This is a genomic window from Amycolatopsis sp. NPDC051371 (assembly GCF_040682155.1).
Lineage (GTDB): Bacteria > Actinomycetota > Actinomycetes > Mycobacteriales > Pseudonocardiaceae > Amycolatopsis.
On the sequence record NZ_JBFBAG010000018.1, the window covers coordinates 1 to 56549 of the forward strand.

Consider the following 56549-nt stretch of genomic DNA (forward strand, 5'->3'; position numbering starts at 1 on the left):
GGGTGGCCGGTGGCCGGGTCGTGTTTGATAAACTTTTTAATAACCCTGTTTCTCACTCACGACCGGTGACGTGCGGCGGCGTTGTCCAGCCGGGGGAGAGGTCGGTGGACGGCTCGGGCGCGCCGAAGACCGTCCGGACCGGGAGGACTCCCGCCCAGGCGGCGTCCGCGTCGAGGTCCTCCGGCTCGTCGTCCGGGCCCTCGGCGCGCATCTTCACCGACGCTTCGGCGAGGTCGAGGGAGAGGACGCTCACCGCCGCGAACTCCTTCGCGTTGACCTCGCGCGCGTGCTCCCACGAACCTGGCGCGAGGTGGTCGGTGAGCACCTTCAGGCCGTGCATCTTCGCTTCGGCGTCGACGACCGGCTTTGCGCTCCCGAAGATGACCGCGCTGCGGTAGTTCATCGAGTGGTTGTTGACCGATCGCGAGTAGACGATGCCGTCGAGGAGCGTGACGGTGACGCAGACGTCGAGGTCGCTTGACGCCATGCGGAGGCTGGACGCGCCGGTGGAGCCGTGCAGGTAGAGCGTGTCGCCGTCGCGGCCGTAGCCGGTCGGCAGGACGATCGGCGCGCCGTCGCGGACGATGCCGAGGTGGCAGATCAGGCCCTCGTCCAGGACGTCGTAGAGCGCGGAGCGGTCGGTCACGGCCCGGTGCTTCTTGCGGCCGAGCGTGGTGCGGGGCGTGGTGGACAGCATGCGACCAGCGTCTCCCAGTGCAGTGGCATCGGAAAACGGCCACTTCTCGTACACTTGGGAAGTCCACTTGAGGAGGTCCCGTGACCCACGCCGACACCGCGCTCCCGGTGAGTCTCGACCGGGACGACGCGACGCCGCTGGCCGTCCAGCTCGCCGACGCGTTGCGGGAAGCCGCCGCTTCAGGCCACCTCCGGGGCGGCGACCGGCTGCCGTCGACGCGGGCCCTGGCCGGGCGCCTCGGCGTCAGCCGCACGGTGACGTCGGCGGCGTACGAGCAGTTGCACGCCGAGGGGTGGATCGCCGGGCGCCACGGCTCTGGCACGTACGTGACGACGCCGCCGTCGTTTTCGGCTTCGGAGGTCCCGGCGCCTGCTGTTCCGGCGTTCGAGGCCGAAGCGCCTTCGCTGCTCGACCTCGGCCCCGGCACGCCGTGGGCGGACGGCCTGGACCGCGCGGCCTGGCGCCGGGCGTGGCGCGCCGCGGCCGACCCGGACCCCCTGGTCCGCGCGCACCGGGCCGGGCTGCCGGAGTACCGCGCGGCGGTGTCGGAGCACCTGCTGCGCCACCGCGGGCTGGCCGCCGGTTCGGTGCTGGCGACCGGCGGCACGACGGCGGCCGTCGTCGAGCTGGCCGCGGCGGTGCTCGAACGCGGGGACGTCGTCGCCGTCGAGGAGCCCGGGTATCAGCGTGCGGTGCAGGCGTTCCTGCGGGCGGGCATGCGGGTGGTGGGCGTGCCGGTGGACGACGAGGGGCTGCGGCCGGACGCGATCCCGCCGGGCGCGCGGGCGGTGTACTGCTCGCCGGCGCACCAGTACCCGATGGGCAGCCGGCTGAGCGCGGCGCGGCGGGTGGCGCTGGTGGAGCGGGCGCGTTCGTCTTCCATGCTGGTCATCGAGGACGACTACGACGGCGAGCTGCGCTTCGACGTGGCGCCGCTGCCGATGCTGGCTTCTCTGGCACCGGATGTCGTGGCGCACTTGGGGACGACGTCGAAGATCCTGACGCCGACGCTGGGTGCGGGGTGGATGGTCGCGCCGGAGGCGATCACGTCGGCGGTGCTGGCGTACCGGGATTTGACCGGGACGCGGCCGTCGCCGGCCGGGCAGCGGGTGTTGTACGAGTTCGCGCGGAACGGGGATCTGGGGCGTCACCTGCGGAAACTGCGTCGTGAGATGGCCGAGCGGCGCACGTTGCTGGCGGGGGCGTTGGCTTCGGCGGGGGTTCCGGTTCGCGGTGATGACGCGGGGGCGCACCTGGTGGTGCCGTTTTCGTCGGCTGCGGTGGAGGCTTCGGTGATCGCTTCCGCGGAGCGGCGCGGGATCCGGTTGGACGGGCTGGCGCGGCACTTCGCGGGGGAGCCGTCGGCGCACGGGGTGGCGATCGGGTACGCGGGTTGTGCGCGGGAGGCGCTGGTGGCGGCCTTGCCGACGCTGGTGTCTTTGCTGCGCTGAGACTTGCGCCGCGGCTTGGTATGGAGCGCCCCAATGTGGCCTTGGTTGCGTTGAGCGCACCGAAGGCCACATTGGTTGCGTTCAGCGCACCGAAGGCCGCCTTGGGGCGCCGGGGTGCGGCGGATGCGCGGTGATCCGCTCGCTTTGCCGGGGCTTGCGCTGTTGTCCACAGCCGGGCCGTGATGTGGACAACGAGGGTTCGCGGGCGGGTTTTCCCGGCTTTGCGTCGGTCCTCGCCGATACGCTGGAGCGGGGATGGTCCCCCTGGGGAGGGCGGGCCCCGCCCTGGTGCGGCGCCGAGCAGCCTGGGCGAGCGGTCCCGGGCCCACCGGTGCCTCGATGTACCAGACGTAGCAGGGCCCGCACAGGTTGCGCTCGTCGCGCGCGGGGGTCCGCCCGGCGCACGGGGCTCGGCTGTTCGCCGAGGTCACCGGGTACGGTGGCTCACCATGAGCGAGAAGATCCGGGTGGCGGTCGTGTTCGGCGGGCGCAGCAGCGAGCACACCATCTCCTGCCTGTCCGCCGGCAGCGTCCTGGGGAACCTCGATCCGGAACGCTTCGAAGCCGTCCCGGTCGGCATCACCCGCGCCGGACGCTGGGTGCTCGGCACCGGGGACTCCGCGCAGCTCGCCATCCGGGGCCGCGAACTGCCGTCCGTCGACGACGGCAAGGGGCTCGTTCTCGCCGGGGATCCGTCCAGCCAGGGTCTCGTCGCCGTCGAAGCCGGGCGGGAAAGCGAACTCCTTTCCCAGGTGGACGTCGTCTTCCCGGTGCTGCACGGCGCCTTCGGCGAAGACGGCACCATTCAGGGTCTGCTCGAGCTCGCCGGCATCCCGTACGTCGGCCCCGGTGTGCTCGCCAGCGCCGCCGCCATGGACAAGGAAACCGCGAAGAAACTCCTGGCCGCCGAAGGACTTCCGGTCGGCACCTTCGCCGCCCTGAAGCGCAGCCAGTCCACTTTGGACGAACACGACAAGGCCAAGCTCGGCCTGCCCGTCTTCGTCAAGCCGTCGCGCGCCGGGTCGTCCGTCGGCATCAGCCGCGTGACGTCGTGGGACGACCTCGGCGCCGCCATCGAACTCGCCCGCGCCACCGACCCTAAGGTCCTCGTCGAGGCGGCTGTCGTCGGCCGTGAGGTCGAGTGCGGGGTCCTCGAATTTCCGGACGGCCGCGTCGAAGCCTCGCTGCCCGCCGAGATCCGTGTGCTGTCCGAGGACGAAAACGCTTGGTACGACTTCGAAACCAAGTACCTCGGCGACGACGCGGAGCTGGACATCCCGGCCAAGCTCGACGACGCGCTCACCGAGAAGCTCCGCGCGATGGCCGTGAAGGCCTTCCAGGCGCTCGACTGCCAGGGCCTCGCCCGCGTCGACTTCTTCGTCGGCGCCGACGGCGAGCTGACCATCAACGAGGTCAACACCATGCCCGGCTTCACGACGAAGTCCGCCTACCCGAAGATGTGGGAGGTCACCGGCGTGGACTACGCGACGCTGCTGACCACGCTCATCGAGACGGCCGTCGCCCGCGGCACCGGCCTGCGCTGACCGAAGCTCAGGAGAAGCGCAGCGGCCGAGCGGGCAGCTTCGCCGCGACCGTGTCCGAGATCTGCTGCAGCGGTCCCGTCCCGGCGCTGTCCGGCACCGTCAACGCCGCGTAGACCTCGCGGTCCACCACGTACCACGTCGACGCGCCGTCGCCCGGCACCTGCAGCCACTGCACCTTGTTCACCAGCCGCAGCGCCGCCGTCGGCGTCAGCTCCGGGGGACGGTCCAAGCCGCACCGCAGCACCAGCGGGTCGGCCGAGCCCCAGGCCACCGTGGCCGGCGGGGCGGGGTCTGCCAGCGCGCGCACCTTGAGAGACGTGCCGTTCGACGTCAGCTCGGTCGGCACCGCGGCCAGCAGCGTCGTGCAGCCCGGGGCCGTGGCGAAGGGCGCCGGCACGGGGACGAGCGGCAGAGGACCGGAATCCGGGGAGTCCGAAGAGCGCTGGGTCAGCGCGAAGACGGCGACGGCGACCGCCAGGGCCACGGCGAGCGCGGCGGCGGTGACGAGCACCACCCTGGGCGGGGCACCGGTGTCGGAGTCAGGCACCCCCTCACTACACCACTGCTCAGAGATGCACGACCGGGCAGGTCAGCGTCCGCGTGATGCCTTCCACGTTCTGCACCTTGGCGACCACGAGCTGGCCCAGCTGGTCGACGCTGTCGGCGGCCGCGCGGACGATCACGTCGTACGGTCCGGTGACATCCTCCGAACTGGTGACACCCGGGATGCTGGAGATCTCGGCCGCCACCGCGGCCGCCTTGCCGACCTCGGTCTGGATGAGGATGTATGCGTGGACCACGGCGCGCCCTTTCGTCGGGATCGGTCAGCTCAGGTAGGAACGTATAGCCAGCTCACCGAAAAACATAGGGCATCCGACTATCGGTGATCGATCTTTGTCCCGGTAGAGAAAGCAGAGGTGACCGGTGTCACCGAACGACGCAACGGTCGCCGAGACCGGCGAGTTCGCGCTCATCCGCGCGGTCACCGAAGGACGGCGCCAGCCGCCGGGCACGCTGCTCGGCCCGGGCGACGACGCCGCCGTCGTCGCGGCCCCCGACGGCCGCGTGGTCGCCAGTACCGACGTGCTCGTCCAGGGCGTCCACTTCCGGCTGGACTGGTCGCCGCCCGAGTACGTCGGGCGCAAGGCCGTCGCGGTCAACCTGGCCGACATCGCCGCCATGGGCGCCACCCCGACCACCGTCCTGGTCGGTCTCGCCTGCCCGCCCGACACCCCGCGCGAGCTCGTCACCGCGCTCGCCGACGGCATGTGGGCCGAAGCCGAGCGCGCCGGCATCGGCGTCTCCGGCGGCGACATGGTCCGCGCCGACCAGCTCGTGATCAGCATCACCGCGCTCGGTGACCTGGGCGACCGCGAGCCCGTGACGCGCTCGGGCGCCCGGCCTGGCGACCTCCTCGCGGTGTGCGGAAAGCTCGGCTGGGCCGCCGCCGGCCTGGCCGTGCTCGGCCGCGGGTTCCGGTCGCCGGTCGGCGTCGTCAACGCCCAGCGCTGCCCGGAACCGCCCTACGACGCCGGTCCGCGTGCCGCCCTCGCGGGAGCCACCGCGATGATCGACGTCTCGGACGGGCTCCTGGCCGACCTCGCCCACATCGGTGAGGCCTCCGGCGTCGGCATCGACGTCCGGACCGCCGACCTCGACGTCCCCGCGCGGCTCACCGAAGTCGGTGCCGCGCTGGGCGCCGATCCCCTGGACTGGGTGCTCACCGGCGGGGAAGACCACGCCTTGGTGGCCACGTTCCCGCCCTTCGCCGAGCTGCCCGAGGGGTGGCGCACGATCGGCGTCGTCACGATGGCGGACTCGGGGATCACCGTGGACGGCAAGCCTTTTACCCGAGAAGCAGGATGGACACACTGGCGCTGATCTAAAGTCGGCGGACGTGAGAATCGTTCCGGTCCCCTACGACCATCCCGACGCGGCCAAGCTCATGTCCGCGGTGCAGCAGGTGTACGTCGAGCGCTATGGCGACGAAGACGCCACCCCGATGACCCCGGCGGACTTCGACCCGCCGCAGGGCGTCTTCCTCGTCGGCTACCAAGGCGAGGAAGCGGTCGCCTGCGGGGCGTGGCGCGCCCACGACGGCCCCGCGCCGGACTTCCAGGACGGCGACGCCGAGTTCAAGCGGATGTACGTCGCCGATTCCGCCCGCGGTCGCGGGTTCGCGCGGATGATCCTGTCCGAGCTGGAGCGCACGGCGGCGGTGTGCGGCCGCAAGCGCGCGATCCTGGAAACCGGGACCAAGCAGCCCGAGGCCATCGCGCTGTACACCTCGTCGGGCTACGCCGAGATCCCGAAGTTCGGCATCTACAAGAACGAGCCCGAAAGCCGCTGCTACGGCAAGGACCTCACCTCGGTGTGAGCTTCAGCAGGGCCGCGGCGTGCGGGCGCAGAGCCGCCGAGACGTCGGTGCCGACCTCCTTGTGCGCCCACAGGTCCCGGACGTCCCAGGCCCCGGGGATCGCCGCGGAGACGGTCGCGGTGGTGCCGCCGGTGTTGAGCAGCACCACCGCGAACCCGCCGCCGGAAAGCGGTTTCCCCCACACCTGGTAGCCGGGACCGGCGGTGAGCTGCCGGCCCTGGCCGCCCGCGAAGTCCTGGTCGACGGCGATCGCCTCGGGGTTGGCGAGCGTCGCGAGGTCGGTGTCGCTCAGCTTCGCCGGGTCGGTGCCGGCGAACAGCGGCGCGTTCAGCACGGCCCAGACGCTGAAGTGCGCGCGGGCCTCGTCCGCGGTCAGCGTGCCGTTGCCGACCTGCAGCATGTCGGGGTCGTTCCAGCCGCCCGGGGCGCCGCTGTGGGACGCGACGGCGGCCTGCTGGTCGATCGTCGCCAGCACCGAGTCCCAGGTCGGGACCAGGTCGTTGGTCGTCCGCCAGAGGTTCGCCACCGGTCGCGCCCAGGTCCACGGGCTGGAGACGCCGTACTCGGAGATCGCGTAGACGATCGGGCGGGGGAGCGCGGCGAGCTCGTCGCGCATCTTCTCGAACGCCGCCTGCCTGTTCAGGCCGTCGACGGTGTCGGCGTTGCACCAGTCGTACTTGAGGTAGTCGACGCCCCAGCGGTCGAACGTCTCCGCGTCCTGGCGCTCGTGGCCGAGCGAGCCGATGCCGGTCGCCGGGTAGGCGTCGTTCGCCATCGCGCAGGTCCGGCTGCCCGGCACGGCGTAGATGCCGAACAGCAGGCCGCGGGAGTGGACGTAGTCGGCGAGGTCGGCGATGCCGTGCGGGAAGCGCGCCGGATCGGCCTGCAGCGAGCCGTCGGCCGCGCGGGCGGGTGCCTGCCAGCAGTCGTCGACGACGACGTAGCGGTAGCCGGCGTCACGCAGGCCGGTGTCGGACAGGGCGTCGGCCGCCTTCTCGACGACGTCCTCGGTGAGGTCGTAGCAGCGGACCTGGTTCCAGCTGTTCCAGCCCATCGGCGGGGTCTCGGCCAGGCCGTTCGCGAGCGCCGGGGACGCGACGGGCAGGCTGAGCAGCCAGGTCAGCACGACGAGGAGGAGCACGAGGCCCGTGCTCCCGGTACTGGCTTTCCGGTTCGCGGCGATGCCGTGATCCAATCGCACCGGAAGTGAAACCGCAGTTGCCAATCCGGCCGGAAGCAGGCCGGCCCCCGAGCGCTACCTGACCGGTGCTGCGAAACCGTCGGCCGTGGCTGTAGTCGGATTGGCAACGAACAGCACCGCACCCGGAGGCGGCATGGCCATCTACGCACTCGGTGATCTCGAGCCGACGATCCACCCCGACGCCTACGTCCACCCGGACGCCACGATCATCGGCGACGTCCGGATCGGCGCGCACGCGTCGGTGTGGCCGCAGACAGTCCTGCGCGGGGACCACGGCTACATCGAGCTCGGCGAGCGGTCGAACGTCCAGGACGGCTGCGTCCTGCACTGCACGGAGCGGCACCCGACGATCCTCGGGCCGTCGTCGGCGATCGGCCACGCGGTCCACGTCGAGGGCGCGACGATCGGCACCGGCTGCCTGATCGCGTCCGGCTCGGTGGTGCTCAACGGCTCGGTGATCGAGGACGGCGGCATGGTCGGCGCGGGCGCGGTGCTGTCGTACGGCTCCCACGTGAAGACCGGCGAGATCGCCCTCGGCGTGCCCGCGAAGGTGCGGGAGAACAAGTCGTTCGGCCCGGAGAGCATCGCCATGGTGGTGGATTCCTACGTCGAGCGCGGGAAGCGGTTCCGGACCGAGCTGCGGCGGCTCGACCCGCTCGGGTGACGCCGGCCACGCCCGGTAGGCTTGCGCGCCGTGACCGCACGACCGCTGCAGGACATCGTCGAGGCAGGCTGGGCCGAGGCCCTCGAACCGGTGGCGCCGCAGGTCGCCGCGATGGGGGAGTTCCTCCGCGCGGAGATCGCCGCCGGCCGGACCTACCTCCCGGCGGGTGAGCACGTGCTGCGGGCGTTCAAGCAGCCGTTCCACGACGTGCGCGTGCTGATCGTCGGGCAGGACCCGTACCCGACGCCCGGGCACGCGGTGGGCCTGAGCTTCTCGGTGGCGCCGGACGTCCGGCCGATCCCGAAGAGCCTGGTCAACATCTACAAGGAGTACGCCGAGGACCTCGGCCACCCGCTGCCGTCGAACGGCGACCTGACGCCGTGGGCGGACCAGGGCGTGCTGCTGCTCAACAGGGCGCTGACGGTGCAGCCCGGCAAGTCGAACTCGCACCAGGGCAAGGGCTGGGAAGACGTCACCGAGCAGGCGATCAAGGCCCTCGCGGCGCGGTCGGAGCCGATGGTGGCGATCCTGTGGGGGCGCAACGCGCGGAACCTGCGCCCGCTGCTGGGCGAGGTGCCGTGCATCGAGTCGGCGCACCCGAGCCCGCTCTCGGCGCACAACGGCTTCTTCGGGTCGCGGCCGTTCAGCCGGGCCAACCAGCTCCTGGAACAGCAGGGTGCGGCGCCGGTCGACTGGAAACTTCCGTAGGTTCGGTGTCCGGAACCGCGTGACGGCTCCGACCAGGGGTGACCTTTGGAGGAGAGATGAACGTCATTTCGGCGGACGGCACGACCATCTTCGGCGAGCGGCGCGGCTCGAGCGCGCCGGTGATCCTGGTGGGCGGCGCGTTCAACGACCGGACGACCGTCGCGGGCCTGGCCGAGGTGCTGGCCGGGGACTTCACGACGATCGCCTACGACCGGCGCGGCCGCGGAAACAGCGGTGATGCGCCGGAGTACGCGATGGAGCGGGAGATCGAGGACCTCGCGGCGCTGATCGCCGAGGTCGGCGGCTCGGCGTCGGTGTTCGGGCACTCGTCGGGGGCGGTGCTGGCCCTGGAGGCGGCCGCTGCCGGACTGCCGATCGAGAAGCTGGTGGCGTACGAGCCGCCGTACGCGACTCCGGAGGAGCCGCGGGGCGACGTCCTGGAGAAAGTGCAGGCGCACCTGGCGGCGGGCGATCGCGACGGCGCGGTGGCGACGTTCCTGATGGTCGCGGGCACGCCCGCGGAGATGATCGAGGGGATGAAGGCGGCCCCGGTGTGGGGCTGGTTCACAGCGCTGGCGCACACGCTGCCGTACGACCTGACGATCTGCGGCCCGGGCGCCCGCCCCCGCCTGGACCACCTGGCTCGCATTTCGGTGCCGACCCTGGTCATCGGCGGCGGCGCGAGCCCTGAGGAGCTTCAGGCGGGTGCTCGGGTGGCAGCCGAGGCGGTGCCGGGAGCCCGTCACGAGACCTTGGAGGGCCAGGACCACGGGGTGCTGCAGAACCCGGAAACCCTGCGCGACCTGCTGACCGGCTTCCTCAATTAGCCCGCATGAAAATGGCGGGTGCTCCGGAGAGCACCCGCCATTTCCGAACTCTTCTCGCCTCAGCCGCGAACGACCTTGCCAGCCTTGATGCACGAGGTGCACACGTTCAGGCGCTTGCGCTGGGAAATACCCACCTTGGCGTGAACGGTCTGGATGTTCGGGTTCCACCGGCGGTTGGTACGGCGGTGGGAGTGCGAGACCGACTTGCCGAAGCCGGGTCCCTTGCCACAGACGTCGCACACGGCAGCCACGTCGAACTCCTTTGGATCTGGGTCATAGAGATGAGCCCAGACGTGCTGGGCAACTCGACCATACTAACCAGTGGCTTCCCGGCTCCCGGCACCGGGTCGATACGCTGCCCGAGACCGGTCAGGAGGTTACGGGGTGCGGGTGCTGGACACGGCGATGGTGTCGGCCTGGGCGACGGGCTGTGTGCACAGTCTGGCGAGCCTGCGGCCGGCCATCGACGAGATCAACGTCTACCCCGTCGCGGACTCCGACACCGGCTCCAACATGCTCTTCACGATGACCGGCGCGGCGAAGGAACTCGAAGCCGCGCAACCGAAGGACGCCGCCGACGCGCTGAAGATCCTTGCCCGCGGCGCCGTCGCGTCGGCCAAGGGCAACTCCGGCGTGATCCTGTCCCAGGTCGTGCGCGGGCTGGCCGACAGCGCCCGAGGAGAACTGGACGGCGAGTGGCTGGCCAAGGCGCTCGGGCACGCCGACGAAGTCGCCACCGGCGCCGTGAGCCGTCCCGTCGCCGGGACCATCCTCACCGTCCTGCACGCCGTCGCCCTCGCCGTGCGCGGCGAGACCCGCTCCTTGACCGGCATCGCCCGGGAAGCCGCGAAGGAAGCCGCGCACGCCCTCGAGAAGACGCCGCTGCAGCTGCCCGCGCTGGCCAGGGCCGGTGTCGTCGACGCGGGCGCCCGCGGGCTCGTCGCCGTGCTCGACGCCCTGGTCGGCGTGCTCACCGGCGCCCCGCTCCAGCAGGAGCACCCCCTCGAAGTCCACGCGATCCCGCAGGCCGAGGCCTTCGCCTGGGAGGTCATGTACCTCCTCGACGGCGTCGACGAGCAGAGCCTGCCGACCCTGCGCAAGGAGCTGAGCGGCCTCGGCGACAGCGTCACCGTGGCCGGCGACGGCTCGGGCAGCCACGCCGTGCACGTCCACTGCGCCGACATCGGCGCCGCCATCGAGGCCGGGCTCGCGCTGGGCCGTCCGCGCAAGATCCGCGTCGAGCCGCTGCTCACGCCGACGCCGATCGAGCCCGGCGGCGGGATCGACCGCACGGTCGTCGCCGTCGTGCACGGCGGCGAGCTGGCCGAGCTGCTGCGCGCCGAGAGCATCCCGGTGCTGGCCGTGGCCGAAGGCGAAACCCCCAGCGTCGAGGACGTGATCAGCCTGCTCAACGAGGCCGCCGGGCGGCACGTCACGGTGCTGCCGGGCAGCGTCGCGCTCACCGCGGCGGTCGACACCGCGGCCGGGCACGCGATGGCCGCCGACCGGGACGTCGTCGTCATCCCGTGTGTCTCGCCGGTGCAGGTCCTGGCCGCTCTCGCGGTGCACGACGCCGGGCGCCGCACCAACGACGACGTCGTCGCGATGGCCGAAGCGGCCGCCGCGACCAGGCGTGGCGAACTGCGGATCGCGCAGGAGGAGTCGCTAACCTGGGTGGGCCGGGCCCAGTCCGGCGACGTGGTCGGCCTGGTCGACGACGAGGTCGTGCTCATCGAGCCGGCACCGGCGTCGGAGACGAACCTGGTCGCGGCCGCGATGAAGGTGCTGAACCGGATGCTGGCGCTCGGCGGCGAGCTGGTGACGGTGCTGAGCGGGGCCGCCGCCCCGCCCGGGGTCGCCGGGGAGCTCGCCGAGCAGCTGCGGCTGGAGCACCCGGAGGTGGAGCTGACCAGCTACGCCGGCGGCCAGGCGGGAGCCGTGCTGCTGATGGGAGTCGAATAGCCGATGGCCGGACTGCGCGACAAGCTGCCGCTGCTGCTGGGCGCCAAGACGGCGAAGGCGCTCGCCACGGCGTTGGACATCGAAACGGTCAGCGATCTGCTGCGCCACTACCCGCGCCGCTACGCCGAGCGCGGCGAGCTCACCGACATCGCCGGCCTCGAGCTGGGCGAGCACGCCACCGTGCTGGCGCGCGTGGAGAAGGTGAGCAAGCGGCGGATGAAGTCCCGCAACGGGACCATCCTCGACATGGTGATCACCGACGGGAAGCGCCGGCTCACCTGCGCCTTCTTCAACCAGGCCTGGCGCGAGAAGGACCTCGTCCCCGGCAAGACCGGCCTGTTCGCCGGCAAGGTGTCCGCCTTCCGCGACACCCTGCAGCTGACCAACCCCGAGTACGAGCTGTTCGAGGCCGACCGCGAAGCCGAGGCGATGGACGACTTCCTCGCCGCGATCATCCCGGTCTACCCGGCGGCGCAGGGTATGCCGACGTGGTCGATCGCGAAGTGCGTGCGCCAGGTGCTCGACGTCCTCGAAGTCGACGACGACCCGATGCCGGCCGAGCTGCGGCGGCTGCACAAGCTGTCGGACCTCGACACCGCGCTGCACGGCATCCACCGCCCGGCCAACTGGGCGCACCTCGAGGCGTCGAAGAAGCGGCTCAAGTGGGACGAAGCCATGGCCGTCCAGCTGATCTTCGCGCAGCGGCGGCATTCGGCCATCTCCCGGCCGGCGAAGGCGAACCCGCACGTCAGCGGGGGCCTGATGGACGCCTTCGACAAGCGGCTGCCGTTCGACCTGACCGCGGGCCAGCGGGGGATCGGCGACGAGATCGCCACGGACCTCACCTCCGAGCACCCGATGAACCGGCTGCTGCAGGGCGAGGTCGGTTCCGGCAAGACGATCGTCGCGCTGCGGGCGATGCTGCAGGTCGTCGACAACGGGCGGCAGACCGCGATGCTGGCGCCGACCGAGGTCCTCGCCGCCCAGCACGCGCGGTCGCTGCGGGAGATGCTCGGCGACCTCGGCCAGGCGGGCGAGCTGGGCGCGGCGGAGAACGCCACCCGCGTGACGCTGCTCACCGGGTCGATGGGCGCGAAGGAGCGCAAGAAGTCGCTGCTGGAGATCGTCAGCGGCGAAGCGGGCATCGTCGTCGGCACGCACGCGCTGATCCAGGACCACGTCGAGTTCGCCGACCTCGGCCTCGCGGTCGTCGACGAGCAGCACCGCTTCGGCGTCGAGCAGCGGGACGCGCTGCGCACCCGCGGCGCCGGCGACACCAGCCCGCACGTGCTGGTCATGACCGCGACGCCGATCCCGCGCACGGTCGCGATGACCGTGTACGGCGACCTCGAGGTCTCCGCGCTGCGTGAGATGCCGGTCGGGCGATCGCCGATCAAGACCACGGTCGTGCCGGTCGCCGAAAAACCGGCCTGGTTCGAGCGGATTTGGCAGCGGGTCCGCGAAGAGGTCGGCAAGGGCCACCAGGCCTACATCGTGTGCCCGCGGATCGGCGACGAGCCGCCGTCGGACAAGAGCGACAAGCGGCCGCCGCTCGCGGTCCTCGAAGTCGCGCCAGAACTGGAGCACGGCGCGCTTCAGGGGCTGAAGATCGGCGTGCTGCACGGCCGGATGCCGCCCGACGAGAAGGACGCCGTGATGCGCGCGTTCTCCGCGGGCAACCTCGACGTCCTCGTGGCCACCACGGTGATCGAGGTCGGCGTCAACGTGCCGAACGCGACCGCGATGGTGATCATGGACGCCGACCGCTTCGGCGTCAGCCAGCTGCACCAGCTGCGCGGGCGTGTCGGCCGGGGCAGCGTGCCGGGGGTCTGCCTGCTGGTCACCGAGGCCCTCGACGGCACGGCGACGCGCGAGCGGCTGGCGGCGGTCGAGTCGACGACCGACGGTTTCGAGCTGTCGCAGCTGGACCTGGAGCTGCGCCGCGAAGGCGACATCCTCGGCGCCGCGCAATCCGGCAAGCGCTCGACGCTCAAGCTGCTCTCGCTGCTGCGGGACGAGGACGTGATCGCCGCGTCGCGGATCAGCGCGCAGGAGATCATCGAGAAGGACCCGGACCTGAAGAAGTACCACGGCCTGGCGCAGATGGTCGCCGACGTCGTCGACGTCGACCGCGCGGAGTACCTGGAGAAGAGTTGACCATCCGCGACGCGACGGTGGCCGACGCACAGGGGATCGGCGAGGTCCACGTGGCGTCGTGGCAGGTGGCTTACGCGGGCCTCATCCCGGAGGACTTCCTCGCGCGCCTTTCGGTCGAGCCACGCGCGGCGTCGTGGGCACGGCAGATCGGCGAGGGCGCCGGCCGGGTGCTGGTCGCCGAGGAAGACGGCGTCGTCGCGGGGTTCGCCGCGTTCGGGGACACGCAGCTCTACGCGCTGTACCTGCTGCCGGAGTACTGGGGCCGCGGCCTCGGCCGGGCGCTGCACGACCGGGTCCTCGAAGAACTGTCCGGCGACAGCGTCGTCCTGTGGGTGCTCTCGACGAACGAGCGGGCGAAGGCTTTCTACGTCCGGCAGGGCTGGGCGCCCGACGGTGCGACCCAGACCGAGACGATCGACGAAGGGCGCGTCACGCTGGAGGAGACGCGGTTCCGGCGTTCGCTGCCGTGAAGACGCCGGCTTTCGCCGCCGCGGCGGCCGCTGCGGCCGCAACTCCCGCATCCCGCGGCGTCACGCCTTCGCGCGAGACGAACAGCCGGTAGAAGATCGGCCCGCACGCCACGCGCACGACCTCGACGGCGTCCGTGCCGGGTGGAACCTCGCCGCGCTCGACGGCCCGGTCGACCACCACCGCCGAGCGCGCGTGGCGGTCGACGTAGAACTCCTGCAAGGCGTCCGCCGCACGGGTCGACAGGAAGGCCGCCGAGATCGACGCCGTCGGCAGCTCGCGCTCGCCCGGCGAGGTGAAGTAGTGCACCAGCTCGAGGTTGATCCCGCGCAGGTCGCCTTCCAGGGAACCGGTGTCCGGCGCCGTCCACTCCTGCTCGGTGCCCATCAGCAGGGCCGCCGCGACCAGGCCTTCGGCGGACTCCCACCGGCGGTACAGCGTCGTCTTGTGCACGCCGGAGCGTTCGGCGACCGCCTCGACGGTCAGCTCGGCGTACCCGCGTTCGCCGAGCAGTTCGAGGGTGGCGTTCAGGGCGGCGAGGCGGGTCCGCTCGGTGCGCCCGCCCGGCCGCCGCGTGCCGGAAATCTCGGTTGCCAACTGCTACTCCTGTTGCGTTAGTGTGCCCAGTATGCCAGAACCCGAGTCCGTCGCCGTCGCTTCGATCGCCGACCTGATCGGCGACGCCGAGGTCGTCGCGATCGGCGAGAACAACCATCACATCCGCGAGTTCGGGGTGCTGCGCGACCGCCTCCTCCGGCACCTGGTTTCCGAGCGCGGGTTCACCGTCCTCGGCTTCGAAGGCGGGTTTCCCGAAGGGCACCTCGTCGACACCTGGCTCCAGGGCGGACCGGGCGACGTCGCCGACATCGCCCGGGACGGCTTCACGTTCGGCCTGGGTGACTCGGCCGAGGTGCACGAGATGCTGGCCTGGTTGCGCGGCCGCGGTGTCCGGTTCTACGGGGTCGATGTGCCGAGTTCCGCGGGGTCGCCGGTGCCTTCGCTGCGCGCGGTCCGCGAAGTCCTGTCACGGGTCGATCCCGCCAACGTGTCCCTTGTGGACACCGCGTTGGCGGCCTGCGAGCCGTATGCGTCGGTGAGCAGTGCGGTCGCGCCCGGGAAGTACAAGGAGATGGGCATCGCGGCGCGGGATGCGGCCACCACGGCCTTGACCGTCCTCAAAGGACATGTCGAGTCGGTGGCGCCGGAAGCCGCGCATGATGCGGAGGGTGCGTTGCGCATCGACCTCTACCTGCGTGAGCTGGACGCGCTGATGGCCGGCCGCGCGCCCGAGCCGCAGAGTTCGTCGCGGGACACGTACATGGCGGCCACCGTGCGGCTGCTGCGCCGGCTGCACCCGGGCGAGAAGATCGTCCTGATGCTCCACAACGGACACCTCCAGCGCGTGCCGTTCTCGCCGATGCCCGGCATGACGGCGCCCTCGGCGGGGACCCACCTGGCCGCTGAGCTGGGGGAGAAGTACTTCGCGCTCGCTTTGACCGCGGTCTCTGGGACGACGACCGGCCTGGTGCCCGACTCGGAAGCCCGGCTCGGCTTCCGGATGTTCGAGCAGGTCCTGGAAGCACCCGCGGAAGGCGGCGTCGAGGCGATGCTGGCTTTTCAGGCGCCTTGCCTGGTCGCGCGCCCCGCGGCGTCGAGCATCCGGCACGCGCACGCTTCGGTGCCGGTCGACGTGGCGGCCGCGTTCGACGCCGTGGTCTGCCTGAAAGGGCAGGAAACGATTTTCCGCGACCCCGTCGAATAGGTGTGCCCGTTCGGCTGCTTGCCGTAACGCGCCGATGGGCGTTTCCTACCGGTATGGCCGGGCGGAGGCGGGCGTTGATCGTCGCCAACGGCGAGTACGACAACGCGGGGTTGCAGCGGCTGGGCTCGCCCGCGGCGGACGCCGACGCCCTCGCCGGGGTGCTGTCCGACCGGGCGATCAGCGACTTCGAGGTCCGCGTGGTCCGCAACGAGACCGCGCACGTCGTGCAGGCGGAGATCGAGGACCTGTGCGCCGAGGGCCGGCCCGACGACGTCCTGCTGATGCACTTCTCCTGCCACGGCTTGAAGGACGACTCGGGCGGGCTGTACTTCGCGGCGCGCAACACCCGGCCCGACCGGCTCCGGTCCACGGCCGTGCCCGCGCAGTTCGTGCAGCAATGCCTCCGGCAGAGCCGCTCGCGCAGCGTCGTCCTGCTGCTGGACTGCTGCTACGGCGGAGCGTTCGGGCAGGGCGTGGCGGTGCGCGCGTCGGGCGACGCGAACGTCCTGGACAGCTTCCGCGGCGGCCGCGGCCGTGCGGTCATCACGGCGTCGAACTCCATCGAGTACGCCTTCGAAGGCGCGCGGCTGGCCGAGGGACAGCCCGCGCAGCCGTCGGTGTTCACGGCGGCGCTGGTGGAGGGGCTGCGCACGGGCGAGGCCGACCGCGACGAGGACGGCTGGATAGCGCTCGGCGAGCTGTACGAGTACCTGTTCGACCGCGTCCGCGAACGCAACCCGAAGCAGACCCCGAGCCGCGACATCGAGATGCAGGGCGAGCTGTACCTGGCGAAGAGCAGGCGCCGCCGGATCAAGCCGTCCCCGATCCCGGCCGACCTCGCGGGCGCGATCGCGGCGGAGAACCCGTTCACGCGGCTGGGCGCGGTGGCGGAGCTGCGACGTCGGCTGGCGAGCGACAACCTGCCGGTGGCGATGGGGGCGTTCGAGGCGCTGAAGTCCATGGTGGCCACGGACATCCAGCACGTCGCGGCGGCGGCGTCGGACGCGCTGGGCTTCGCGGTGGTGCGCGTGGATGTTCCGGAGGTGCGGCTGTCGGCTCCGGCGGGCTCGCGTGCGTCGGCGTCGCTGCGGGTGTCGGGTCCGCCGGTGGCGCGGGAGGTGCGGTTCGAGGCGTCGCACTCGTGGATCGAGGTCGCGCAGACGGCTTCGGGCGCGGAACTGTCGGTCACGGCCGGGGAATCGGGGACGCGGCTCGGGAAGGTCGTGGTGACGGGGCCGACCGGCGACGTCGTGGTGGCGGTGGAGATCGAGGCGGTCCCGGTCCCGCTCGCCGCGCCGGAGCCGGAGCCCGAGCCCGTCGCCGAGGAGCCGCCACCGGCCGGACCCGTCGAGCCCGAGCCGCTGGTGGCTGCCCCGCCCGAGCCGGAACCCGACCCAGTGCCGGAACCTGAGCCGGAACCTGAGCCGGAACCCGAGCCGGTAAAGCGCCCCAATGTGGCCTTCGGTGCGTCTGACGCACCGAAGGCGGCCTTGGGTGCGTCAGACGCAACCAAGGCCACCTTGGGGCGCTCCCCCGAACCCGTGGCGGCGGACCCGGTGGCCGGCACCGCCGGCGTCACAGCGATCGCCGGAGTGGTCTTCGCCGTGATCGGACTCGGCCTGAACTACCGCTACGACGAGTACACCCTCGGCCAGTACCGACCCGGCATGCCGTTCTACGTCGTCTTGGTCGCGGCTTGTGCGCTGCTCGGCGGAGTTCTGGTCCTGGCACCGCGGACGAGGCGGCGAACCGGTCCGGCCGTCTTGCTCGGCACCGGCTTCGCCGCGCTCTTCGGGCTGCTGCGGTTCGTCGGCGAAAGGATCACCCTCGGAGCGGACTCGTCGGACACCGAACTGAACGCGGGCTTCGTCTTCGAGCTGATCGCGCACGGCGCGGTGGTGGTGGCTGCCCTGCTGGCGCTCGCGGCGCTGCACCGCAGTCCGGGCCTCGCGTTCGGCGCCGGCTGGGTGCGGGGGTGGCAACCTTGGGTGGCGATCGCCCTCGCCGGGGTGGTCGCGGCCGGCTGGATCGTCCAGCTGTCCGAGCTGGACTACCTCGACCCGAGCGAAGCCGGCCGGGCCACGGCCTACTTCACGCTCGGCCCGCTCCTGGTCCTCGTGCTGGTGGTCACCGTGGCGGCGCTGCGCCCGCCGGCGGTCGCGTGTGCCGTGCTGGGCGCCGGGAGCGCGGGGCTGGCGGGAGTGCTGGGCCCGACGTATTCGAGTCTCCGGGACAACACTTCGCTGACCCTCGCCGGCGAAATCGTCGCGGGCTTGGGACTCGCCGGGCTCCTGGTGCTCACCGTCGTCTGGGCCGTCCGGCTGCGGAATCAGCCGATCGAGCGACAGTCCTGAGTTGTCCCCCGGTCGCCGCCGGGGTACCACGACGATCATGAGGATGCTTCCCGCGGCAGCGGCAGTGGCGATAGTGCTCACCGGCCAGACCACGGCGGTCGCCGCCGGTGGGGTGCAGCCCGATCCGCCCAGCTGGGGGCTCGACCGGATCGACCAGCGCGCCGGGCTCGACCACGCCTACCACTACGCGAGCGACGCCTCGGGCGTCACGATCTACGTGATCGACAGCGGCGTCGACGCGAAGCACCCCGACTTCGAGGGCCGCGTCGCGCCCGGGCGGGACTTCCTGAACGGCGGCTCCGACACCGCCGACGTCAACGGCCACGGCACGCGCCTCGCCGGGATCGCCGCGGGCAAGGCCTACGGCGTCGCGAAGGGCGCGCAGATCGTGCCGGTGCGGGTGCTCGACAAGGACGGCGGCGGCGCCACCGACCAGATCATCGCGGGCATCGACTGGGTCGCGCAGAACGCCCAGCAGCCCGCGGTCGCCGTCCTCGGCATCGGGGGCGTGCCGAACGACCAGCTCGACGCGGCGGTCAAGCGGCTGGCGGCGGTGGTCCCGATCGCGGTTCCGGCGGGCAGCGAGACGGCGGACGCGAGCGGGTTCTCGCCGGGCCGGGTGCCGGAGGCGCTGACCGTCGGCGCGACGGACGCCCAGGACCACCCGGACAAGGCGTCGAACTTCGGCCAGGACCTCGACCTGTACGCGCCGGGCGTCGACGTCCCGGGTCCGATCGCCGGCGGCACGGGCGCGGGCCCGGAGTCGGGTACGTCGATGGCGGCGGCCTTCGCGGCCGGCGTGGCGGCGCTGTACCGCGCCCAGCACCCGGAAGCGGGCCCCGAGCAGGTGGACCAAGCGCTTGTTCAGGCGGCGACGCCGGACGCGCTCAAGGGCGTTCCGGACGGCACGGCCAACCGTCTGCTTTACGCCCCGCCGGGATCCTGAGAAGCTGCCCAGACGCTCTCCCGGCGAACCTTCCGCGGCGCATGATGTCCATCACCTGGTACTGAACTCCCGCAGAGCGGGAAGAACCGGGTAACGTGCGTTGACTTACCGATCCAAATGGGAAGGACCGGGCATGTTCCGCAAGGTGCTGGTGGCCAACCGCGGGGAGATCGCGATCCGAGCGTTCCGCGCCGGCTACGAACTGGGCGCGGGGACGGTCGCCGTGTTTCCGCACGAGGACCGCAACTCGCTGCACCGGCTGAAGGCCGACGAGGCGTACGAGATCGGCGAGCCCGGTCATCCCGTGCGCGCCTACCTCTCGGTCGACGAGATCGTCGCCGCCGCGAAGAAGGCCGGGGCCGACGCCGTCTACCCCGGCTACGGCTTCCTCTCCGAGAACCCCGATCTCGCGCGCGCGTGCGAAGAAGCGGGCATCACCTTCGTCGGGCCGAGCGCCGACATCCTCGAGCTCACCGGCAACAAGGCGCGCGCGGTCAAGGCCGCGCGGGAGGCCGGCGTACCGGTGCTCGGGTCGTCCGAGCCCTCCAGCGACGTCGACGCGCTGGTCGCGGCCGCCGACGACCTGGGCTTCCCCGTCTTCGTGAAGGCCGTCGCCGGTGGTGGTGGGCGCGGCATGCGCCGCGTGGAAGACCCCGCCCAGCTGCGCGAGTCCATCGAGGCCGCCGCGCGCGAGGCCGAGTCCGCCTTCGGCGACCCGACCGTCTTCCTCGAGAAGGCCGTCGTCGAGCCGCGGCACATCGAGGTGCAGATCCTCGCGGACGGCGCGGGCAACATCATCCACCTCTACGAGCGCGACTGCTCGGTGCAGCGGCGCCACCAGAAGGTCGTCGAGCTGGCGCCCGCGCCGAACCTCGACCCCGAGCTGCGCGACCGCATCTGCGCCGACGCCGTCAAGTTCGCGAAGCAGATCGGCTACCGCAACGCCGGCACCGTCGAGTTCCTGCTCGACAAGCAGGGCAAGCACGTCTTCATCGAGATGAACCCGCGCATCCAGGTCGAGCACACGGTCACCGAAGAGGTCACCGACGTCGACCTCGTGCAGTCGCAGCTGCGGATCGCCTCCGGCGAGACCCTCGACGACCTCGGCCTGAGCCAGGACAAGATCTACCTGCGCGGCGCCGCGCTGCAGTGCCGCATCACCACCGAAGACCCGGCCAACGGCTTCCGGCCGGACACCGGGATGATCTCCGCCTACCGCTCGCCGGGCGGCTCGGGCATCCGGCTCGACGGCGGCACCGCCTTCTCCGGCACCGAGATCAGCGCCCACTTCGACTCGCTGCTGGTGAAGCTCACCTGCCGCGGCCGCGACTTCGAGACCGCCGTCGGCCGCGCGCGCCGCGCCGTCGCCGAGTTCCGGATCCGCGGTGTCTCGACCAACATCCCGTTCCTGCAGGCGGTTCTCGACGATCCGGACTTCCGCGCCGGGCGCGTGACGACGTCGTTCATCGAGCAGCGCCCGCAGCTGCTCACCGCACGGCAGTCCGCCGACCGCGGCACGCGGCTGCTGACCTACCTCGCCGACCAGACGGTCAACAAGCCGAACGGCGAACGTCCGAAGACGCCGGACGCGACGCTGAAGCTGCCGAAGCTCGCCAAAAACACTCAGCCGCCCACTGGGTCGAAGCAGAAGCTCATCGAGCTCGGCCCGGACGGGTTCGCGCAGTGGCTGCGGAAGTCGCCGCACATCGGCGTCACCGACACGACGTTCCGCGACGCGCACCAGTCGCTGCTCGCCACCCGCGTCCGCACGAAGGACCTCCTCGCGGTCGCGCCGGTCGTCGCGAACACGCTGCCGCAGCTGCTGTCACTGGAGTGCTGGGGCGGCGCGACCTACGACGTCGCGCTGCGGTTCCTCGCCGAGGACCCGTGGGAGCGGCTCGCCGCGCTGCGCGAGGCTGTGCCGAACATCTGCCTCCAGATGCTGCTGCGCGGGCGCAACACCGTCGGGTACACGCCGTACCCGACCGAGGTGACGCACTCCTTCGTCCAGGAGGCGACGAAGACCGGCATCGACATCTTCCGGATCTTCGACGCCCTCAACGACGTCGAGCAGATGCGCCCGGCCATCGAGGCCGTGCGCGAGACCGGCTCCGCCGTCGCCGAGGTGGCGCTCTGCTACACCTCGGACCTGTCGGACCCGGGCGAGAAGCTCTACACGCTCGACTACTACCTCAAGCTGGCCGAGCAGATCGTCGGCGCCGGCGCGCACGTCCTGGCGATCAAGGACATGGCCGGGCTGCTGCGCGCGCCCGCGGCGACCAAGCTGGTCACCGCGCTGCGCAAGGAGTTCGACCTGCCGGTGCACATCCACACCCACGACACCGCGGGCGGCCAGCTGGCCACCTACCTCGCGGCGATCAACGCGGGCGCGGACGCCGTCGACGGCGCGGTGTCGTCGATGGCGGGCACGACGTCGCAGCCGTCGCTGTCGTCGATCGTGGCGGCCACCGACCACTCCGACCGCACGACCGGGCTGGACCTGGACGCGATCGGCGAGCTGGAGCCGTACTGGGAGAGCGTGCGCAAGATCTACGCGCCGTTCGAGGCCGGGCTGGCGTCGCCGACCGGGCGCGTCTACCACCACGAGATCCCCGGCGGGCAGCTGTCGAACCTGCGCACGCAGGCCATCGCGCTGGGCCTGGGTGACCGGTTCGAGGACATCGAGGCGATGTACGCCGCGGCGGACAAGATCCTCGGCCATCTGGTGAAGGTGACGCCGTCGTCGAAGGTCGTCGGCGACCTCGCGCTGCACCTGGTCGGCGCGGGCGTCTCGCCGGCGGACTTCGAGGCGGAGCCGAACAAGTTCGACATCCCCGACTCGGTGATCGGCTTCCTGCGCGGCGAGCTGGGCGACCCGCCGGGCGGCTGGCCGGAGCCGTTCCGCACCAAGGCCCTTGAAGGCCGCGCGGCGGCGAAGCCCGTGGCGGAACTGTCCGAAGAGGACCGTGCGGCGCTGGCGTCGGAGCCGCGCCGGACCCTGAACCGGCTGCTGTTCCCGGCGCCCACCAAGGAGTTCGAGGCGCACCGCGAGGCCTACGGCGACACGTCCGTGCTGCCCAGCAAGGACTTCTTCTACGGGCTGCGGCCGGGGGAGGAGTACGCGGTAGACCTCGAGCCGGGCGTGCGGCTGCTCATCGAGCTGGAGGCGATCGGCGAGGCCGACGAGCGCGGCGTGCGCACGGTGATGTCGACGCTCAACGGCCAGCTGCGGCCGATCCAGATCCGCGACCGCTCGATCGCCTCGGACATCCCGGCGACCGAGAAGGCGGAGAAGGGCAACCCGAAGCAGGTCGCGGCACCGTTCGCCGGCGTGGTGACGCTGCAGGTGTCCGAGGGCGACACGGTCGAGGCCGGCGCCACGGTCGCGACGATCGAGGCCATGAAGATGGAGGCGTCGATCACCGCGTCCGCCGGGGGCAAGGTCGGCCGGCTGGCGATCAACTCCGTCCAGCAGGTCGAGGGCGGCGATCTCCTGCTCGTCCTGGAATGAGCTTCCTGATCAACGCGGTCCCGCAGCGCCAAGGCGCGGTGGGACCGCGTTCGGCGCAGCTGCCGGACGGCTGCCTCGCGCTCGCGGAGCTGGCCGGGCACGTGCTCGGCCGGCCCGTGCACCACGTCCGGCAGACGCACTCGGTGTCCGAAGTGGACCGCGGGGTGTCCTCCCGCGCGGTGCTGACGGGCCCGAACCGCGCGGCGCAGCTGGCGGCGCTGGAGGCCCCGGGCGGCCCGGTCCTGACGATCGGCGGCGACTGCGGGGTCGAGCTGGTGCCGATCGGGGTGGCCCGCTTCCGGTACGGCCCGGGCCTGGGCGTCGCGTGGTTCGACGCGCACGCCGACCTGAACACGGCCGAGTCGTCACCGTCGGGCGCGTTCCACGGGATGGTGCTGAGGTCGCTGTTCGGCGAGGGCGACCCGGAGTTCGCGGCGGACCCGGCTTTGACACCCGGGAACGTCGTTCTCGCGGGGACGCGCGTGTTCGACCCGGAAGAGCGGGCGGCGGTTGCGCGGGGCCTGGCGGTCACGTCCGTGGATGCCCTGGCGGGCATGGAGAAGCTGTACGTGCACGTGGATCTGGACGTGCTCGATCCGGCGGAGTTCGCGGGGCTCGACTACCCGGAGCCGGACGGGTGGACGATCGAGCGGCTGGTCTCGTCGCTGGACGCGCTGGCGGCCTACGACGTCGTGGGCGCGGGGATCACCGAGTGCGTGGGGACGTCCCGCCAGGTCGAGGTGCTGGAACCGGTCCTCGCCGCGATCGGCCGGCTGCTCACCTCCGCCTAGCTGACTTCGTAGGCGGCGCGGACCGCGGTCACCGCCGCTTCGACGTCCGCGCCGAGGTCGCGCGCCCGCGTCGTGTACTCGATCGCCGCGGTGAGGAGCAGTGCCGTCGGGTCCGGGCGGCCGGCGGGGATCGTCACCACCGTTCCGCGGGCTCGGGCCGTGGCCACCCAGCCCCCGGCCTCCAGCTCCCGGTACGCGCGGGCCACCGTTCCGGACGCCAGTCCCAAGTCCCGGGCCAGCTGGCGGATCGGCGGCAGGCGCGTCCCGTCCGGGAGCGCCCCCGCCGTCACCGCGCGGACGACCTGGTCGTGCACCTGCCGCCAGGGCGCCAGGCCGTTTTCGGTGTCGACGACGATCTTCACGCCGCGGCCGGCTGCCGTTTCACCGGGGCGGTCACCGCCAGGAACGCGGCCAGCCCGGCGACGACCGCCAGCAGCGACCCGAGGTTCCCGCCCGGCCAGCCGATCGCGGCGCAGGCAGCGATTCCCAGCCCGATCGCGACGCGCCCGCTGCGGCGGCGCAGGGCCAGGTCGGCCCGCAGCTCGCTGGCCGTCGGGCGGCGCACCGCCAGCGCCGTGATCACCCAGCAGACCACCGTGGTGCCCACGGCCGCCGCCAGCAGCGTCCACTGGGCGGTCCAGACCAGGCGTACGAGCGCGCCCGCCGAGGCCAGGCCGCTCAGCACGAGCGCCCAGATCGGGACGACATCGGTCAGTGTCCGCGGAGCCAGGACGGCTTCGCGGCGCGGGGTACGGGACGGCCGCTGGGCCAGCAGTTCGGCGATCAGGCCGCCGACCAGCAGCGTCGTGATGATCGTGCCGGGCCCGGTGTCGCCGAGCACGGGCGGGATCGCCAGGTAGAGCCACGGGTACCAGAGCCGGCGCCGCTTGAGGTACCGGACGGCGAGCGCCACCTCGGCGGCGTCCGGATCCGGCACGCCCCAGCGTTCGAGCAAGCGCTTCCCGTGTTTTTCGCCCGGCCAGAGCGCGATCAGGATCGTCAGGCCGATCAACCCGGTGAAGAACGCGACGGCGAGCACGTTGTCCCACGGCATGTCCGGACCTCCTCGCTTGTATCAACCACACGATACAAGCAGCCGGCCCGGCGTGCGCGGTGGTTCCGGGTTCGCCCGTTCGTACGTACAATCGTGAGCAGTCGGCGGGGTCGTTGTCAGCGTTCCGCAGCCCGTCCTCGTGAACTTGTCACGAAGATGACAAGAAATCGGTTTCCCTTCGAAGGTGTGACACGTTCCGGACTACTTTTTCGATGTGTCCGGTGTCACCCCGCATCAGGTGGGGTGCTCGGCCACGCGTCGGCGGGGTCCCGGGGCGGAGCGAAGGAGCTGCGATGTCGGTGGAGCGCGGATTCGATCACGCTGCGCCGCCGCCCGCCGCACTGCCCCGCAAGCTCGCCGACATCCTGCGTCCCGAGCTGGCCAGCCTCGCGGCCGAGATCGTCGACGAGATCCGCGCGACCATCCCGGCCTACGCCCGCCCGCTCGACGGGCCCTACGGCAAGTCGATCCGGGCCGGCGTCGAGTACGCGATCACGTTGTTCGTCGCCCAGATCGCCGACCCGACGGTGTCGAAGGACCAGTCCCACGAAGTGCACCACCGGTTGGGGCAGAACGAAATGCGCGAGGGCCGCAGCCTCGACACGCTGCAGTCGGCTTACCGGGTCGGCGCGCGCGTGTCGTGGCGGCGGATCATGCGCGTCGGACGGAGAAGCGGGCTCTCGTCGGCGGTGATGTCCCAGCTGGCCGACGCGATGCTGGCGTTCATGGACGAGCTCGCCTCCGTCGCGCTCGACGGCTACCTGGAGGCGAAGGCGCGCACGGCGGGAGCGCTCGACACCTGGCGCCGCAAGCTGCTGCACCTGATCCTCGAGACGCCGCCCGCGTCCCCCAAGGCGATCGCCGAGCTGGCCCAGCTGATCGGCTGGCCGGTGCCCACCGACGCGACGCCGGTGGCGGTCTGCCCGGCCGACGGCGTCGCCCCGGCCCGCCGCCACGCCGGGCTGGACGCGGACATCCTCGCCGAGCTCGACACGCCCGACCCGAAGCTGGTGGTCCCCGGCGAGCTCGGCGGCGCCCGGCTGGCGACGCTGCAGGTGGCCCTGCCGGACTGCCGGCTCTCGATCGGCCCGTGCGTCCCGCTCGCTTCGGTGGCGGATTCCCTGCGCTGGGCCCGGAACGCGCTGCACCTGGCCGAGCGCGGCGTGCTGATGCCGCGCCCGGTGCTGCGCGCGGAGGAGCACCTCGCGACGCTGCTGGTCAACTCCGACACGGGCCTGGTGGGCACGCTGCGGCACCGTCTGTTCGCGCCGCTGGCGGACATGACGGGCAAGCAGCAGGAGCGGCTCCTGGAGACGCTGCGGGCGTGGCTCGACAGCCAAGGCAACGTGGTGGAGATCGCGGAGCGGCTGGGCGTGCACCCCCAGACGGTCCGCTACCGCATGCGCCAGTTGCAGGCGACGTTCGGCGAGAAGCTCCGCGACCCGGCGGCGCGCTTCGAGATGGAGCTGGCCCTGCGCGCGGGCGCGGCGCCGTTGCCGTTGCGGTACCCGGTGAGCGAGCTGCTGCCGTCCCAGCGCGCCGGGGTCACTCGTCCACAGTGGACGTCCAACTAGGAGCTGCCCGGCGGTGCCGGACATCACGCCGGCGAGTTCGAACGTCTTGAATGAGTCATTCAGGTCTTCGGAGGTCCTGAATGACTCATTCAAGACGTTGGGTCCGGGCTACCGAGCCGGGCCCGCGGGTGGTCGGAAGGCCTCGCGCGGGTTCACCCGATCGACAGATCCGGGGTGAAGGCGTTGTCTTGGCCCGCCACCTGCGCGCAGGCGAGGCTCGGGCCCGAAGGAGCGCCGTCCGGGCGGTGCAGCGAAAGGGCCATCCCCAGCCGGCCCGCGTGGAACGTGATGGGGCCCGACGCGCCTGCCTGGTGCGTCTGTTTGCCGTTGTGGAAGTCGATGACCACCGGGTCGGGCCCCCACGTGGCCGGCACGTTCGGCGCCGCGGTGGTCGACGAGCGAGGCGCGTTCGCCGCCTCGACGAACGCCACGGTGAAGCCGCCGAGGACACCGTCGTTGCCCGCGTCGGTGAAGAACGCGCGGGCGGCCGGGGACAGCGTGACGCTGCCGGAGACGCCCGAGAGCACGAAGGTGGCACCCGGGGCGACGGTGTCCGGACCGGTGAACTGCTGCACCAGCGTGACCGGAAGGACCGGGCTCCCCGGGAACGTGCAGGTGTAGCCGATCGGGCCGGAGTGGTAGGTCGTGGCCGCGTGCGCCGGCGCGGCGAGCAGCGCCGTGGTCGTGAGAGCCAGCGCGGCGGCCGGCACGAGACGGGTGTACACGGTTCCTCCCCGGGAACGGTCGCGGTTCAGGTGATCGGGACGTCCGGTTGGAACGCCCGGTTCTGCGCCGGGTTGGTGACCCGCAGCGTGCAGTTCAGCGACCAGAGCGCCCACGTGCCGGCGGGCCCCTTGCGGACCTCGAGGCTCTCGGTGAAGCTCACGCCCAGCGTGAAGCCGACCGAACCCGGCCCGCCCGCGGTGAACGTCTGGGGCGCACCGGTCACCGGCAGCGTCGTCGCGCCCGTGCCGAGGGGCGTCTCGGGGAAGCCGCCGCTGATCACGCCGGCCGACGGCGTCGCGTTCGAGACCGCGAACGGCACGCTGAACGAGCCGCGGACCGCGTTGTAGCCGGCCGCGCGCAGCAGCGCGGTGAGACCGACCGGGAAGACGTGCTGCGCCGACGGGGAAACCGTGAAGGGCTGCCCGGGGTGCGGGTCCGCGTTCGCCGTGCCCGCCGCCAGGCCGGTGACGAGCAGCGCCGCCACGACGGCAGATCCGATCTTCATGCTTCCCCCTCAGTTCGAGTGCTTGACCGCCTTCTTCGCCGCCGCTTCCGGCGGGGGTCCGTCGGACCCCGGCGGGCACTGGGTGTGGTCGGGTTCGGTGCACACGATCAGGTTGTAGGTGTCGACGAAGGCCTGGTTGCCCGGGCCGGAGCTCATCCCGGTCAGCAACGGGGTCAGGTCCTGGCCGCCGGCGGCGCAGCCGCGGAAGGCGGGCAGGCTGAAGCCCTTCTCCGGGTCGGTCCGGATGTGGCCGACGCCGAACGCCTCGTACGGGCCGTTCAGGGAAAGCGTCACCTTGTCGCTCGTCACGCAGTCCGGTCCGAGATCGAGCGGGACCCCGTTGACCTTCGCGTTGCTCAGCCGGGCCATCACCTGCAGCGTCGTGTCCAGGTAGGTGTTCTGGTCGTCGTGCGTGGTGATCTTGCCGGCGAACTCGATGACCTTGCTGTTCCGGTAGTCGACGGGCAGGAACTCGACGGTCGCGGTCACCGGCACGAACCCGAAGCCCAGGAACGACGCGGTCGCCGGCGCGAACGTGGTCGACCCGGTGACCCGGGAGTCGTTGGTGATCAGGTTGAGGATGAACAGCCCGTTGAACAGGAACGCGGGATCGGCGGTGACGGTCGCGCCGAGCTTCTTGACCGTCGACTTCGTCAAGATCGTGACGAGGCTCAGGGGCACCGCGAACTCGTCTTCGGTCGGGGGATCGCCCGGGCCGGGCTCGTCGGCGGCCGCGGCCTGCTGCTTCTGCTTCGTGCCCGGCGTCACCTTCGGCAGCACCAGCACCTTGCCCAGCGTCGTCTGCTGCTCGGGGTCCAGCGCGCACGCGATCGGCTTCGCGGCCGGATCCGCGGGCGGTGGCACGGGGGCGAGCGCGAGCGACGGCGCGGTGACGTCGAAGGTGACGGCACCGACGGTGTTCAGCGCGATGTCGGGCACGGTGCCGGTGGCCGTCAGGGTGACGTCCCCGGTCTCCGGCAGCGCGGTCGCCGGCACGGTGAGGGTGACCGGGACCTTGTCCGCGCGGTCGTCCTGGTGCACGTCGAGGTCGAGCGTCAGTTCACCCGCCAGCGAGCCGGCGGTGGCACCGGCCGGGAGGTACGACGACGCGACGTCGCGGGGGAGCGTGAGCTTCGTGGAAAACCCGCCGAGGGCCAGCGAAGTCCCCGTTCTCGCCTGGGCGGGGAGCGTGGCCGACGTTTCGACGGTGAGCGCGCGGGCGCCGAGCGGGTCGGCGAAGGGGCACGTCACCGAAACCGACGCCGTGGCCTTCGTGTCCGGCGGGACGGCGGGCGCGGGGGCGGCCGAGCCGACCCCGGTCAGCGCGCCGTTCACCGCGGAGAGCAGGCCGACGGCCGCGAGCGCGGAAACGGCGAGGGTGCGGGGCCGGGCTCGACGTGGCATCAGGTTCCCTGGGTGCGTGCGGAAGCGGACGGAACGTCCCGGTGCGGGCCAGGGGACGGGCCCGCACCGGGACGACCGGTCAGGTGACGGGGATGCTCGGGCTGAACGCGGTGTTCTGCGCCGGGTTCGTCACCTTGAGGGTGCAGTTCATCGTCCACGGCGACCACGCGCCCGTCGACTTCTTGTGGAACTCCAGGTTCGCCGACAGCCCGCTCGTCAGCGACAGCGTGGCGCTGCCCGCGGTGGCCGGAGCGGTCCACGTCGGGATGCTGGACGTCGCGACCTGCGAGATGTTCACCGTGATCGGCCCGCCGGTGGGGTAGATGACCTCCGGGATGTTCAGCCCGGTGGCCGCCGGCTGCGACAGCGTGCCGGCGTCCACGGTCACCGGGACCGTCGCGATGCCGCGGATGCCGTCGTAGCCGACCGCGGTCAGCAGCGCGTGGACGGTCGCGCTGATCGTGGCGGAGCCACCGACGTTGTCGGGCGTGACGGAGCTGCCCGCCGCGACCGAGTCGGGGGCGTCCAGGTGCGCGGTGATCGCGACCGGCTGCGGCGAGATGCCGGGGAAGGTGCAGTTGTAGGTGATGCCCGCCGTGCCCCCGGCGGTGTAGGTGGCGGTGGCGGCGGCCGCGGTGCCCGCGGTGAGCACCGCGATGGCGCCGATCGCGGTCGCGGTCGTGGCGAAACCGGCGGACAGCCTGCTGAGTCGGGACATACCTGTCATCTCCTTTGATTCAGTTCAGTCTCGGCTTTGGCTGATCGATTGCTCGCCGCCGTGAGCCCCCATCGCGTTCACCGTCCCCTTTTGCCCCGGGCGGCGGGTCGCGATTTCATCGGCGTGCGAGGTGGAGGTCCATCTGCCGGAATCGAGGCTACTCGCCAGTTCAGTAAGGAACAAGACTTCGGGGCGGCGCGGGTGGTGCCCCGGTGGGTTCTTGTGCGCGACGGCGTAGAGCCGCGACCGGATTTGGCGGATTTTGACAAAGAACGGCCGCCGCGACGAAGCGCCGTTCGCTACGGTCTACCATTTGTGATCTTGCCGAAGCAATCCCGGATAACGAAACCGGAGAAATGAGGCTACCGTGCCGGGTACTTCCCGTTGTGGACGGGTATCACTGAAGGGCGCCGCATTCGCGGTGACGGCGGCGATGGCCGCCTCGGTGTTCGCGCAGCCGGCGTCCGCGGCCACCGTCGGCGGCGTGATCGCCTGGGGCAAGCCGGACTACGACGTCACGATCCCGCCGCCGAGCGCGCTGGACGGCGTCACCGCGGTGTCGGCGGGGAGCACGACCGCGCTGGCGCTCAAGGGCGGCGCGGTCCTCGCGTGGGGCGCGAACAACTGGGGCGCCAACGAAATCCCGGCCGCGGCGACGTCCGGAGTCAGCCAGATCGCGTCGGGCTGGGGGCACGAACTGGCCCTCAAGAACGGCAAGGTCCTGGCCTGGGGCAACAACTGGTACGGCCAGACCACGTTGCCCGCGTCCGTGAGCAGTGGTGTCATCGCGATCTCGGCGTCCAACATGCACAGCCTGGCGCTGAAGCAGGGCGGGCAGGTGGTGAGCTGGGGAACCCGGACCGACGTGCCGGCCGCCGCGCAGTCGGGCGTCACCGCGATTTCCGCGGGCGGCGACCACAACCTGGCGCTCAAGGGTGGTGGCGTGCTGGCCTGGGGCAGCAACACCTACGGTCAGGCGACGGTGCCGGCCGGGCTTTCTTCGGGTGTCACGGCGGTTTCCGCCGGGTTCTTCCACAGCCTGGCGCTCAAGGACGGCCGCGTCTACGCCTGGGGCCGCGACAACTTCCACCAGACCGAGGTGCCGCCGGAAGCGCTGTCGGACGTCGTGAGCGTCGACGCCGGGTTCAACCACAACGTCGCTCTCAAGTCCGACGGCTCGGTGGTGACCTGGGGCTCGAACCTCGTCGGTGAGACGTACTTCCCTTGGTGCGGTCCGGTGTTCGCCGTCTCGGCCGGGGACAACGACAGCTTCGCGCTGAAGGAAGACCCGAACGCGGCTTGCTGAAGCCCGGTGGGTGGCGGGCCCGCGCGGCCCGCCACCCGTGGCCGCATCAGGTGGCGTCGCTGGCCAGGTCGAGCGAAATGGTGTTGCCCGGCCCCGAAATGAGGGCGCCGAGCGCGATGTCGGCGATGAAGCAGTTGTTGAACTCGGGGATCGTGTAGGTGCCGGTCACCGTGATGGCCGGCGCGGTGATGTCGATGTCCTGCGCGGACAGCGTCAGGTCGAGCGGGGTCTTCGTCTTGCAGCTGCCCGGCACGGTCGGCAGCGGGAAGATCGGGATGATCGGGCCGGCCCAGATGTCGTAGATCTCCATGTTGGCCTTGGCCTTGGTGGTCAGGGTGCCGTCGGCGATCGTGCCGGTGGCCGGGCCGAGCGGGGTCACCTTGACCTTGGCCTTGATCCGGAAGATGCCCGACAGCAGGGAGATGTCGGCCTGGGACGGCGGCAGCGCCAGGTCCGCGCTGAGCCCGACCGAGCCGGTCTGGTCGTCGATCAGCAGGTTGCCCTTGAGCGAGCCCGGGCCGAGCTTCATGGCGCTGCCGGTCTTCTTCACCGTGGTGCTGCCGGTGACCTTGTAGGACACGGGGATCGGGATGACGTCGGCCGAGGCCGGGGTCACCGCGACCCCGGTCAGTACGACGGCCGCCGCCGACGTGAGCACGGCCATTCTCCTCAGCTGCGTTGCCACGGACATGGTTGTCCTCCTTTTGCGTTTCCCGACCGCTTCCGGGTGCTCCCGGAAACGGTGAAGTGCACCTCGTTCAGCGGGGTTCGAGTTCGGTGACGACCCAGCCGTCACCCGTGCGTTCCGCGGTCACGGAAAGCTGTGCCGCGGCGCTGTCGGTCGCATTGTTGTCAGCCCGTACGGCTGATTGATCGAGAAAGACGAGTAACCGGGCGTGACCATTCCGGAGTTCTTGCACGGCGATCGCGGAAACGCGCGAAGTGAGCACGAGTTTCTGCTCGGGTGCCTTCTGCCGGACTTGGGCGAAGAGCTTGTCGTAGGAATCCTTGGCGGACCCCCGCAACACGGCGGCGGCGGCCTTTTCGGTGACGTCGGTCTTGTCGTAGGAATAGGAGAAGATCCGGTTCATCGCGAGGGTGACGGCCGAGGTGACATCAGCGGTGGCGCCGACATCGGTGAGCGCGAGGTTGCCGGCGGCGGGGTTGCCGGCCGCCGAGTGGGCTTCGAGGGTGAACCAGACACCGGCGCCGGTGAGGACGAGGGCGGCGGCGAGGAGGAGGGCGGGGAGGCGGAGCCAGGCGTGGCGGGGCTTGGCGGGGGCTTCGGCTTCGCCTTCGGTGGGCTCGCTGTCGGCGGCTTCGGCGGACTCGGTTTCGATAGCCCGGTCGGTTTCGCGGTCGGCCCCGGCTTCGCCGGCGCCGGATCCGGCCGTGGGTGAGTCGGCGCCGGGCTCGTTCGCGGGTGAGCCGCTTTCGGGCCCGATTGCGGACGAGCCGTTCTCGGGCTGGTTCGTGGGCGAACCCGCGCCGGGCTGGTTCGCGGGTGAGCCGCTTTCGGGCCCGGTCGGGGGCAAGCCATCCCCGGCCCGGTCCGCGGCCGAGCCGTCCTCAGCCCTGGTGGCGGGCGAGCCGACCTCGGCCTCCGCCACCTCGGCCGGAGCCTCCCCGTCCCGCACCTCCACCACCTTCGCGCGGTTCATCGGGCACCCACCGGCAGCTGATCCAGCGCGCTGAGCTTCCACCCGTCCGCCGTCCGCGAGAGGGCCGCCGCGAAGCGGTTGCGCTTCACCGCCGGGGCCGTTCCTTCCTTCGCCATCGTGATCTCCACCGAAGCCAGCATCTTCGCCGTGCCCGCGTGCTCGTCCAGTTCGCTCAGCGCCGCGTCCAGGACCCGGCCCGTCGCCACCGTCGCGTTCGCGGCGAGGGTTTCCTTCGTTTTCGAGTCCGTGCGGGCCAGCTGGTCGTGCAGCGGGCCCGTCGAGGCCGACAGCCAGCGGCCCAAGCCGCCGTTCACGTCGTGGTAGTCGAGGCTGCTCAGCTCCGCCACCAGCGTCCGCCCGCTCGACAGCGCCTCGTCGCGCGCCACCCCGTACGTCAGCGACGCGTCGTGGGAAGCCGCGTACCACGACCAGCCCGACCAGCCCGCGAACACCGCCGCCGCGGCCGCCAACCCCAGGGCACCATGCTTCAGCGCAGCCACAGCATCTCCTCGAGGCTCATCGACGTCGCCTGCCCGTCGAGTGCGGTCAGCCCGCCCGGCAGCACCGGTTCCGGCACCGGCGGGTGCGGTGCGTTCTGCACGCCGCGCACCGAGCTCTCGTTCCCGTACGGCAGCGTGCACGCCGCGTCCGTGTTCAGCGGCAACGGCGAGAGGTCGTCGCTCGGCCGGTGCGGCGTCCCCTCGTAGCCCTGGACGCACGGCGGCGGGTTGTCGAAGTTCAGCACCAGCGCCATCCGCAGCGCGTCGCCGCGGGGGTTCAGCGCCGACCCCACGCCCGCCACCGCCTTCGGCAGGTTGGCGAACAATGACTCCTCCGCCGCGGTGCGGGTGCCGAACACCCGGGCCGTCGTCAGCAGGTTGGCCAGCAGGATCGGCAGCCCCGGGTCGTTCTCCTTCAGCAACGAAGAAAGCTCCGTCGCCGCCGGCGGCGCGGTGGCGATCAGCCGTCGCAGGTCCCCGTCGGACTTGGCGAGCTGCTGGGCGAAGACGCGAGCGTTGCTGCTGAACGAGCGCCACTCCGACGACGAGTCGACCTGGGTCCGCAGCACCGTCGCGCCGTCGTTGATCAGCTTCGACGTCTGCGGCAGGTTGGCGCTCGCCTCGTGCGTGAACGTCGTCGCCGAATCCATCAGCGTCTGCAGGTCCGGGCCGGCGCCGCGCAGGGCGTCGTCGAGCTCGTCGACCACCGTGCGCAGGTCCTGCGTCGGCACCGACGCGGTGAACGAGTCCAGATCCGTCAGCAGGCTGTTCACCGGCAGCGGCAACGTCGTCGACTCACGCCGGATGACCGAGCCTTCGCCGAGGTACGGCGCGTCGGCCGTGCGCGGCTGCAGGTCGACGTACTGCTCGCCGACCGCCGACCGGTTCGCCACCACCGCGCGGGAGTCCGCCGGGATGGGCGGGGCGCCGTCGTCGATCAGCAGGTCGGCCTCGGTCCCGGTGACGGTGAGCCGCAGCTCGCCGACGCGGCCGACCGCGACGCCGCGGTAGGTCACCTCACCGTTGGTGAACAGGCCGCCGCCCTCGGCCAGCTCCAGCTTCACCGAGTAGCTCCCGGACCCGAACAGCCGGCCGAGCCCGGCGTAGTTCGCGCCCACGAACGCCGTGGTGGCCAGGGCGATCACGATGAACAGCACGACCTGGACCCGCACTCTGCGCGTCAGCATCACTGGCCTCCCGAGGGGATCGGGAGCGGCGGCAGGCCCGGCGGCACGCCCTCGCCGGGCGCGGGCAGCGGCACCCCGGGCGCCGGGATCATCGACGCGTAGGCGTTGACGTAGTCGCCCTTGATCGCCGGGAGCACCGAGTCGGGGAACGGGAACGTCGGCAGCATCTGCAGCGACTTCGGCAGGTCGGCGCCGGCGTCCGCGAGCTGGCCCAGGATCGGCGCGAGCGCTCGCAGGTCGGCCACCATGTCGTCGCGGCTGCGGTCGACGACGTCGGTGGCCACCGTGGACAGCCGGTCCAGCGCCTGCAGCATCGAGACCAGCTGGGTGCGCTGGTCGGTGAGCGACTGCAGGCCGGGCGTCAGGTCGGTCAGCGCGCCGGAAACCTGTTCGTGCCGGTTCGCGAGCGTCGAGGACAGCCGGTTGAGCCCGTCGAGTGCCTCGGTGATGTCCGACCGGTGCGCGTCCAGGTCCGTCATCAGGGTGTTCACCCCGGACAGGAACGAGCGGATCTGCGCCTCGTTGCCGTCCATCACCTTCGACAGCTCTTTGTTGATGGTCTGCAGCTGGCCGATCCCGCCGCCGTTGAGCAGCAGCGAAAGGGCGCCGAAGATCTCTTCGAACTCGGGGTTGCGGTTGGTGCGGTCCAGGGTGATCGTGGCGCCGTTCGCCAGCCGTGCACCGCCCGCGTTCGGCGCTTCGCCGTCCGGCGCGGCGAGCTCGACGAACTTCTCGCCGAGGAGGCTGGACTGGCGCAGCCGCGCGACGGCCCCGGCCGGCAGCACGACGTCGCCGTTGACGTCCAGCACCGCTTCGGCCGTCCACCCGTCGCCACCCAGCCGGATCTCCCGCACCCGCCCGACCGGGACGTCGCCGACCTTGACGGCGGCCTGCGGCACGAGATCGAGGACGTCGGCGAACTGCGCGGTCACCGCGAACGGGTGGTCGCCGAGGTCGGCGCCGCCGGGCAGCGGCAGGTCGTAGACGCCCTTGAACTCGCCGCCCGAGCAACCCGCGAGGGCCAGGCACCCGATGGTCACGGCCGTGAGGATCCGCTTCATCGCCCACCTCCCTCGTTGGTGTAGACGTCGCCGGTGGCCGGCAGCGGCATCGGCGGGTAGTACTCGAGGACGTTGTCGCGGCCCATCAGCCGCCCGGTCGCCGGGTCGATCGCGTTGAGGACGTTCGACACCGCCAGCGGCACCCCGTCGAGCGTCTCGGCCAGCGACTGGCGCTGCTCGACGAGCGTGTGCGTCGTCGTCACCAGGTTGTCCACATTGGACTTGATGGCGCCGCGGTTGTCGCGGATGAACGCCTGGACGTCGCCGAGCGCCTGGCCGAGGCTGGCGAGGGCGTGGGCCAGCTCGCCGCTGTTGGCGGCCAGCGTCCCGGAGATCTGCGACAGCTGCTGGTTGACCCCGCTGACCTGCTGGTCGTTGGTGGCGAGCATGGTCGTGAACCGCTGCAGCTCGTCGACGGTGCCGAACAGGTCGCCCGAGTTGCCGGCCAGCGTCCGGGCGAGCTGGGCGAAGTTGCGGACGCTGTCGTTGAACGCCTGCCCGTTGCCCTGCAGGTTCTGCGCGCCGGTCTTGAGCAGGTCCGACAGCGCGCCCTGGGAGTTGGCGCCGTTCGGGCCGAGTGCCTTCGACAGCGTGTCGAGGCTGGCGTAGAGCTGGTCGAGCTCCACCGGGGTGGCGGTCCGCTGCGCCGGGATGGACGCGCCGTTCTTCAGCCGCGGCCCGCCGCGGGCCGGCTTGGCGAACTGGACGTACCGGTCGGCGACGACGCTGGGGGCGATCACCAGCACCGTGGTGTCCTCGGCGATGCCGACCGAGCCGTCGACGGTCATGTCCACCTGCACCTGCTCGCCGCGCGGGGTGACCGAGTCGACCTGGCCGATGCGGACGCCGAGCACGCGGACGTCGGAGCCGGAGTAGACGCCGACCGCGCGGGAGAAGAACGCCGTGACATGGTGCTGGCCGCTACCCGAGAACACCCACCACAGGGCGGCGGTCACGACCAGCGCGAGCAGGATCGCGGCGGCGACGAACCGGGTGGTCAGGACCCCGGCGCGGGTCGTGGTCAGCGCGCTCACTTGGTGCCTCCCGGCGCGGTGCAGGGGTCGTGGTTCTCCGGCAGCAGGCCGCAGAGGTAGGTGTCGATCCAGCGGCCGTTGCCGGTGGTGTTGGTGACCACGCGGAAGTACGGCCCGGCCAGCTGCAGGCCCCGGGTGAGGTTGTCGTTCTGCCGCTGCAGCAGGTCGGTCACCTGGGACAGCGACTGCAGCGCCTTCTTGAGCGGGTCCGAGTTCTCCGCGACGAGGCCGCGGAGCTGGTCGGCCAGCCGCGCCGAGCCGGTGAGCAGGTCGTGGATCGCGTCGCGGCGGCGGTTCAGCTCGGTCAGCAGCAGGTTGCCGTCGTCGATCAGCTTCTCGAAGTCCTCGTTGGAGTTCGCCAGCGTCGTGGTCAGCTTCCGCGCGTTGGCCAGCAGCTCGGCGATCTCACCGTCGCGGCTGGAGACCGTCTTGGACAGCTGGGACAGCCCGTCGAGCGCGCTGCGGACGTGCTCGGGGGAGTTGCGGAAGGTGTCGGACAGCGTGGTGAAGCTGTCCGCGAGCTGCTTGGTGTCGATCGCGCCGACCGTGTCGGCCAGGCCGTTGAACGCGTCGGTGACGTCGTAGGGCGTGACCGTCCGGGTGCGCGGGATCGCCTGGTCCGGGTCCTGCACGCCGTCGCCGGTCGGGTTCAGCGCGAGGAACTTGCGGCCCAGCAACGTCTTGATCTTGATGTCGGCGGTCGTGCGGTCGCCGATCCACGCGTCCTTGACCCGGAAGGACACGAGGACGTGGTCGTCGGCCAGCTCGACGTCGCGGACCTCGCCGACCTTGATGCCGGCGATCCGGACCTCGTCGTCCGCCTGCAGGCCGGCGGCCTCGGAGAACTCGGCCTCGTAAGTGGTGCCACCGCCGACGATCGGCAGGTTGTCGTAGTTGAACGTGACGGTGAGCAGCGCGGCCAGCGCGACGCTGCCGACCACGCCGAGGGCGATCGGGTTGCGCTCCTTGAAGGACTTCACGAGTCGCACCTCGCCGTCGGGACGTACACGCCGCGCGGGGGTGTGGTCTGGAGGGTGGCGCGGCAGAGGAAGAAGTTCATCCACGTGCCGTACGAGGCGACGCGACCGATTTCGGTGAACTTGACCGGGAGGTTCGTCAGGAAGCTGTCCACTTCGGACTGGTTCTGCGCGAGCGTGCCGGCCACCGTCTGCAGCCCGGCGATGCTCTCCTTCAGCGGCGGGCGCGCCTGCTCGAACAGGCCTGCGGTGGACTGCGTCAGGTCACCGATCCCGCTGATCGCGTCGCCGATCGCGGCGCGGTCGCCGGCCAGGCCGGACACCAGCTGCCGCAGCGTGGACACCAGGTTCGCGAGCGCGTCACCCTTGCCGTTGACGGTCTTGAGCACCGAGTTGAGGTTGCCGATCACCTCGCCGATCACCTTGTCGCGCCCGGCGAGGGTGGTGGTCAGCGAACCGGTGTGGGCCAGCAGGCTTTCGACGGTGCCGCCTTCGCCCTGCAGCACCTGGACGATCTCGCCGGAGAGCTCGTTGACGTCGTTCGGCGACAGCGCCTGGAACAACGGCTTGAAGCCGTTGAACAGGTCGGTGAGGTCCAGGGCGGGGGTCGTGCGGTCGAGCGGGATCTCGCCGCCCACGGGCAGCTGGTCCCGGGTGCCGGTGGTGCCGCGCTCGAGGGCGATGTAGCGCTGTCCCACCATGTTGCGGTACTTGATGACCGCGTGGACGTCGGCGGGCAGCCGGCGGCCCTGGTCGAGGGAGAACCCGACCAGCGCCCGGTTGTGGTCGCTGATGTCGAGGGACTCGACCTGGCCGATCCGGACGCCGGAGATGCGCACGTCGTCACCGGCGTTGAGCGAGGTGGCGTCGAGGAACTTCGCTGTGTACCGCTCGGTCGAGCCGACGCCGGAGTTCGTGATGGACACGGCCAGCAGCGTCGTCGCCAGTGCGGTGATGACGATGAAGATCAAGCTCTTGATGAGCGGGGAGGCGATGTTCCTCACTTGAGCTTCACCTCCGTGCCGCGGTAGAGCGGCCCGACGAGCACGCTGCTCCACTCCGGGACCTGCGCGGCCGGGACGCCGATCGACGGCGCGACCAGCGTGGCCAGCAGCTGCTCCTCCTGCGGCGAGTTCGCGACGCCGAGGTCGCCCTGGCCGCCGGTGAGCAGCGGGTGGCCGGTGCTGCCGGGGGTCGCGGCCGCGGTGCCGGTGGTCGGGGCGACGCCGGAGGGGTAGCAGCGCGGCTCGCCGCCGCCGGTGAAGCGCGGGTCGTCGCGGCCGGGCAGGTACTTGCCGCTGTCGGCGGTCACCGAGACTTCGGCGTGCAGGCCCGGCTCCTTGCGTTCGACCCCGAGGACCTTGTCCATGGATCCCTTCAGGGCGCTCAGCGAACTGATGGTGCAGGCGAAGCTGGGGGAGTACTTCGCGGCGATTTCGAGCGGTGCGCGGCTGTCGGCGGCCAGGGCGATGAGGTTGTCGCGGTTGTTCTGCAGGAAGGTCGTGACCTCCTGGGACGACGACGTCACCTGCTGGTAGACCCCGGCGAGGTCGGCCTGCTTTTCCTTGACCGTGCTCAGCGTGACGGCCGAGGAGGTGAGCGCGTCGAGCAGGTCGGGGGCGATGTCGCCGTAGAGGTGCGAAACCGTGGCCAGGTCGCGGATGTCCTTGGTGAACGCCGGCAGGTCGGGGTTGAAGTCCTTCAGGTAGTCCGCCGCGGTGCCGATCGTCTGCCCGAGCTGTTCGCCGCGGCCCTGCAGCGCTGTGGACACCGCGGTCAGCGTCGTCGCGAGCTTCTGCGGCTGGACGGCTTTGAGCAGCGGCAGGAGGTTGTCGAAGACCCGTTCCAGCTCGATCGCGTTGGCCGACCGGTCCTGCTCGATGACGTCGCCGGCGCTCAGGTGCGGGGCCCGTGCGGTGTCCGGGATGGACAGCTGGACGTACCGCTCGCCGAACAGCGTCTTCGGCACGAGCAACGCGGAAACGTTGCGCGGCAGCATGTCCACTTTGCCCGGCTCCAGGGCAAGCGCTATCTCGGCGCCCTGCGGGGTAGCCCGGACTTCGCGGATCTCGCCGACGAGCACGCCGCGGGCCTTGACCTGACCACCGGGGGAGAGCTGGTTGCCGATGCGGCTCGCCTTGAGCGTTACCGGGACCGTGCTGACGAAGTCCTTGTCGTACACCTTGATCGAGAGCGTCACGAGCACGCCCATCACCACCAGGAACAGCACCCCGGCGGTGCGGATCCCGGCCTTGCGGCGGGTCTCCCGTCTCATCCGGCCACCTGCACGGTGGTCGTCGCGCCCCAGATCGCCAGGGACAGGAAGAAGTCGAGCACGCTGATCGCGACGATCGCCGTGCGCACCGCGCGGCCGACCGCCACGCCGACGCCCGCCGGGCCGCCGCTCGCGCGGAAGCCGTAGTAGCAGTGGGCCAGGACCACGACGACGCTGAAGACGAGCACCTTCCCGAACGACCACAGGACGTCGCCGGGCGGGAGGAACAGCAGGAAGTAGTGGTCGTAGGTGCCCGCGGACTGCCCGAAGAACCACACGGTGACCTGCCGCGAAGCGAGGTAGCTCGACAGCAGGCCGATCGCGTAGAGCGGGATGACGGCGAGGAAGCCGGCGATCACCCGCGTCGTCACCAGGTACGGGACGCTGGGGATGCCCATGACCTCGAGGGCGTCGATCTCCTCGGAGATCCGCATCGCGCCGAGCTGAGCGGTGAAGCCGCAGCCGACGGTGGCGGACAACGCGAGCCCGCTCACGAGCGGCGCGATCTCGCGGGTGTTGAAGTAGGCGGAGACGAACCCGGCGAACGCCGACGTCCCGACCTGGTTGAGCGCGGAGTAGCCCTGCAGGCCGACGACCGTGCCGGTGGCGACGGTCATCCCGATCATCACGCCGATCGTGCCGCCGATGACGGCGAGCGCGCCGCTGCCGAAGCTGACCTCGGCCAGCAGGCGGACGACCTCGCGCAGGTAGCGGCGCAGCGCCCGCGGCGTCCACGCGATCGCGCGGAGGAAGAACAGGATCTGGTCGCCGAGGGTGTCGAGGAAACCGAACCGCCGGTCGACGGCTTCGCGCACGCGCGCGGACTTGGGGACTTCCGTGGTCGTCACGATCAGCTCCCCTTGGGCGGCACGAGTTGCAGGTAGACGGTGGTGAGCACGAGGTTCAGCACGAACAGCAGCAGGAACGTGATGACCACGGACTGGTTGACGGCGTCGCCGACACCCTTCGGGCCGCCCTTGGGGTTCAGCCCGCGGTAGGCGGCGACCACCCCGGCGACGAAGCCGAAGATGATGGCCTTGACCTCGCTGATCCACAGGTCGGGCAGCTGGGCCAGGGCCGAGAAGCTGGCCAGGTACGCCCCCGGCGTCCCGTGCTGCATGATCACGTTGAAGAAATAACCGCCGAGCACGCCAACGACGCTCACCATGCCGTTCAGGAAGACCGCCACACCCATGGCGGCGAGCACCCGCGGCACGATCAGCCGCTGGACGGGCGAGACGCCGAGGACCTCCATGGCGTCGATCTCTTCGCGGATGGTGCGCGAGCCCAGATCGGCGCACATCGCGCTGCCGCCGGCCCCGGCGATGAGCAGCGCGGTGACGATCGGGCTGGCCTGCTGGATGATCGCGAGGACACTGGCCGCGCCGGTGAAGGACTGCGCGCCGATCTGCGTGGTCAGCGACCCGATGTGCAGCGCGATCACCGCGCCGAACGGGATGGAGACCAGCGCCGTCGGCAGGATCGAGACGCTCGCGATGAACCAGAACTGCTGGATCAGCTCACGCACCTGGAACGGGCGGCGGAACGTCAGCCGGACGACGTCGAGGCCGAGCCCGTAGAGCCGTCCGGTCTGCCGCAGCGCGGCGGCCCCGGGGAACGACGGCGTCGTCGTCCGTTCCGCCATTCGTGTGCCTCCCCAGCGGTTCCGACGGCACGTCGAATACACCCGAGTCGAGCAAGGGGAAATGGTCCGAACGGGGTAACATTGTCGGCCATTCACGGTCTCGGGGGACACCGTGCCGTTTCCTACTGGTCGGTACGCTAACGACGGCCCTGCTGGGAGACAAGAACTTGAGCGGGATCACGCGGTCACGGGCTGGTAACCGCGCATTTCTTGTCCGGCGCTGACAAATGGTCCGGATCTTGTTGTCAAAGAAGGAAAAGAAAATCCCGTCCCGGATGCGGGAGTGGGCCGAAGGGCACCTTTGTAGCACTGGATACGCCGAAGGGCACCTTCGTCGCGTCTCGTGGGAGGAAGGTGCCCTTCAGCTCGCTCGTCAGGACTTGAGGCCGGCCAGGAGCTCGTAGGAGCGGACGCGGTCCGCGTGGCCGTGGACCATCGTCGTGATCATCAGCTCGTTCGCGCCGGTGTCGGCCAGCAGCTGCTCGAGTCCCTTGTGGACCGTTTCCGGCGAGCCGATGATGCTCGAGCCGAACCGTTCGGCCAGGAACGCGCGGTCCATCTCCGTGTACGGGTACTCGGCCGCCTCCTCCGGCGTCGGCAGCGCGATCGGACGGCCGCGGCGCAGGCTGAGGAACGTCAGGCCGGACGGGGCGGCGAGGAACTGGGCACGCTCGTCGGTCTCCGCGGCGACCACGGACACCCCGAGCATCACGTACGGCTCGTCGAGCACGCCGGGCTGGAAGTTCTCCCGGTAGAGCTGCACCGCCGGGATCGTGTTCTCCGCGGCGAAGTGGTGCGCGAAGGAGAACGGCAGGCCGAGGCGGCCGGCCAGCTGGGCGCTGAAGCCGCTCGAACCCAGCAGCCACACCGGCGGCTGGTTGCCCTCGGCCACCACCGCGTTGACGCCGCGCGCCTCGGAGTGGGTGAAGTAGCCGATCAGCTCCTGCAGGTGCTCCGGGAAGTTCTCCGCCGACAGCCCGCCCGGGCCGCGCAGCGCCAGCGCCGTCCGCTGGTCGGTGCCCGGCGCGCGGCCGATGCCGAGGTCGATGCGGCCCGGGTGGAACGCCTCCAGGGTGCCGAACTGCTCGGCGACCACCAGCGGCGCGTGGTTGGGCAGCATGATCCCGCCCGAGCCGACGCGGATGCGCTCGGTCGCGCCGGCGACGTGGCCGATCAGCACGGCCGTCGCCGAGCTGGCGATGCCGGGCATGTTGTGGTGCTCGGCCAGCCAATAGCGGTGGTAGCCCAGCCGTTCCGCGGCGCGGGCGAGGTCCAAGGTGTTTCGCAGCGTCTCGCCGACGGTGTTCCCCTGGGAAACGGGGGACAGGTCGAGCACGGACAGCGGCACGTCAGGCAGTGAGCTCACAACCGGGGTCAACGCCCCGGTGCCGTCATTGCTTCCCGAAGCGCCGCCGGATCTCCGCCCTGCCACGCCACGACGCCGTCCGGGCGCACGAAAAGCGCCTCGGCCGGGGCTTCCGGGCAGTCCGCCGTGACGATCTTCACGTCCGGACCGGCGGCTTCCCGCAGGTCGGCGCGGTCGGTGAAGTCGAACAGCACCGGACGCGCCGCGCGCATGACCTCGGCCACGCGGGTGGCGCGGCCGCCGACGGTCAGCGGCAGATCCGGGACGTACGGCAGCTCGTCGGCGTCCCGCAGCAGCCCGGCCAGGTGCCGCGTCGCCTGCGGAAGCGCCGCCAGCTCGCCGAAGAGTGTCCGCAGCGCGTCGCCGTCCTCGCCGGTCAGGCGGTCGAGCAGGGCCTGGACGCGGGTGTGCGTCAACGTCCGCGCGGCGACCGGGTGCCGCTCCGCGTGGTAGCTGTCGAGCAGGGCCTCGTTCGCGGAACCGCGCACGACGGCGGCGAGCTTCCAGCCGAGGTTGACCGCGTCCAGCAGCCCGACGTTGAGCGACGAGCCGCCGGCCGGGAAGACGTGCGCCGCGTCGCCCGCCAGCAGCACCCGCCCGGCGCGGTAGTGCTCGGCGAGCCGGGCCGAGCTGACCGTCCGGGACAGCCACAGCGGCTCGTCCAGCGGCAGGTCGGTCCCGAGCACGCGCCGCACGGCGTCGCGGAACTCGCCGAGCGTCGGCTCGCCGGCCGGCTCCGATGACACCTCAGTCACCTCCCGGACGCCGGCGATCACGACGCCCGGCGTCAGCGAGGTCACCAGCACCCGGCCGCCGGGCCGGCGGTTCCAGCCCCGCACCAGGCCCGGCACCGTCGTGAACAGGCCGGCGTCGGCCCGGAAGTGCCCGAGGCGCATCAGCTCGTCGTCGGTGGTGCCGGGGAACCCGATCCCGGCCAGCTCGCGGACGCGGCTGTGCGCGCCGTCGCAGCCGGCGACGTACTTCGCCGCCAGGCGATAGGAGCCGTCCGGGCCGCGGACGGTGTCGAGGTCGACCAGCTCGTGACCCCGCCGGATCTCCGCGCCGAGCTCGGTCGCGCGGGCGGCCAGCAGGGCTTCCATCCGCGGCTGCTGCAGCATGAGCCCGCGCATCGGCGAGTCCAGTCCGGTGAAGGTCAACGGCACCGGCCCGAACGGGAACCCGGGGAACGGCCCGGCGAAGCCCGCCTCGGCCCGGAACACCTCCAGCAGGCCCCGGTGGTCGAGCTGCTCGACGATCCGGCCGCCGAGCCCGTTCGCCCGCGGCCGCTCGTCCGGCGTGGCCCGGCGGTCGAGCACCACCACCTCGGCCCCGCCGAGCCGCAGCTCCGCCGCCAGCATGAGGCCCACCGGGCCCGCACCGATCACCGCGACATCCATGACTTCCTCCCAGGTGTCAGTTTGAACTGACGGATGAGATGTCAGGCTAAACTGACGGACCATGGAAGCGGAAGAGCTTTCGGGGCGGATCTCGGAAACCGACCCCGCGGTCGCGCTGCGGGCGGTCGGCGCGCTGCACCGGCTCGCCGAGCAGGTCGAGGCGGCCGCCGTCGCGCACGCGAGGGAGCGCGGCTGGTCGTGGGAGCAGATCGGGGACGCCCTCGGCGTCGCCCGCCAGTCCGTGCACGCGAAGTACGGGAAGTGAGGCCGTGGTGCTCGACCGGCTGATCGCCAAGAGCCCGTTCGCCGTCGTGGTGACGGCGGCCCTGGAGGAGTCCCGCCGCCGCGGCGACCGGCGCCTCGGTACCGAGCACCTGCTGCTCGGCCTGCTCCACGACCCGGACAGCGCCCGGGCCCTCGGCAAGACTGTCGACGAGGCCCGCGCGGCCCTCGATCGCCTCGATCGCGCGGCCTTGGCGGCGCTCGGCATCGAGGTGGAAGGACTACGGCCGGCCGAGGTTCCGGTGAAGCGCGGCCGGTTGTCGCCGGGCGCATTGACGTCGACCGCCCGCGCGGTCGTCAACGAAGCCATCCGCGGAAGGCCGCGGGAACCGGCCGAACTGCTGCGGGCGCTGCTGAAGGTGACCCCGCCCGATCCGGCCGCCGACTTGCTCGCGGAGCTGGGCGTCGACGCCGAAGCCGTCCACCGGCGGCTGGTTTCGCCGAACGAACCCTGACGCGGCGCGGCACCCGATACGGTTGGGGACAAACCGGCGGACAAAAGGGAGGACGGGTGCCGCGTCCGGAACGACCCTTGGATCCCGGAGACGATCCGCTGATCGAATTCGCGGCCGATCTCCGGCGTTTGAGGGAGAGTGCTGGGAATCCGACGTACCGCGAGCTCGGCCGGCGCGCGCACTACTCGGCCGGGACGCTTTCCGAGGCCGCCGGCGGACGCAAACTCCCCAGCCTGGCCGTGACTCTGGCCTACGTCCGGGCCTGCGGCGGGGTTCCCGGCGAATGGGAAGAGCGCTGGCACGCCGTGGCCGACGGCTCACGCCGCGACGGTGACGATTCACCACCCGAGCCGGAAACCGGGGAAAAGCCGCCGTATGTCGGCCTGAGCGCATTCGGGCCCGCCGACGCGAGCCGATTCTTCGGCCGGGAACGCTTGGTCGAAAAGCTCGTCGGCCGGCTTTCGAGACAGCGTTTTCTCGCCGTCCTCGGCGCGTCCGGTTCGGGGAAGTCCTCATTGCTGCGCGCCGGCCTGCTGCCGTCGGTGAAGGACCCGGTGGTGCTGCTCACCCCGGGCGCCCGGCCGCTGCAGGAGTGCGCCGTGAAGTTCGCGGCCGCGCTCGGCCTCGCGCCCGGCGCGCTGCTCGACGACTTCGCCGCGCACCCGCGCAACCTCGGGCTGGCGGCCCGGCAGCTGGCCGAAGCCGAGGACACGGACGTCGTGGTGGTCGTGGACCAGTTCGAAGAGGTCTTCACGCTCTGCCAGGACGACGAGGAGCGCACGCGGTTCCTCGGCGCGCTCGTCACCGCCACCACCGAACCCGGCAGCCGCACCCGGGTCGTCCTCGGCATCCGCACCGACTTCTACACCCACTGCGCGCGGCACGCGGACCTCGCCGAAGCCATGCAGGACGCGCAGGTCCTCGTCGGCCCGATGACCACCGAGGAGCTCCGGCAGGCGATCTCGCGGCCCGCGGTCGACGCCGGGTACCGCGTCGAGAACGCCCTGGTCTCGCGGCTCGTCGCGGACGCCACCGGCCGGCCCGGCGTGCTGCCGCTGCTCTCGCACGCGTTGCTCGAAACGTGGCGGCGCCGGCGCGGCACCACGCTCACGCTGGCCGGGTACGAGGCAGGCGGCGGCATCGAGCGGTCGGTCGCGCAGACGTCGGAAGGCACCTTCGCGACGCTCTCGGCGCGTCAGCAGCGGCTGGCCCGGCAGATCTTCCTCCGGATGACCGCGCTCGGCGAAGGCACCGAAGACACCAAACGCCGGATCAGCCGGGCCGAGCTCGACACCGAAGACGAGGACACCGCCGTCGTGCTCGGCGAGCTGGCCGCGGCGCGCCTGGTCACCCTCGACGACACCGGCATCGAGATCACCCACGAAGCCCTCATCCGCGGCTGGCCGCGGCTGCGCGAGTGGCTCACCGAGGACCGCGAAGGCCTGCGTGTGCACCGGCAGCTCACCGAGGCGACCGACGCCTGGGAGTCGGTCGAGGAGGACCCCGGCTGGCTCTACCGCGGCACCCGGCTGGCCATCGCGCGGGAGTGGGCCGCGCGCCAGGACACCGCGCTTTCCCAGCGGGAACGACGGTTCCTCGACGCGAGCCTCGCCGTCGAGCACGCCGAGCAGGAGCGCGACCGGCGTCGCACGCGGCGGCTGCGGCAGCTCGTCGCGCTGCTCGCCGTGCTGCTGGTCGTCGCCGTCGCGGCCACCGCGTACGCCGTGCGCGCCGAGAGCACGGCCACCGACCAGCGCAACAGCGCGCTCGCCCAGAAGGTCGCCGGCCAGGCGCTGGCCATGCGCGCGACCAACCCCGCGCTGGCCGCGCAGCTCGCGCTCGCCGCGTACCGGCTCGACCCGAGCGCCGACGCGCGCAGCAGCGTGCTCGGCATGTTCGCGACGCCGTATTCGACCCGCGTCACCGGGCACACCGGCCGGGTCAACACCGTCGCCCTCCGCCCCGACGGCCAGGTTCTCGCCACCGCCAGCTGGGACGGCACGGCGCGGCTGTGGGACGTCCACGACCGCCACCACCCGGTGCCACTCGGCGTCCTCACCGGGCACACCGGCAACGTCAACAACGTCGCCTTCAGCGCCGACGGCCGGACCGTCGCCACCGCCGGTTTCGACGGCACCGTCCGAATCTGGGACGTCGGCGACCCGGCCCGGCCGGGTCCCGGGATCGTCGTCGAGCAGCACGAAGGAAAGTCCTACGCGGTCGCGTTCAGCCCGGTGGGTCGGCTGCTGGCGACCGGCGACGTCGCCGGCACGCTCCGGCTGTACGACACCACCGACCCGGCCCACCCGCGGCCGGCGGGGGAGCTGACCGGGCACACGTCGTACGTCAACAACCTCGCCTTCAGCCGCGATGGCCGGCTGCTCGCGTCCGCGTCGGCCGACAAGACCGCGCGCGTCTGGGACGTCGCCTCGCGACGTCAGCTCGGCGTCGCGACCGGGCACACCGACGTCGTGCATTCGGTCGCGTTCAGCCTCGACGGGCGCACCCTCGCCACGGCGAGCCAGGATCAGACCGCGCGGCTGTGGGACGTCACCGATCCGGCCGCGCCGGTACAGCTGTCCTCGCTCGGCGCGCACAAGGCGATCGTGCGGTCGGTCGCGTTCAGCCCGGACGGCCACACGCTGGCCACGACCGGCTTCGACCGCACGGCGCGGATGTGGGACGTCGCCGACCCGCGGCAGCCGCGCGAGCTGGCGTCCCTGCCCGGGCACACCGGCGCGATCGGCTCCGCGGTGTTCACCCGCGACGGCCGCACCCTCGCCACGGCCAGCGACGACCAGACCGCCCGGCTCTGGGACCTGCCCGGTCCGGCGATTCCCGCCCACACGGCGCAGGCGTGCCGCGCCGCGTTCGGCCGCGGGGTGCTCGCCACCGGCGGCTACGACAAGGCGGTGCGGCTGCACGACCTCGCCGACCCGGCCGCGCCCCGGACCGTCGCCACCGTCGGCGGCTTCGGCGACGCGGTCTGCGGCGTCGCGATCAGCCCGGACGGCCGGACGCTGGCCACCGGCAGCTGGGACCACACGATGTCGCTGCGGGACATCACCGACCCCGTGCACCCCGGGCCGCCGGTGGTGTTCTCGCGGCCGCACGACGACATCGACGCGGTCGCGTTCAGCCCCGACGGCAAGCTGCTCGCCACCGCGGGCGACGGTCACACGGCCCGGCTCTGGGACCTCGCCGACCGCCTGCACCCGGTCGAGATCGCGAAGCTCGAAGGCCACGACGACGACGTCCACACGCTCGCCTTCAGCCCGGACGGCAGGACGCTGGCCAGCGCGGGCTGGGACCACACCGCGCGGCTGTGGGACGTGTCGGCGCCCCGGTCCCCGCGGCCGCTTTCGAAGCTCGAAGGGCACACGGACACGATCTTCTCGGTCGCGTTCAGCCCCGACGGCCGGACACTGGCGACCGCCGGCGCCGACCGCGTGATCCGCCTGTGGGACGTCACCGACCCCGCCGCCGCGCACGGCTCGGCGGTCCTCGCCGGGCACACCGACATCGTCATGTCGGTGTCCTTCAGCGGCGACGGCCGCGTGCTGGCCTCCGGCAGCTACGACCGCACGGTCCGGCTGTGGGACGTCGCCCGGCGCGAGCCGTCCGCGGTGCTGCCCGAGGAGGGCGACCGGGTCTACGCCGTGCAGTACGCCCCGGACGGCCATACGCTGGTGGGAACCGTCGCGGACGGCACGGTCCGGTTCGCCGAGACCGACCCCGGCCGGGCGGCGGCGAGGATCTGCGTGGTCGCGGCGCCCCGGATCACGCCGGCGGAGTGGTCGGCGAACCTCCCCGGCATCGACTACGCCCCGCCCTGCCCATAACGAGTTGTCCGGCGTTGTTGTTCGGTGCCGGCGCGCGGACACCGAACAACTTTTGTCCACTAGACATGCCCTCGGGCGAGCTTCGTCCCACGAGACGTTTCATCACCGGGGGTCTGAAGGGCCCCTTCAAGGGCACGGGAACCCTGCCTCCCGCCCCTCGAAGGGGCCCTTCAGCGTGTCCGCCCCGGGTCGGCACCAGCGCCCCAATGTGGCCTTGGTTGCGTTCACCGCACCCAAGGGGCCCTTCGGTGCGTTGAGCGCACCGAAGGCCACATTGGGGCGCTTTCCCCGGGTCAGCCGGCCGGGATCCAGTCCGGGTTCGAGGCCAGCACGATCAGCTGCTGCGTCGCCCGGGTCAGCGCCACGTACAGCACCCGCCGCCCCGTCGTCGACTCGGTGATCAGGTCGTTCGGCTCCACGAGCACCACCGCGTCGTACTCCAGGCCCTTCGAATCCAGGCTGCCGACGACCTTCAGCCGCTCGTCCGCCTGCCCCGACACCCAGCCCGTGACCTCCGGCACCCGGTCCATCGCCGTGATGACGCCGACTGTGCCCTCGACCTCGCCCAGCAGCTCCTTCACCGCCGCCTGCGTCGCGGACGCCAGGCCCGCCGCCTCCACCGGGCGGACCTCCGGCTCCACGCCCGTCTTGCGCACGGCCACCGGCAGCTCGCCCGACTCCGCGTGCCCGGCTACCACCTTCGCCGCGAGGTCGAAGATCTCCGCCGAGTTCCGGTAGTTCGTCCGCAGCGTGAACCGCCGCCGCGCGGTCTTCACCCCGAACGCCTGGTCGCGTGCCTGGGCCGCCTCCGCCGGGTCCGGCCACGAGCTCTGCACCGGGTCGCCGACGACCGTCCAGCTCGCGTACTTGCCGCGCCGGCCGACCATCCGCCACTGCATCGGCGAGAGGTCCTGCGACTCGTCGACGACCACGTGCGAGTACTCGTCGTAGTGCTCCGGGCGGGTCGGGGAGCCGCCGGACCGCTGCGGCTCCACCTCGATCACCTGACGGCGCTTGCGCTTCGGCGGCGGCCCGATCAGCACGCGCAGCTCGTCGAGCAGCGCGACGTCCGCGATCGACCAGCCCCGCGACCGGTCCGCGAAGTCCGCCGCCAGCAGCGAGATCTCCTGCCGGTTCAAGACGCCCTTCGACACCGAGGCGAGCCGCTTCTCCTCGCCCAGCCACTTCAGGATCTGCGCCGGGTACAGCACCGGCCACCACACCACCAGGAACCGGTGGAAGTCGATCCGTTCACCCAGGTCGGTGATCAGCTCCGCCCGGTCGAACGGCTTGCCGTCGGCCTTCGCGTATCCCTCGGCCTTCGTCGCGAGCGCGTCGAGCAGCATGTCGGCCGCCCGGATCCGCGACCGGTTCGGCGGCGCGCCCTGGGTGTGGGCCTTGCGGCGGACCTTCTCGAGCTCCCGCGCGTTCAGCTTCAGGACTTCGCCGCGGTAGACGATCCGCATCTCCTCCGGCGCCTCCGGCGGGGTGTCCCGCAGCGCCCGCAGCAGGATCTTCCGCATCCGCAGCGACCCCTTGATCGCGGCCAGCGGCGCCGCGTCCTGCCGCGTCGCCTCCAGGCCGTCGAGGACCTCGCCGAGCGCGCGCAGTTCGACGTTCGTCTCCCCCATCGAGGGGAGGACGCGCGAGATGTAGCTGGTGAACACGCCGGACGGCCCGATCACGAGCACGCCGGCCCCGCCCAGCTGACGGCGGTAGCGGTACAGCAGGTAGGCCGCGCGGTGCAGCGCGACCGCGGTCTTGCCGGTGCCCGGGCCGCCGGTGATCTCGGTGACGCCGCGCCACGGCGCCCGGATGACCTCGTCCTGCTCCTTCTGGATGGTCGCGACGATGTCGCGCATCTTCTCGCCGCGCGACCGCCCCAGCGCGGCCATCAGCGCGCCTTCGCCGACGATCTGCATGTCCTCGGGCACGGCGTCGGCGATCAGCACGTCGTCGTCGACGTCGAGGACGTTCTGGCCGGAGCAGCGGATCACGCGCCGCCGCACGACGTCCATCGGTTCCTCGGCCGTGGCCTGGTAGAACGCGGCCGCGGCCGGCGCTCGCCAGTCCGTCACGAGGTTGTCGAACTCGGCGTCGCGGATGCCGAGCCGGCCGACGTAGGTGCGTTCGGCGTCCTCGAGGTGGTCGAGCCGGCCGAAGACGAGCCCCTCGTACTCGGCGTCGAGCGTCTGGAGCGTCTGGTTGGCGTGGTACACCATCATGTCGCGCTCGAACAGCATCGACGCTTGCTCGAAGATCGCCTCGCGCTGCGCGCCCTGGCCGATTTCGTAGCCCTTGGTCCGCATCGCCTCGGCTTGGGCACGCAGTTCGTCCAGACGGGTGTACACGCGATCGACGTGGGCTTGTTCGATGGCGATCTCGGCCCGTCTGACCCGAGGTTCCGACACGCATGGCTCCTTGACAGCTCTGGATCGCCTCCGAGGGCGAAGAACGACTCTACGCGTTGAGTGCGGCGGGTTCATCCATGTCCCGGCCTTCAGTGCTTCGTGTCATCCCCGCACAATCGGGGGGTGACCAGGATCGTGGCCGGGACGGCGGGCGGGCGGCGGCTGAAGGTGCCCCCGAAGGGCACCCGGCCGACGTCGGAGCGCGTGCGAGAGGCCCTGTTCAACGCCCTGGAGACGGCGGGCGAGCTGGACGGCGCCCACGTCCTCGACCTCTACGCCGGTTCCGGCGCCCTCGGTCTCGAAGCGCTTTCCCGCGGTGCGGCGGACGCGCTGTTCGTCGAGGCCGACCGGCGCGCGGTGGACGTCCTGCGCGGCAACGTCGCGGCGGTGGGCCTGGGCGGCACGGTCCGCGCCGGCCAGGTCGAGGCGGTGGTCGCGGCGCCCGCGCCCCGGCCGTACGACCTGGTGCTGGCCGACCCGCCCTACGCCGTGGACGCGGCCGCGCTCGGCAAGGTGCTGGCGTCGCTGGCGACGGGCGGCTGGCTGGGGGAGAGCGCGCTGGTCGTGGTCGAACGCGCGGCCCGCGACGGCGAGCCGGACTGGCCGGCTGGCTTCGAGCCCTCGCGCGCGAAGAAGTACGGCGACACGGCGGTCTTCTGGGCGGACTACGGCACTTCGTGACGTGGGCCACGCGCGGCAGAGCGGGCGCCGCGACCTGCGGCACGGTAGCGTCCGCGCCATGCGGCGTGCGGTCTGTCCCGGTTCCTACGATCCGGCCACCAACGGGCACCTGGACATCGTCGAGCGGGCGGCCCAGCTGTTCGACGAGGTCGTCGTCGCGGTGGGGGTGAACAAGAGCAAGAAGGGCCTCTTCGAGCTCGAAGAGCGCCTGGACATGCTGCGCGAGATCACCTCGAAGCTGCCGAACGTGCGGATCGACTCGTGGGAAGGCCTGCTGGTCGACTACTGCCGCGAGAACGACATCGTGGCGATCGCCAAGGGCCTGCGCTCGGTCAGCGACTTCGACTACGAGCTGCAGATGGCGCAGATGAACCGCGAGCTCACCGGCGTCGAGACGCTGCTGATGGCGAACAACCCGGTGTACGGGTTCGTGTCGAGCTCGCTGGTGAAGGAGGTCGCGGCCCTCGGCGGCGACGTCGAGAACCTGGTCCCGCCGGTGGTCTACGAGCGCCTCTCGGAGAAGTTCCCGAAGCTCGGGCGCTGATCGGCCCCCTACGTTCGTCGGGACTTGCGGCCGGTGCCGCCCCAGTTCACGTTCTTTTCTTCTGACGATCATCCGGTCGGGTTACGGTCCGAAAATGACCAACTATCGATCACGCCTGGTCGCGGTCCTCTTCGCGCTCCTGGCCACGCTGTTCACGGGGGTCACCGCCGCCGAAGCGGTGACGAACACGACGGCCGCGCAGAACGCGTGCGGCAACCTGTCCGGGTTCTCCCACACGACGCTCCCGGCCCTGCCCGCCGAGGCGACGACGACGTACAACCTGATCCAGAAGGGGGGCCCCTTCCCGTACCCGCAGAACGACGGCGTCGTCTTCGACAACCGGGAAGGCATCCTCCCGTCCTGCGCGTCGGGCTACTACCACGAGTACACAGTCCCGACACCCGGCTCGAGCAACCGCGGCACGCGCCGCATCGTGACCGGCAGCGGCGGCGAGTACTTCTACACCGGTGACCACTACGCCACCTTCAAGGTCATCGACATCAGCGGCGGCGGCACGACGCACGCCTGCGGCGACCTGTCCGGCCTCACGAAGATCGGCTACTCCCAGCTTTCGGCGGCGGCTCGCACGGTGGTGGACAACGTCCGCGGCGGCGGGACCAGCAGCACGACGTACGAGAACCGCGAAGGCGTGCTCCCGGCCTGCGCGTCCGGCTACTACAAGCTGTTCAACGTCGGCACGAACGACCGCGTGATCTCCGGCAAGGCGGGCGAGCTGGCCTACACACCCGACCACTACGTCACCTTCAAGCGGATCGACCTGAATTCCTGAGTTCCGTGCAACGCGCCGCGCCCCCTCGTCCGTGAGGTACACCGGGACGACGACGAGGGAGGCGCGATGCGCGCTGGGGACGACGCGGACTTCCGGGAGTTCGCCCGGGCACGGGCGCTGGCGCTGAGACGCACGGCGTACCTGCTCTGCGGCGACTGGCACCTCGCCGAGGACCTGGTGCAGAACGCCCTGGTCAAGCTCTACCGGGTCTGGCCGAAGATCACCCGGCGCGGGCCCGTCGACAACTACGCCCGGCAGGTCCTGCTGCGCTGCTGGCTCGACGAGCGGCGACGGCCGTGGCGCCATCGCGAACGCCGTGACGGTGTCGTGCCGGACCGGCCCTCGCCCGAGGTCGACGCCGGGATCTCCGGCTCGCTCCTGCACGCCCTCGCCGAAGTGCCCCCCAAGCAGCGCGCCGCCGTCGTGCTCCGCTACTGCGCCGGCCTGCCGGCCGCGGAGGTCGCGGAAGTGCTGCGCTGCTCGGAAGGAACCGTCCGGAGCCAGGCCGCGCGCGGGCTCGAGACCCTTCGGGACGTCCTCGAGCACAGCGCGGAGAGGAGCGCGTGATGACCGATCTCGAGACCCGCCTGCGGGACGTGGAGCTCGCCGAGCCGCCGCTCGGGTTCGACCCGGACGAGGTCGCCGACCGCGCGGCGAGGCAGGTCCGGCGGCGATCCGCCGCGGTGGTCGTCGCGACCGTCGCGGTCGTGGCCGCGGCGTTCCTGGTTCCGTCGCCGGCACCGGTGGTACCCGCGGCGGCACCGGTGCCGCCGTCGCTCGCCGAGCAGTCCCGGATCCGGCTGGTGCTCGCCGATGCCGTCACGCGGGCGCTGCCCGGCGTCCACGACCTGACCTTGGGCCGGTCGTCGGCCGACAGCATCGGGCCGGAGCGGATGAGCGTGACGGCCGAGTTCGTCGACTCGAGCGGACGGCCCGGGAACTTCCAGCTGACCGTGCGCGGGGCGCGGGCCGCGCACCAGGTCGTGCCGGCCGACCGGCTCTGCACCGCGTCCGGCTCGGAGGCGCGCTGTGTCCGGCTCCCGCAACCCGACGGCGGCGTCCTCGTGCTCTCCGAACTCGTCTACCTGGACGAAAACGGCACTCCCGTGCGTGACGGCATCACCGGGTTCCTCTACCACCCCGACGGCTCGACGGTGATCGTGACCGGCGGCCTCGGCTATCCGCTGACCGAAGAACAGCTCACGAAGGTGATCACCGATCCGGCCTTCGTGCTGCCATAAGGGGGTCCGGCACCGGGCGTGGTCCAGGGGGACACGCCCGGTGCCGGTGGCGTTCACCGGTTCCGCGGGGAAAACGGGCAGACTGATCTCAGCGACAGGGGATTGGAGTTGCCGTGTACCGGGTTTTCGAGGCGCTCGACGAGCTCGTCACCATCGTCGAGGAGGCGCGCGGCGTTCCGATGACGTCCAGCTGCGTGGTGCCCCGCGGCGACGTGCTCGAGCTCCTGGACGACGTCCGCGACGCGTTTCCGGCGGAGGTCGACGACGCGCAGGACGTGCTCGACAAGCGTGACGACCTGATCCACGCCGCCCGCAAGGAGGCGGGGGAGACGGTCGCCGGCGCGAACGCCGAAGCCGAGCGCGCGATCGCCGACGCCACCGACGAGGCCGAGCGCATCATGGCCGACGCGCGCGCCCGGGCCGAGCAGATGCTCGCCGACGCGCACGACCAGGCCGACCGCACGGTCGCGGCGGGCCAGGCCGAGTACCAGAACCTCACCGACCGGTCCCGCGCCGAGTCCGAGCGCATGATCCAGGCCGGCCGCGACGCCTACGACCGCGCCATCGAGGACGGCCGTCTTGAGCAGTCCCGGCTGGTCGCGCAGACGGAGGTCGTCCAGGCGGCGCACGCGGAGTCGGCGCGGATCGTCGACGAGGCCCACGCGGAGGCCGACCGCCAGCGCGCGGACTGCGACGCGTACGTGGACGGAAAGCTGGCGGAGTTCTCGGAGCTGCTGGCGACGACGCTGCGAACGGTCGACTCCGGTCGCAACCACCTGCGTTCCCCGGCGAACCTGCCGAACTCGGGCGGCCGCCCGACGCTGTACGACTACCAGGTGTGACGAGCCTCTCAGTGGCCCCGTGGTCCTGACCTCGAGCCGAGTTGCCCACAGCCCGGTCGTGATGGGGACAACCCGGTCCGAGCTGCGGTTTTCCCGGCTTTCCGTCGGCCGCCCCCGATACGCTGGAGGCGGGGCCGGCCCCAGGGAAGGGCGGGGGCTGCGCTTCCGGCATTCGTCCGGCCCGCGCGGGTGGCCAGCTCGAAAGGGCCGGCACCCGGTGCGTACCCTGGACTGGATGTCCGAGAACAAAACCCCCCAGCTCGACGACCGCAGCCCCTGGGTGATCGACACCCGTGAGCTCGGCCGTCACGCCGGCCTCAGCCGCGCGATCACGCGCAGCGTGCCGGTGGAGACGCCACTCGGCGTCCCCGATGTCATCACCATCGACGCCGGCTCCGAGCTCAAGCTCGACCTGCTGCTCGAGTCCGTCGTCGAGGGCGTCCTGGTCAGCGGCACCGCGACGGCGACCGCGAAGGGCGCCTGCGCGCGCTGCCTCGACCCGCTGACCGAAGAGGTCGAGGTCGAGGTCCAGGAGCTGTTCGCCTACCCGGGCTCGGTCACCGAGGAGACCACCGACGAGGACGAGATCCCCCGGCTGGTCGACGACCGCATCGACCTCGAGCCCACCGTGCGCGACGCCATCGTGCTCGCCCTGCCGCTGGCGCCGCTGTGCACCGAAGACTGCGCCGGGCTGTGCATCGACTGCGGCGTCAAGTGGGCCGATCTCGAGCCCGGACACGGGCATGAGAAGATAGACCCTCGGTGGGCCGCACTGGTCGAGCGCTTCGACGAGAATGCGGGCGAGAAGCCTGCGCCGGGTCCCGCCGAGCAAGCCTGACGAGCGCCCCAGCTCGTTGCGGAGGAAGTTCGCTCGCACCGCGAGCAGACCGTCTTAAGGAGATCTACTCGTGGCCGTCCCGAAGCGGAAGATGTCGCGATCCAACACGCGCTCCCGCCGCAGCCAGTGGAAGGCGGCTCCGGTGCAGCTGGTGCCCTGCTCCAACCGCGCCTGCAAGCAGCCGAAGCTCCAGCACATCGCGTGCCCGTCGTGCGGCCAGCACAACGGCCGCCAGGTCGTCGAGCCCGCCTGATCGGGTAGCCGACATGGGGGGCAAGACGCCCGGGGGACCACCAGCCGATCCGGCGCCGTTGCTCGAAGCGCTCGGGGTCACACTCGACCCCGAGCTGCTCGAGCTGTCGCTGACCCACCGTTCGTACGCGTACGAAAACGGTGGCCTGCCGCCGAACGAGCGGCTGGAGTTCCTCGGTGACGCCGTGCTCGGCCTGGTCGTCACCGATCACCTGTACAACACGCATCCCGACCTGCCCGAGGGTCAGCTCGCGAAGCTCCGCGCCAGCGTCGTCAACATGCACGCGCTGGCCCGGGTCGCGCGCGGGCTCGGCGCGGGCGGGCTCGGGGCGCACCTGCTGCTGGGCAAGGGCGAAGAGCTCACCGGCGGCCGGGACAAGGCGAGCATCCTCGCGGACGGCCTGGAAGCCGTCATCGGGGCCGTCTACCTCGCGCACGGCATCGAGATCGCCCGCAAGCTCGTGCACCACCTCTTCGACGGCCTGCTCGCCGAAGCTCCGCTGCGCGGTGCCGGTCTCGATTGGAAGACCAGCCTGCAGGAGCTGACGGCGTCGGCCGGTC

At 71.6% G+C, this 56549-nt stretch carries 55 protein-coding genes (1 of these 55 running past the window's edge); 29 read left to right on the forward strand and 26 right to left on the reverse strand.

Annotated features, from left to right (window positions below; all coding sequences use genetic code 11):
* Positions 1 to 52: 52 nt before the first annotated feature.
* Positions 53 to 697 carry a pyridoxamine 5'-phosphate oxidase family protein gene (locus tag AB0M59_RS22315; protein WP_364617801.1) on the reverse strand — a complete coding sequence of 215 codons (645 nt, stop codon included), beginning with the start codon at positions 695 to 697 and terminating at the stop codon, positions 53 to 55.
* A gap of 80 nt (positions 698 to 777) precedes the next feature.
* On the opposite strand from AB0M59_RS22315, the gene AB0M59_RS22320 reads away from it, so the two are divergent.
* Complete coding sequence (locus AB0M59_RS22320; RefSeq protein ID WP_364617802.1) at positions 778 to 2148, forward strand: PLP-dependent aminotransferase family protein; 1371 nt, start codon at positions 778 to 780, stop codon at positions 2146 to 2148.
* A gap of 449 nt (positions 2149 to 2597) precedes the next feature.
* Positions 2598 to 3692 (forward strand): D-alanine--D-alanine ligase family protein, encoded by a 1095-nt coding sequence (locus AB0M59_RS22325; protein WP_364617803.1) that lies wholly within the window; start codon positions 2598 to 2600, stop codon positions 3690 to 3692.
* A 7-nt stretch (positions 3693 to 3699) separates the two neighbouring features.
* On the opposite strand, the gene AB0M59_RS22330 is transcribed toward AB0M59_RS22325, so the two are convergent.
* Positions 3700 to 4239: a DUF3515 domain-containing protein gene (locus tag AB0M59_RS22330; RefSeq protein WP_364617804.1), complete on the reverse strand. Its 540-nt coding sequence runs from the start codon at positions 4237 to 4239 to the stop codon at positions 3700 to 3702.
* Between the two features lie 19 nt (positions 4240 to 4258).
* A complete protein-coding gene (locus AB0M59_RS22335; RefSeq protein WP_125306405.1) occupies positions 4259 to 4492 on the reverse strand; it encodes an Lrp/AsnC ligand binding domain-containing protein in 234 nt (77 codons plus the stop codon).
* Between the two features lie 124 nt (positions 4493 to 4616).
* On the opposite strand from AB0M59_RS22335, the gene AB0M59_RS22340 reads away from it, so the two are divergent.
* Positions 4617 to 5573, forward strand: coding sequence for a thiamine-phosphate kinase (locus tag AB0M59_RS22340; protein WP_364617805.1), 957 nt, complete (start codon positions 4617 to 4619; stop codon positions 5571 to 5573).
* Between the two features lie 16 nt (positions 5574 to 5589).
* Positions 5590 to 6069 carry a GNAT family N-acetyltransferase gene (locus AB0M59_RS22345; RefSeq protein ID WP_364617806.1) on the forward strand — a complete coding sequence of 160 codons (480 nt, stop codon included), beginning with the start codon at positions 5590 to 5592 and terminating at the stop codon, positions 6067 to 6069.
* Here the strand turns inward: AB0M59_RS22345 and AB0M59_RS22350 are convergent.
* Positions 6056 to 7210, reverse strand: coding sequence for a glycoside hydrolase family 27 protein (locus AB0M59_RS22350; RefSeq protein ID WP_364617807.1), 1155 nt, complete (start codon positions 7208 to 7210; stop codon positions 6056 to 6058). The two genes, AB0M59_RS22345 and AB0M59_RS22350, sit on opposite strands and share 14 nt — an antisense overlap.
* A 193-nt stretch (positions 7211 to 7403) precedes the next feature.
* Here AB0M59_RS22350 and AB0M59_RS22355 point away from each other — a divergent pair, with 193 nt between their 5' ends.
* The 3 genes from AB0M59_RS22355 to AB0M59_RS22365 are packed head-to-tail and all read left to right on the forward strand — an operon-like array spanning position 7404 to position 9469.
* Entirely contained in the window at positions 7404 to 7934 is a 531-nt protein-coding gene (locus tag AB0M59_RS22355) for a gamma carbonic anhydrase family protein (RefSeq protein ID WP_364617809.1), read from the forward strand.
* A gap of 30 nt (positions 7935 to 7964) precedes the next feature.
* Complete coding sequence (locus AB0M59_RS22360; RefSeq protein ID WP_364617811.1) at positions 7965 to 8642, forward strand: uracil-DNA glycosylase; 678 nt, start codon at positions 7965 to 7967, stop codon at positions 8640 to 8642.
* Positions 8643 to 8698: 56 nt separating this feature from the next.
* Positions 8699 to 9469: an alpha/beta hydrolase gene (locus tag AB0M59_RS22365; RefSeq protein ID WP_364617812.1), complete on the forward strand. Its 771-nt coding sequence runs from the start codon at positions 8699 to 8701 to the stop codon at positions 9467 to 9469.
* A gap of 59 nt (positions 9470 to 9528) precedes the next feature.
* On the opposite strand, the gene rpmB is transcribed toward AB0M59_RS22365, so the two are convergent.
* Positions 9529 to 9720 carry a 50S ribosomal protein L28 gene (gene rpmB, locus AB0M59_RS22370; protein WP_247062089.1) on the reverse strand — a complete coding sequence of 64 codons (192 nt, stop codon included), beginning with the start codon at positions 9718 to 9720 and terminating at the stop codon, positions 9529 to 9531.
* Positions 9721 to 9853: 133 nt separating this feature from the next.
* Between rpmB and AB0M59_RS22375 the strand changes: the two genes are divergently transcribed.
* The 3 genes from AB0M59_RS22375 to AB0M59_RS22385 are packed head-to-tail and all read left to right on the forward strand — an operon-like array spanning position 9854 to position 14058.
* Positions 9854 to 11431 carry a DAK2 domain-containing protein gene (locus tag AB0M59_RS22375; protein ID WP_364617814.1) on the forward strand — a complete coding sequence of 526 codons (1578 nt, stop codon included), beginning with the start codon at positions 9854 to 9856 and terminating at the stop codon, positions 11429 to 11431.
* Positions 11432 to 11434: 3 nt separating this feature from the next.
* Complete coding sequence (gene recG, locus AB0M59_RS22380; protein WP_364617816.1) at positions 11435 to 13588, forward strand: ATP-dependent DNA helicase RecG; 2154 nt, start codon at positions 11435 to 11437, stop codon at positions 13586 to 13588.
* Positions 13585 to 14058, forward strand: a complete 474-nt coding sequence (locus AB0M59_RS22385; RefSeq protein WP_364617818.1) for a GNAT family N-acetyltransferase — start codon at positions 13585 to 13587, stop codon at positions 14056 to 14058. Before recG ends, AB0M59_RS22385 begins: the two co-directional genes overlap by 4 nt.
* Here the strand turns inward: AB0M59_RS22385 and AB0M59_RS22390 are convergent.
* Positions 14018 to 14653 carry a TetR/AcrR family transcriptional regulator gene (locus AB0M59_RS22390; RefSeq protein WP_364617820.1) on the reverse strand — a complete coding sequence of 212 codons (636 nt, stop codon included), beginning with the start codon at positions 14651 to 14653 and terminating at the stop codon, positions 14018 to 14020. The genes AB0M59_RS22385 and AB0M59_RS22390 overlap by 41 nt on opposite strands.
* 31 nt (positions 14654 to 14684) lie before the next feature.
* On the opposite strand from AB0M59_RS22390, the gene AB0M59_RS22395 reads away from it, so the two are divergent.
* The 5 genes from AB0M59_RS22395 to AB0M59_RS22415 all read left to right on the forward strand — a co-directional run bounded on the left by AB0M59_RS22395 (position 14685) and on the right by AB0M59_RS22415 (position 23420).
* Positions 14685 to 15818, forward strand: a complete 1134-nt coding sequence (locus AB0M59_RS22395; protein WP_364617822.1) for an erythromycin esterase family protein — start codon at positions 14685 to 14687, stop codon at positions 15816 to 15818.
* 53 nt (positions 15819 to 15871) lie between these two features.
* A complete protein-coding gene (locus AB0M59_RS22400) occupies positions 15872 to 18172 on the forward strand; it encodes a caspase family protein (RefSeq protein ID WP_364617824.1) in 2301 nt (766 codons plus the stop codon).
* Between the two features lie 43 nt (positions 18173 to 18215).
* A complete protein-coding gene (locus tag AB0M59_RS22405) occupies positions 18216 to 19118 on the forward strand; it encodes a S8 family peptidase (protein ID WP_364618096.1) in 903 nt (300 codons plus the stop codon).
* A 133-nt stretch (positions 19119 to 19251) separates the two neighbouring features.
* The gene (locus tag AB0M59_RS22410; protein ID WP_364617826.1) at positions 19252 to 22629 is read left to right on the forward strand and encodes a pyruvate carboxylase; all 3378 of its coding nucleotides are present in this window, start codon (positions 19252 to 19254) and stop codon (positions 22627 to 22629) included.
* Positions 22626 to 23420, forward strand: a complete 795-nt coding sequence (locus AB0M59_RS22415; RefSeq protein ID WP_364617828.1) for an arginase family protein — start codon at positions 22626 to 22628, stop codon at positions 23418 to 23420. Before AB0M59_RS22410 ends, AB0M59_RS22415 begins: the two co-directional genes overlap by 4 nt.
* On the opposite strand, the gene AB0M59_RS22420 is transcribed toward AB0M59_RS22415, so the two are convergent.
* Both AB0M59_RS22420 and AB0M59_RS22425 read right to left on the reverse strand, forming a co-directional pair.
* Complete coding sequence (locus AB0M59_RS22420; RefSeq protein WP_364617830.1) at positions 23417 to 23782, reverse strand: GntR family transcriptional regulator; 366 nt, start codon at positions 23780 to 23782, stop codon at positions 23417 to 23419. The genes AB0M59_RS22415 and AB0M59_RS22420 overlap by 4 nt on opposite strands.
* The gene (locus tag AB0M59_RS22425) at positions 23779 to 24474 is read right to left on the reverse strand and encodes a hypothetical protein (protein WP_364617832.1); all 696 of its coding nucleotides are present in this window, start codon (positions 24472 to 24474) and stop codon (positions 23779 to 23781) included. The genes AB0M59_RS22420 and AB0M59_RS22425 overlap by 4 nt, the downstream gene beginning before the upstream one ends.
* Positions 24475 to 24767: 293 nt before the next feature.
* Here AB0M59_RS22425 and AB0M59_RS22430 point away from each other — a divergent pair, with 293 nt between their 5' ends.
* Positions 24768 to 26048, forward strand: a complete 1281-nt coding sequence (locus AB0M59_RS22430) for a helix-turn-helix domain-containing protein (protein WP_364617834.1) — start codon at positions 24768 to 24770, stop codon at positions 26046 to 26048.
* A 152-nt stretch (positions 26049 to 26200) separates the two neighbouring features.
* Here the strand turns inward: AB0M59_RS22430 and AB0M59_RS22435 are convergent, their stop codons facing one another.
* The 4 genes from AB0M59_RS22435 to AB0M59_RS22450 form a co-directional block, all read right to left on the reverse strand.
* Positions 26201 to 26773, reverse strand: a complete 573-nt coding sequence (locus AB0M59_RS22435) for a DUF6801 domain-containing protein (RefSeq protein ID WP_364617836.1) — start codon at positions 26771 to 26773, stop codon at positions 26201 to 26203.
* Positions 26774 to 26799: 26 nt separating this feature from the next.
* Positions 26800 to 27279, reverse strand: coding sequence for a hypothetical protein (locus AB0M59_RS22440; RefSeq protein WP_364617838.1), 480 nt, complete (start codon positions 27277 to 27279; stop codon positions 26800 to 26802).
* Positions 27280 to 27288: 9 nt separating this feature from the next.
* Positions 27289 to 28683, reverse strand: a complete 1395-nt coding sequence (locus AB0M59_RS22445) for a DUF6801 domain-containing protein (protein WP_364617840.1) — start codon at positions 28681 to 28683, stop codon at positions 27289 to 27291.
* A 79-nt stretch (positions 28684 to 28762) separates the two neighbouring features.
* The gene (locus AB0M59_RS22450; RefSeq protein WP_364617842.1) at positions 28763 to 29401 is read right to left on the reverse strand and encodes a DUF6801 domain-containing protein; all 639 of its coding nucleotides are present in this window, start codon (positions 29399 to 29401) and stop codon (positions 28763 to 28765) included.
* 433 nt (positions 29402 to 29834) lie between these two features.
* Between AB0M59_RS22450 and AB0M59_RS22455 the strand changes: the two genes are divergently transcribed.
* The gene (locus AB0M59_RS22455) at positions 29835 to 30707 is read left to right on the forward strand and encodes a hypothetical protein (protein ID WP_364618098.1); all 873 of its coding nucleotides are present in this window, start codon (positions 29835 to 29837) and stop codon (positions 30705 to 30707) included.
* Positions 30708 to 30753: 46 nt separating this feature from the next.
* Here AB0M59_RS22455 and AB0M59_RS22460 read toward each other — a convergent pair whose 3' ends face one another.
* The 13 genes from AB0M59_RS22460 to AB0M59_RS22520 form a co-directional block, all read right to left on the reverse strand.
* Positions 30754 to 31398 carry a hypothetical protein gene (locus AB0M59_RS22460; protein ID WP_364617844.1) on the reverse strand — a complete coding sequence of 215 codons (645 nt, stop codon included), beginning with the start codon at positions 31396 to 31398 and terminating at the stop codon, positions 30754 to 30756.
* Positions 31399 to 31465: 67 nt separating this feature from the next.
* Positions 31466 to 32368 carry a hypothetical protein gene (locus AB0M59_RS22465; protein WP_364617846.1) on the reverse strand — a complete coding sequence of 301 codons (903 nt, stop codon included), beginning with the start codon at positions 32366 to 32368 and terminating at the stop codon, positions 31466 to 31468.
* Entirely contained in the window at positions 32365 to 32868 is a 504-nt protein-coding gene (locus tag AB0M59_RS22470) for a hypothetical protein (RefSeq protein WP_364617848.1), read from the reverse strand. Before AB0M59_RS22470 ends, AB0M59_RS22465 begins: the two co-directional genes overlap by 4 nt.
* Positions 32856 to 34055 carry an MlaD family protein gene (locus AB0M59_RS22475; protein WP_364617850.1) on the reverse strand — a complete coding sequence of 400 codons (1200 nt, stop codon included), beginning with the start codon at positions 34053 to 34055 and terminating at the stop codon, positions 32856 to 32858. Before AB0M59_RS22475 ends, AB0M59_RS22470 begins: the two co-directional genes overlap by 13 nt.
* Positions 34055 to 35116 carry an MCE family protein gene (locus AB0M59_RS22480; RefSeq protein WP_364617852.1) on the reverse strand — a complete coding sequence of 354 codons (1062 nt, stop codon included), beginning with the start codon at positions 35114 to 35116 and terminating at the stop codon, positions 34055 to 34057. Before AB0M59_RS22480 ends, AB0M59_RS22475 begins: the two co-directional genes overlap by 1 nt.
* Positions 35113 to 36150, reverse strand: coding sequence for an MCE family protein (locus tag AB0M59_RS22485; RefSeq protein ID WP_364617854.1), 1038 nt, complete (start codon positions 36148 to 36150; stop codon positions 35113 to 35115). Before AB0M59_RS22485 ends, AB0M59_RS22480 begins: the two co-directional genes overlap by 4 nt.
* Positions 36147 to 37130 carry an MCE family protein gene (locus AB0M59_RS22490; protein WP_364617856.1) on the reverse strand — a complete coding sequence of 328 codons (984 nt, stop codon included), beginning with the start codon at positions 37128 to 37130 and terminating at the stop codon, positions 36147 to 36149. Before AB0M59_RS22490 ends, AB0M59_RS22485 begins: the two co-directional genes overlap by 4 nt.
* Complete coding sequence (locus tag AB0M59_RS22495; protein WP_364617858.1) at positions 37127 to 38131, reverse strand: MCE family protein; 1005 nt, start codon at positions 38129 to 38131, stop codon at positions 37127 to 37129. The genes AB0M59_RS22490 and AB0M59_RS22495 overlap by 4 nt, the downstream gene beginning before the upstream one ends.
* Positions 38128 to 39402: an MCE family protein gene (locus AB0M59_RS22500; RefSeq protein ID WP_364617860.1), complete on the reverse strand. Its 1275-nt coding sequence runs from the start codon at positions 39400 to 39402 to the stop codon at positions 38128 to 38130. The genes AB0M59_RS22495 and AB0M59_RS22500 overlap by 4 nt, the downstream gene beginning before the upstream one ends.
* Positions 39399 to 40250 (reverse strand): ABC transporter permease, encoded by an 852-nt coding sequence (locus AB0M59_RS22505; protein WP_364617862.1) that lies wholly within the window; start codon positions 40248 to 40250, stop codon positions 39399 to 39401. Before AB0M59_RS22505 ends, AB0M59_RS22500 begins: the two co-directional genes overlap by 4 nt.
* A 2-nt stretch (positions 40251 to 40252) precedes the next feature.
* The gene (locus tag AB0M59_RS22510; RefSeq protein WP_364617864.1) at positions 40253 to 41047 is read right to left on the reverse strand and encodes an ABC transporter permease; all 795 of its coding nucleotides are present in this window, start codon (positions 41045 to 41047) and stop codon (positions 40253 to 40255) included.
* Positions 41048 to 41420: 373 nt separating this feature from the next.
* Entirely contained in the window at positions 41421 to 42413 is a 993-nt protein-coding gene (locus AB0M59_RS22515; protein WP_364617866.1) for an LLM class flavin-dependent oxidoreductase, read from the reverse strand.
* Positions 42414 to 42421: 8 nt separating this feature from the next.
* Complete coding sequence (locus tag AB0M59_RS22520) at positions 42422 to 43810, reverse strand: FAD-dependent monooxygenase (protein ID WP_364617868.1); 1389 nt, start codon at positions 43808 to 43810, stop codon at positions 42422 to 42424.
* Positions 43811 to 43871: 61 nt separating this feature from the next.
* Here AB0M59_RS22520 and AB0M59_RS22525 point away from each other — a divergent pair, with 61 nt between their 5' ends.
* From AB0M59_RS22525 to AB0M59_RS22535, 3 genes are all read left to right on the forward strand, one after another.
* Complete coding sequence (locus AB0M59_RS22525) at positions 43872 to 44075, forward strand: helix-turn-helix domain-containing protein (protein ID WP_155545168.1); 204 nt, start codon at positions 43872 to 43874, stop codon at positions 44073 to 44075.
* A gap of 4 nt (positions 44076 to 44079) precedes the next feature.
* On the forward strand, positions 44080 to 44547 hold the full coding sequence (locus tag AB0M59_RS22530; protein ID WP_364617870.1) for a Clp protease N-terminal domain-containing protein: 468 nt from the start codon (positions 44080 to 44082) through the stop codon (positions 44545 to 44547).
* Positions 44548 to 44624: 77 nt separating this feature from the next.
* Positions 44625 to 48389 carry a hypothetical protein gene (locus AB0M59_RS22535; RefSeq protein WP_364618100.1) on the forward strand — a complete coding sequence of 1255 codons (3765 nt, stop codon included), beginning with the start codon at positions 44625 to 44627 and terminating at the stop codon, positions 48387 to 48389.
* 293 nt (positions 48390 to 48682) lie between these two features.
* On the opposite strand, the gene AB0M59_RS22540 is transcribed toward AB0M59_RS22535, so the two are convergent.
* On the reverse strand, positions 48683 to 50800 hold the full coding sequence (locus AB0M59_RS22540) for an ATP-binding domain-containing protein (RefSeq protein ID WP_364617872.1): 2118 nt from the start codon (positions 50798 to 50800) through the stop codon (positions 48683 to 48685).
* 123 nt (positions 50801 to 50923) lie between these two features.
* Between AB0M59_RS22540 and rsmD the strand changes: the two genes are divergently transcribed.
* The 9 genes from rsmD to rnc all read left to right on the forward strand — a co-directional run.
* On the forward strand, positions 50924 to 51481 hold the full coding sequence (gene rsmD / locus AB0M59_RS22545) for a 16S rRNA (guanine(966)-N(2))-methyltransferase RsmD (RefSeq protein ID WP_364617874.1): 558 nt from the start codon (positions 50924 to 50926) through the stop codon (positions 51479 to 51481).
* 58 nt (positions 51482 to 51539) lie between these two features.
* Positions 51540 to 52025, forward strand: a complete 486-nt coding sequence (gene coaD, locus AB0M59_RS22550) for a pantetheine-phosphate adenylyltransferase (RefSeq protein ID WP_364617876.1) — start codon at positions 51540 to 51542, stop codon at positions 52023 to 52025.
* A 94-nt stretch (positions 52026 to 52119) separates the two neighbouring features.
* Positions 52120 to 52815, forward strand: coding sequence for a ribonuclease domain-containing protein (locus tag AB0M59_RS22555; protein WP_364617878.1), 696 nt, complete (start codon positions 52120 to 52122; stop codon positions 52813 to 52815).
* 66 nt (positions 52816 to 52881) lie between these two features.
* Complete coding sequence (locus AB0M59_RS22560) at positions 52882 to 53382, forward strand: SigE family RNA polymerase sigma factor (RefSeq protein ID WP_364617880.1); 501 nt, start codon at positions 52882 to 52884, stop codon at positions 53380 to 53382.
* Positions 53382 to 54056 (forward strand): hypothetical protein, encoded by a 675-nt coding sequence (locus AB0M59_RS22565; protein ID WP_364617882.1) that lies wholly within the window; start codon positions 53382 to 53384, stop codon positions 54054 to 54056. The genes AB0M59_RS22560 and AB0M59_RS22565 overlap by 1 nt, the downstream gene beginning before the upstream one ends.
* 113 nt (positions 54057 to 54169) lie before the next feature.
* Entirely contained in the window at positions 54170 to 54898 is a 729-nt protein-coding gene (locus AB0M59_RS22570) for a DivIVA domain-containing protein (RefSeq protein ID WP_364617884.1), read from the forward strand.
* A gap of 235 nt (positions 54899 to 55133) precedes the next feature.
* Positions 55134 to 55736 carry a YceD family protein gene (locus tag AB0M59_RS22575; protein WP_364617886.1) on the forward strand — a complete coding sequence of 201 codons (603 nt, stop codon included), beginning with the start codon at positions 55134 to 55136 and terminating at the stop codon, positions 55734 to 55736.
* Positions 55737 to 55806: 70 nt separating this feature from the next.
* Positions 55807 to 55989, forward strand: a complete 183-nt coding sequence (rpmF, locus tag AB0M59_RS22580) for a 50S ribosomal protein L32 (protein ID WP_013223689.1) — start codon at positions 55807 to 55809, stop codon at positions 55987 to 55989.
* Positions 55990 to 56002: 13 nt separating this feature from the next.
* On the forward strand, positions 56003 to 56549 hold the 5' portion of the coding sequence (gene rnc / locus AB0M59_RS22585; RefSeq protein ID WP_364617888.1) for a ribonuclease III. It continues 212 nt past the right edge of the window; the window shows 547 of its 759 coding nt (coding positions 1-547); its start codon is at positions 56003 to 56005; the stop codon falls past the right edge of the window.

Coding starts and splice junctions, on each gene's coding strand:
- AB0M59_RS22525 (WP_155545168.1), top strand. CDS start 43,872: ATGGAAGCGGAAGAGCTTTCGGGGCGGATCTCGGAAACCGACCCCGCG.
- AB0M59_RS22430 (WP_364617834.1), top strand. CDS start 24,768: ATGTCGGTGGAGCGCGGATTCGATCACGCTGCGCCGCCGCCCGCCGCA.
- AB0M59_RS22475 (WP_364617850.1), bottom strand. CDS start 34,055: ATGCTGACGCGCAGAGTGCGGGTCCAGGTCGTGCTGTTCATCGTGATC.
- AB0M59_RS22500 (WP_364617860.1), bottom strand. CDS start 39,402: ATGAGACGGGAGACCCGCCGCAAGGCCGGGATCCGCACCGCCGGGGTG.
- AB0M59_RS22355 (WP_364617809.1), top strand. CDS start 7,404: ATGGCCATCTACGCACTCGGTGATCTCGAGCCGACGATCCACCCCGAC.
- AB0M59_RS22425 (WP_364617832.1), bottom strand. CDS start 24,474: ATGCCGTGGGACAACGTGCTCGCCGTCGCGTTCTTCACCGGGTTGATC.
- AB0M59_RS22555 (WP_364617878.1), top strand. CDS start 52,120: ATGACCAACTATCGATCACGCCTGGTCGCGGTCCTCTTCGCGCTCCTG.
- AB0M59_RS22325 (WP_364617803.1), top strand. CDS start 2,598: ATGAGCGAGAAGATCCGGGTGGCGGTCGTGTTCGGCGGGCGCAGCAGC.
- AB0M59_RS22560 (WP_364617880.1), top strand. CDS start 52,882: ATGCGCGCTGGGGACGACGCGGACTTCCGGGAGTTCGCCCGGGCACGG.
- AB0M59_RS22410 (WP_364617826.1), top strand. CDS start 19,252: ATGTTCCGCAAGGTGCTGGTGGCCAACCGCGGGGAGATCGCGATCCGA.
- AB0M59_RS22400 (WP_364617824.1), top strand. CDS start 15,872: ATGGCCGGGCGGAGGCGGGCGTTGATCGTCGCCAACGGCGAGTACGAC.
- AB0M59_RS22480 (WP_364617852.1), bottom strand. CDS start 35,116: ATGAAGCGGATCCTCACGGCCGTGACCATCGGGTGCCTGGCCCTCGCG.
- AB0M59_RS22450 (WP_364617842.1), bottom strand. CDS start 29,401: ATGTCCCGACTCAGCAGGCTGTCCGCCGGTTTCGCCACGACCGCGACC.
- AB0M59_RS22575 (WP_364617886.1), top strand. CDS start 55,134: ATGTCCGAGAACAAAACCCCCCAGCTCGACGACCGCAGCCCCTGGGTG.
- AB0M59_RS22395 (WP_364617822.1), top strand. CDS start 14,685: ATGCCAGAACCCGAGTCCGTCGCCGTCGCTTCGATCGCCGACCTGATC.
- AB0M59_RS22365 (WP_364617812.1), top strand. CDS start 8,699: ATGAACGTCATTTCGGCGGACGGCACGACCATCTTCGGCGAGCGGCGC.
- AB0M59_RS22415 (WP_364617828.1), top strand. CDS start 22,626: ATGAGCTTCCTGATCAACGCGGTCCCGCAGCGCCAAGGCGCGGTGGGA.
- AB0M59_RS22465 (WP_364617846.1), bottom strand. CDS start 32,368: ATGAACCGCGCGAAGGTGGTGGAGGTGCGGGACGGGGAGGCTCCGGCC.
- AB0M59_RS22520 (WP_364617868.1), bottom strand. CDS start 43,810: ATGGATGTCGCGGTGATCGGTGCGGGCCCGGTGGGCCTCATGCTGGCG.
- AB0M59_RS22445 (WP_364617840.1), bottom strand. CDS start 28,683: ATGCCACGTCGAGCCCGGCCCCGCACCCTCGCCGTTTCCGCGCTCGCG.
- coaD (WP_364617876.1), top strand. CDS start 51,540: ATGCGGCGTGCGGTCTGTCCCGGTTCCTACGATCCGGCCACCAACGGG.
- recG (WP_364617816.1), top strand. CDS start 11,435: ATGGCCGGACTGCGCGACAAGCTGCCGCTGCTGCTGGGCGCCAAGACG.
- AB0M59_RS22405 (WP_364618096.1), top strand. CDS start 18,216: ATGCTTCCCGCGGCAGCGGCAGTGGCGATAGTGCTCACCGGCCAGACC.
- AB0M59_RS22315 (WP_364617801.1), bottom strand. CDS start 697: ATGCTGTCCACCACGCCCCGCACCACGCTCGGCCGCAAGAAGCACCGG.
- AB0M59_RS22510 (WP_364617864.1), bottom strand. CDS start 41,047: ATGGCGGAACGGACGACGACGCCGTCGTTCCCCGGGGCCGCCGCGCTG.
- AB0M59_RS22440 (WP_364617838.1), bottom strand. CDS start 27,279: ATGAAGATCGGATCTGCCGTCGTGGCGGCGCTGCTCGTCACCGGCCTG.
- AB0M59_RS22565 (WP_364617882.1), top strand. CDS start 53,382: ATGACCGATCTCGAGACCCGCCTGCGGGACGTGGAGCTCGCCGAGCCG.
- AB0M59_RS22460 (WP_364617844.1), bottom strand. CDS start 31,398: ATGTCCGTGGCAACGCAGCTGAGGAGAATGGCCGTGCTCACGTCGGCG.
- AB0M59_RS22455 (WP_364618098.1), top strand. CDS start 29,835: ATGGCCGCCTCGGTGTTCGCGCAGCCGGCGTCCGCGGCCACCGTCGGC.